Origin of the sequence: Pelagimonas phthalicica (genome assembly GCF_004364805.1) — a bacterium.
Lineage (GTDB): Bacteria > Pseudomonadota > Alphaproteobacteria > Rhodobacterales > Rhodobacteraceae > Pelagimonas > Pelagimonas phthalicica.
This window is the reverse complement of sequence record NZ_SOAP01000001.1, coordinates 1-57289: the sequence shown is the minus strand read 5'-3', so window position 1 is coordinate 57289 and position 57289 is coordinate 1. Positions and strand designations below refer to the sequence as shown.

The following is a 57289-nucleotide window of genomic DNA, read 5'->3' as shown; positions in this document are numbered from 1 at the left end:
TATGTGCCACAACCCCCGGTTTGCGGGTGGTTTGGCTGACTGAAAACGATCCGCTCATACGGCAACAGGCGGAAGGGTGGAGATATCGGGGACGTCCCAATCTTTGCCCGGCTGTGCGTCCAGCAACATCTTGGTGTAATCGCTGGAAGGCGCGCCGAACACCTGTTCGACATTGCCGCGCTCAACGATCTCGCCTTTTTGCATCACAATTAGATTGTCACAGACCTGCGCCGCAACGCGCAGATCATGGGTGATGAACAACACGGTGAGACCCAGCGTGTCACGGATTTCGTTGAGCAGCTTGAGCACCTCTTTTTGCACCGAAACATCCAGGGCCGAGACTGCCTCATCGGCGATCAAAACCTTTGGTTCAACCATCAAGGCTCGCGCAATGCAGATCCTTTGCCGCTGACCGCCGGAAAACTGATTGGGATAACGGTTCAACGCATCCGGATCGAGGCGGACGATGCGCATCAACTCCTTGGCCCGCTCCATGGATTTCGCGCGATCTGCGCCGAAATTTACCGGACCTTCGATCAATTGATCGCCAATTGTGCGGCGTGGGTTGAGCGAGCCATAAGGGTCCTGAAACACGATCTGGATCATCTTGCGATAGGGATGCAACTCTTTGCGCGAACAACTGGCCAGATCGGTGCCGTTGATCAAAACCTCACCGCTATTGGGGTCTTCGAGGCGGATCAGGCATTTGACCAGGGTCGACTTGCCAGAGCCACTTTCGCCCACGATCCCAAGGGTTTCCCCCTTGCGCACCGAAAAGTTGATATCCTTGCAGGCATGAACGTCGCGCGCCTGTTTGAACATATTTCCGGGGATGTGATAGATTTTGTTCAACGCATTGACCGAAAGCAGAACATCCTCGGCCGGGGCCCCGCGCGCATCTCGTGATCGGCGTGGCACGGCGTCGATCAGCAGGCGGGTATAAGGGTGCTTGGGCCGGTTCAGGACCTCTTCGGCACTGCCTTCCTCGACGATGCGACCATGTTGCATCACGATAACCCGGTCGGCAATTTCCGCAACAACGTCAAAGTCATGGGTGACAAACATGATCCCGGCATCGTGATGTTCGCGCAGCTCTTTGAACAGGTGCAGGATTTGCGCTTGCGTTGAGAGGTCCAGCGCGGTTGTCGGCTCATCCGCGATCAGCAGCTTAGGGTCGAGTGCCAGTGCCATCGCGATGACGATCCGCTGCCGTTGCCCCCCCGACAATTGATGCGGATAACTGGCATAGACACGGGCCGGGTCGGGCAGGTGGACCTCTTCCAGCAGTTTCATCACCCGTGCCTTGCGCTCGGATTTCGCAAGCTCCGTATGCGTTTCAAACATCTCTTCGATTTGCGTGCCGACAGTGTAACAGGGGTTCAGCGCCGACATCGGCTCCTGAAACACCATTGCCATCTGCGAACCGCGCAGTTTGGCATGTTCCGATGCGGGCAGCGCCAACAGATCCTGGCCCCCGAAACGAATTTCGCCAGTTGATGGGGTAAGCACCTTGGGCAATAGGCCCATCGTCGCAAAAGAGGTAATGGATTTGCCCGAACCACTTTCGCCAACGATGCAGACGATCTCGCGCGGAGCGACCTCAAGCGACAGCTGTTCCACCGCATATTGGCGGTCGCCGCCTTTGGGCAGATCGACAGTGAGGTTGCGGATTGAGAGAATAGGATCGGACATCAGTTGCGCCCCTCTGGTGCGGTGACATCGCGAATGCCGTCACCCATCATGTTGATCGCCAAAACAAGGAAGAAGAGGGCAACACCGGGAATGGTGATCAGCCAGCTTTCAAACAAAAGCATCTCTTTGCCTTCTGAAATCATTAGCCCCCAGGACGGGGTCGGAGGTTGCACGCCCAATCCAAGAAAGCTGAGCGCCGCCTCGAGGATGATGGCATGGGCCATTTCCAGGGTGAAAATGACGATCAGGTGGTTCATGACATTTGGCAGAATGTCCTTGACCAGAATGCGGGGCAGGGAGGCCCCAAGCACTTCGGCGGCAGCAATGTATTCCAAAGAACGCACCTGCATTGTGGCCGACCGCAGGACTACGGCAAAACGATCCCAAAGCAAAAGGCCTAGGACAGAAATCACGACGATTAGCGAACCGCCGAGCAAGGCGACAACAGCCAGCGCCACCAGTACGACCGGCATCGCAAGGCGGACGTTGATCAAAAAGGTCACAACCGCATCGACGCGCCCGCCAAAATACCCGGCCAAAATCCCCAACGTGCAGCCGATGGTGGCGGAAATCACGGCGGCAACAATGCCAATGGTCAACGATACCCGCGCGCCATAGGCCAGCCGGGCCCAGTAATCACGCCCCAATGCGTCGGTGCCCAGCCAGTGATCCGGGTCTCCTCCCAACAAGACCGGCGGCTTCATCCGGGTCAGCAGGTTTTGTTTGTAGGGGTCGTATTCGGTCAGTAGCGGGGCAAAAATGGCAATCAGGATCACCACTGCCATCACCACTGTGCCAAAGATCAACCCCTTGTGGCGCAGGGCGCGGCGGATCATCGCCTGACGCGGGGAAATGGGAATATTTGTCGAGCTGGTATCAGTCATAGCGGCCTCCCGTCACCCGACCCGCAGGCGGGGATCCAGCCAAGCGTTCAGGACGTCGGCGAGGAAAGTGAATGTGATGTAGAACATGGAGAAGATCAGGATCAGCGCCTGCATTGTGGGCAGATCATTACGCGAGATCGACTCCCAGGCCAGGAAACCCGCGCCGTGAAGCGCAAACACCGACTCCACCACGATGGACCCGCCCAGCATGAACCCCATCTGCACAGCCGCCAGGCTGACCACCGGGATGATTGCGTTGCGCAGGGCATGTTTGAACATGATTTTGCGGGTTGGCAGTCCTTTGGCGCGGGCGGTGCGAATGTAATCCGCGGAAAGAACCTCGATCATGCCGGCCCGGGTCAGGCGCATGATGGCCGGGGTTGCGTAATAGCCCAGGACCACGGTCGGCAGGATAAAGTGACGCCATGTGCCACTACCCGAGGCCGGAACCAGCCCCAATTGGATCGAAAAGAACACGACCAACAGCAAGCCGAACCAAAAGGACGGGATCGCCTGGCCGACAACAGCGATGAAAAGCGCAAAGCGGTCGATGATCGAATTCGGGCGCGCGGCGGCGGCGACACCCATGGGGATCGACAGGATCAGCGCAAAGGAAATGGCGCAGAGACCAAGTGTCATGGTGGTGGGCAGACGATCGCCAATAATCTGGGACACCGGCAGTTTGAAATACCAGGACTGGCCGAGATCACCGGTCACGGCTTTGCTCAGCCAATCCAAGTATTGCACGATCAAAGGGCGATCAAAGCCATATTGCGCATTGATGATTGCGATGTCTTCGCTGGCGGCGTTTTCACCGGCAATTGCGGTTGCAGGGTCGCCTGCCAGGAAAAGCAAAGCAAAGCTGATTGCTGAAACGGTAAATGCGACCAAAACCGCAAGCCCGAGACGCTTTAGAATAAAGCGAAACATGTCGTTCTCCGTGAGGTAGAGGTCCCTGCGGGCCAGGTCGGCCCACAGGGGAGTGGGTTACTTCCAGGAGAAGTCAAAGAACCGGACGATCTCGTCATTGGTCGGCGCATAGCTAACCTCCTGAGACATCACGTAGTTCACGTTGTAGCTCCAAAGCGGCAGCCAGTAGGCTTCGTCAGCGATCTTTTTCAACGCTTTCGAATAAAGGCCGATGCGCTTGTCCTTATCGGTGGTGGAATCCGCCTCGTTCACCCAAGCTGTCACCTCGGCATCCTTGGCATCATCCAGCATACCGCCGGTAAAGTGTTCACCGACAATCGCGGAAGCATCAGCAAGCGAATAGGAACCCCAGGTTTGGAAGGTAAAGGGCACTTCGCCCTTAGAGCGGGCATCGCGCAGGGCAGAGTATTTCAGGTACACCAGATTTGTCTTGATTCCGACCTCATCCAGGAAACCCATCATCGCCTCGGCATATGGGCGGTTGCGATAGGCGTGGAAGTCGATTTCGAAACCATCAGGATACCCGGCTTCGGCCAGCAAGGCCTTGGCTTTTTCCGGGTTGTATTCGTACTGGGCGACGTCCTGTTCACAAGCGAACTGGATCTTTGCGCAGGCGGAATGCACCACTTCGGACGACCCTTTGACAAGTGCGTCAACGATGGCCTGACGGTCGATGGCATGTGCCACTGCCTTGCGCACCAAAGGATTGGTCATCGGGCCATCTGCATCAGCGCGACCGGACGCATCCATCGAGATAAAGCCAATACGGATCGCCTCGGCGTTTTCGACCTGATACTTGCCCATCGCATCCAGTTTCTCGGCCTGATCAGCGGGCACGTTCCAGAGGAAATCCAACTGACCGTTGAAGAACTCAGCGATCTGCGTGTTGAAATCCGGGATGGTGCGAATGTCGATCTTGCCGATACTGGCGGCATTGCGCGGATCGCCATGATAGCCGTCAAAGGCTTCCAATTCATAATGCAGACCGGGATCAACGCTTGAGACCTTGTAAGGGCCTGTGCCGATCGGGTTCAGCGCCATGCCTGCAGGACCAACTTCGGCGTAATACTCGTTGGGATACATCACCACAGGCCCGGCAAGAAATTCCTCGGCCGGGGGGAACGGGGCGTCCAGGATGATGCGGACGGTGTAATCATCCACCTTCTCGGCGCGGTCCATCCAGCTGACATTGCGTTGAACCACGATGCCATTATCGGGGTTGGCAACGTAATTAACCGTATAAACAACGTCATCGGCGTTGAACGGTTCACCATTATGGAAGGTCACGCCTTCGCGCAGTTTGAGTTCCAATGTGACGTCGTCGATCCATTTCCACTCGGTCGCAAGGTTGCCCTTGTACTCGCCTGTCACCGGGTCGCGATACAGCAAACCGTCCCAGATCGCGCGGGCCAGCAAGATGCCTTCGCGGGCGCTGTTGAAGTAGATGTCGACGGTTTCAAGCTCTTTGGTGAATGCCAAACGCAGCGTGTCATCCGCCTTGTCTGCCTGGGCGGACATGGCGCCAGCGGACAGCGCAATTGCGGATGCTGCCAATAGATTAGGGAGTTTCATAAGTCTTCCTCTCTGTTGAATTTCAAGTGTTTACGTGTTCCGCGCTCTTGATGGCGCGGTTTGGGTAACGTGCTGGGGGGACGCTTGGTCTTGGCACGGTGTCGGCAGCACAGGCAGGTCGCTGCCAGTTCGCACCGCAGGTTTTCGAGAGTTGTGCCGAATGAAGATGTCGTCAGTGACGAACATGTGGCGAGCCACCCAGGATAATGATTCTTGTATGCAGTATGGCTGGAATGTTTTAAGCGTCAACTATATTGTATACAATAAATGCGCTATTGATTTTTGGAAGGGCCGATTTTAGGTTTCTTTTCATGGATCAAAGGCTTTCAGAGAGGATCGCAGAAAACATCGAAGAGATGATCTTTGATGGCGATTTCGAAGACGGAGAACGGTTGAGCGAGGTTCAACTGGCCGAAAAACTCAACGTGTCGCGAACGCCGCTTCGAGAGGCCTTTCAGCGGCTTTCTCAAACGGGTCTTGTTGAGCTCGTTCCGCGTCGCGGTGCCTTTGTCCGCGAACCGGGCCCTATTGAGTTAAGTGAGATGTTCGAAGTCATGTCGGTGCTAGAAGCGACATGCTGTGAATTGGCGGCGCAACGCATATCCGATGAGGCCTTGGGCGAATTGGAGGAAGCCAATCAGCGTTGCCAAGAGGCCATTGATGCCGGGCAGGCGGATGCCTATTATTTAGCCAATGAGCGGTTCCATCAGATCATCTATCGGCAATCCGGCAATGGGTTTCTGGAAAAAGAGGCCCTGCGCCTGCAAAAACGGTTGCGCCCCTTTCGACGCATTCAGCTTCGGCTAAGAGGGCGTTTGCAGCAATCCATGGCCGAACATCGGGTCATTCTGGATGCGCTGGGCGCGGCGGAGTCCCAAACGGCGGCCCAGGCGGTCAAAGATCACGTTGCCATCCAAGGGGATACCTTTCACGCCTTGCTTTTGGCGTTGCGTGAAAAGAAATCGAAACGGGCATAGCCGCTTTGGTGGGCGTCTACCCGCCAATTTTCGCAGCCGCAGCAAGGTCAGAAACAGAAACATTTCTGAGCTCCTGTTCAAAAAGACGTTTGGCAGCATTCATGGCCGCGCGTGTTGCGCCTGTGGCAGCATGTTCCAAAAGGCAAGGTGATGACGGTTCGGGGGCACCAATTGCAAAGACGGTTGGTGAGCCAAGGGCGACGTAGACATCCATCAAACTGATCTCGGATGTGGGGCGCAACAATTGCCAGCCGCCCCCATGGCCTTTGATGGATGTCACCAATCCTTGATTGCGCAGCCCGCCCATCATGCGTCGCACCAGCGAAGCATCCATGCCAAACATCTCACCCATGCGTTCGGATGTAACCGGATCCTTGATCTCATCCAGATGAAGCAAGATGTGTAAAACCCTGGGAAGGCGCGTGTCTGTTCTCATATCGGCTTGTTAACCCAATCACGCTTTCGTGACAAACGCATTCACGAGAGATTGACAGGCGTTTTCATGTGACTTTAATAGTAACGAATCTGCGCAGTTGGAGAATTACTATGCCGCATCAAGGTACCAACCTTGTGTCCACTGGGGCACGCCGATGGGGCGCGGTCTGGGCGCTTTTGCTCGCTGCCTTTGTTGCCATGCTGGACGTGACCATGGTCAACCTGGCCCTCCCGAATATTGCGCAGGATTTCGCAATTTCGGGTTCGCAAGCACAGTGGGTCCTGTTGGCTTATCTCATACCGCTGGCTGCGTTTTTGCTGCCTATGGGGCGGTTTGGGGATGCTCTCGGTCGCCGTCGCTTGTTTTGTGTTGGCGTCGCGGCGTTTGCGATGGGCGCCTGTTTGGCGGCGTGTTCACCGACGTCGGCGATCCTAGTTGCAGCTCGAACCCTGCAGGGAATTGGCGCTGCATGCCTGATGCCGCAAATCCTCGCGCTTATCAACGTGACCCTTCCTCCTGATCAGCGTCGACGCGCGTTTGGGTATTTTGGAATGATCAGTGCCATGGGGGCAATTGCCGGCCCGGTTTTTGGTGGTGTTTTTCTTGAGCTAGACCTCTTTGGGCTGGGGTGGCGGTTTGTCTTTTTGCCATCCATACCAGCCTGCGCCGTCGCCTTTCTGGTCGCTTTGCTTTGTCTAGATAAAGATGAGTTTGTGCGCAAACATACCATGGACGTATGGCAGGGCGCACTGAGCATTTGTGCAATAGCAGGGGTGGTTTTTGCTGTTGCACAAGGTCGCGTCTTAGGCTGGCCGATTTGGCTCTTGGCGATGATCCTGATCAGCCTCGGTTTGATTTCTTACATGCTTGTATGCCAAGCGCGCGGACGTTCGCCGAGGCTGATGCCGCTCATACCTCGTGAGTTGCTTCGGTCTAAGGTATTCTGTTTCAGCGCTGCAATGGTTTTGTTGACGTTTAGCGGGATAGCGGGTGTTCCGTTCCTTTTGGCGATAACCCTGCAGCAAGGTCCGCAGTTTTCACCAGGCTCAGTCGCGTCGACATTGGTAGTCCATCCACTCTTTGCCACTCTAGGCGCTTACTTGGCTGGGCGTTTCACTCCGAAAACCCCCTGGAAACTTCCATTACTGGGTTCGCTGGCAGTATGCACCGGGGTTGCTCTATTGGTGATCCTATTCCAAGCGTTTCAGGATGAAATCAGAACCTTGCACTTGGTTTTTCCGCTTTCACTGGTGGGGGTGGGAATAGGGGTGTCCAATGTGGCCTTGATGTCTACTGCAATGTCTGAGGTCGCAGGAGCAGACGCGGGTGCGGCTTCGGGGGTGTTACAGACATCACAGCAAATCGGCATCTCTCTTAGCATTGCGATTGTTGGAGGTCTTTATTTTGGTCATGCGCAAAGCCCAACTATGTTATCAGCGGCAATTGCTCTTTTGTTCCCAAGTCTCGTATTTGCCGGTGCCAGTCTCCTTTTTGGAGCTGCCCAGCGTTGGTATAGCTTGAAAACTAACGGTGGCGTCGCGGGCAAGATGGCGGCGGAAGAAAACCGGTAAGGTTCAACGACGGGCCGATAGGTTTCCTTTTTGTCTCAGTCTTCGTTCACTATGGCCTTGCCGCGGATTGTCACGTTAGCTTGTCATACCAGTATACCTTCGCTATCTGTTAAGGGAGCTGTTTAGGGGGCATCTGACGCTATGGCCAAGAATCCAACAACGCCATCGGGCTTTGACGTGGCCCCAATCACGCGGCAAAAACTGTCGGATCAGGTGTTTGATCGGCTTTGGGAAATGATAGTGTCCGGCGATCTCAAGCCGGGGGACATTATCCCCTCTGAACGCAAGCTGATGGAAAAGTTCGGTGTCGGGCGTCCGGCAGTGCGCGAGGCATTGCAGATGCTTGCCAATAAGGGCGTGATCACCATTTCCCATGGGGAACGCACCCGAGTGAATGAGTTCAGTGCCAATATCGCCTTGGATCAAGTTGATGACATTGCCAAACTGCTTTTGTCGGCTGAGCCGTCAAACCTTGAGCATCTCAAGCAGGTTAGAAAGATACTTGAGGCGGGTTTGGTAAGGGTTGCGGCGGCCAATTGCACCGAGGACGACATACGCACCCTCCGTGATTTGGTCGATGTACAAAGACGGCAAACCAAGAACCAAAAGGGTTTTATCGAGACCGACATTTCCTTTCACACGGCCATCGCCAATGCCACGCGCAATCCGCTTTTGCAGGCGGTGACCCATGCCATGCTGACCTGGCTTTTTGAATATTACAAACCTCTGCTGCATTGGTCGGGTCGAGAGAACACGACCCTGATGGAGCATGAAAAACTGGTTGATTTCCTCGAGGCAGGTGACGCGGATTCTGCCGCGGCCTTGATGCGCGAGCATCTGGACCGGTCCGATCCGCTTTATACGAATACGCTCACTTAGCGGTGGTCAGAGAGCTCGATTCGAGCTGATTTCGATCATCCTTCAATCACGCAAAGGGCGGCGCACGGAAATGTGCGACCGCCTTTTCGGTTTCTTACTCCTTGGGAAATGGCTGTTTTTCAGGGTCAGAGCGCTTTTGGGGCCCGTTCTATCGGTGGCGAGGTTCAAAGGTGCTTGACATATTGGGATGGTGATATACTCATCATACCAGTTCTGAATGACGGGGGACGTCCCGCCAACAGGAGCACCAGGGAGGACCAATATGCTCAAGACCGTGACCAAAACACTTGCCGCCGGCGTGGCGGTGACCGCACTGCTCGCCGGGGCCGCAAGCGCGCAAACCACTCTGAGGATTCAAACGCATCAGGGGCAATCTTCGTCCTATGGTGGTGCGATCCAGGAGTTTGTGGATGCCGTGAACCTGATGTCCGGGGGCGATCTGCAAATCGAAATGTTCTATTCTTCGTCGGTCGTGCCATCTGCGGAAACCTTCGATGCTGCAGTGAACAGCATTCTTGATTGCGATATGACCAATGGCAGCTATCAGGCGGGCAAGAACAAGGCATTCCAATTCGTATCCGACACGATGGGCGGCTATGACAGCCCGCTGCAATATCAGGCCTGGGTCGAAATGGGCGGCGGTCGCGAGGCCGTGAACGAGCTATATGCCGATTACAACATGACCTTTGTCGGGGCGCATGTCGGCGGGCAGGAATCGCTGACATCGACCCGTCCCTTGGCTGGGGTCGCTGACTTGGAAAACTGGAAGTTCCGCGCGCCTCCGGGCATGGCCTCTGACATCTTTGCATCTTTGGGGGCCAAGCCGATTGTGATGGACTTCTCCGAAGTGATCACCGCGCTTGAATCCGGGATCATCGACGGGGCTGATGCCTCCACCTTGGGCAACAACCTGCGCATTGGCACCTATGACATTGGCAAGCACACCAATTTCCCAGGCTTTCATTCGATGGCAGCGGATCACTTGGCGTGTCGCACCGATGTCTGGGACGGGCTGAGCGAACGGCATCGCAAGATCATCGAAGTCGCCTATCAGAACGTTGGCATGGATCTGATCCTGCAAACCCTGGTCGATAATGGCGAAGCACTGGCCAAGCTGCCGAGCATGGACGTGACCACCTATAATTGGTCCGCCGAAGATCGCGCCACCTTCCGCGCGGCGGCTCAGAAGCAGTGGGATGTCTATGGCGGTGAGACCGAAGAGGGCAAAGCCATGGTCGCCAGCCACGTTTCCTTCATGAAGCGTATCGGCCTGATCCAGGAATAAGGTTCAGGAATAATCTCCTGTTTCTAAAGACATGCGCGTTTCCGGCCTGGTCGGGAACGCGTCACCAAACGCCGAAATGGCCAGCGATTTGTCGGGGAGGGGCAAATGGTAGAGCATAAAAGAACCGGCCCCTTGGACCTGATCACATGGGGCATCAGCCGGATCGCAATGTGGCTTCCTGCCTTTATCGTCGCGATCATCTTTTTCGAAGTGGTGATGCGTTACGTTTTTGGCCGGGCGACCATGTGGGTCAATGAAACTTCGCTTTGGGTTGCTGGAATTTCCTATTTGTTTGCTGGCCTCTACTCGATGCAACAGCGCAGCCACATTCGGATTTACATCCTCTACGATCTCTGCCCCCGTTGGTTGCGTCGTATCTTTGACGTCATTTCCACCCTCTGCATCGTGGTTTTCGCCGTGGCTCTGATTTGGGGCGGGTATGACGAGGCGGTACGCAAGTTCATGACCTGGGAGCGTTTTGGCACAAAATTTGACCCGCCGATCCCAGCAACGCTCAAGCCGCTTATCCTGATCACCATGGCGCTTCTGGCCCTGCAGGCGATTTCCAACCTGATTTTTGATTGGAACACCGACCAAGGTGAAAAACCGCTGGTCGAGGATCTCGACGAACTCCTGGCACAAGTTGGTGCTGATCACCTTGAGGCGCGCCCGGCTGGCGAAGCTTCAGACCATCCCGACACCAAGCAGTAAAGCCGCAGAGGAGACGCCAAGATGGATATCGGAACCATTTCGCTTGTTTTGTTGTTGGGCATGCTCTTGCTCTTGGCCATTGGCATGCCGTTGGGGTTTGCCTCGGGTTTTCTGGCAGTGGTTGTCATGGTGATGAAGTTTGGCCCTGACCTGCTGTTCAGCAATTTCGGGACCGGGCCTTTGAACCTGTTAGGGCAGCGGATCTACGGGATCACCACCAGTTATGTCCTTGTTTCCGTGCCGCTTTTCATATTCATGGCGAACCTTTTGGAGCGCTCGGGCATTGCGCGCGACATGTATGACACGCTTGAGGCCTGGATGAACCGCACACGCGGCGGGATCGCCGTGGTCACAGCATTGATGGCTGTGGTGATGGCGGCCATGTCCGGTATTATCGGCGGTGAAGTCGTCCTGCTTGGGTTGATCGCGCTGCCGCAAATGCTGCGCTTGGGCTATGACCAAAACCTCGCGATTGGCACGATCTGTGCCTCGGGGTCTTTGGGCACGATGATCCCGCCCTCTATCGTTTTGATCTTTTATGGCCTGATCACGGACACAAGCATTCACGCGCTGTTCCAAGCGGCCTTTGTCCCCGGATTCATTCTGGCGGCGTGTTACATCGCCTATATCCTGATCCGCACCAATCTGAACCCGTCTCTGGCCCCTCTGCCCGAACCAAAGGACACGGATCTGACCGGTCGGCAGAAAAGCATCTATGGCGTTGCGCTCATTGTGATGATCGTTGGCGTGGCTGCAGCCATCATGGTGGCGCGAGGTCTTTACCTGAACGCTTTTGACCTGATCGAAACCGATACAGGCGGGATTACATCCGGGTTCATTATCAAGGCTGCAGTGCTTGCCACGCTATGTGGCGCGGTCCTGTGGTTCGCCATCGGGCGTGAGAACACCGTGGCCGCCTGGGCCAATGGCAAAGGCATGGTGGCCCCGCTGCTTATCGTCTTTGTCGTGTTGGGATCGATCTATGGTGGCATCACCGGGATCACCGAGGCAGCCGGGATCGGGGCCATGGCAGTGCTGCTTTTGATCATTCTGCGTGGCGAATTCTCTTGGGCCTTGCTGCGCGAAGCTTCCATGCGGACTTTCAAATCCACCGGAACCATCATGTGGGTCACCATTGGTGCGACAGCATTGGCCGGTGCCTATACGCTCGCAGGTGGGCCAAGCTTTGTGGCGAATTTGATTGTCGGGCTGGACTTGCCGACCTTGGGCGTCCTGCTGATCATGATGTTGGTGTTCCTCTTTATGGGGGCGTTCATGGACTGGACAGGTATCGTGCTGCTGGTCATGCCCGTCTTCCTTCCTATCGTGCTGAAACTGCCCTGGGATGAGCTGGGCATCACTGGCGGGTTGGACAGCCGTTTGGCCGTACAGGTTTGGTTTGGCGTGCTGTTTTGCGTGAATATGCAGGTCAGCTTTTTGTCACCGCCCTTTGGTGGTGCGGCGTTTTACCTGAAATCGGTGGCCCCGCCGCACATCACGCTGCCGGATATCTTCAAGAGCTTCCTGCCGTTTATCGGCATCCAGATCATGGTTCTGATGCTGATCCTGCTGGTGCCGCAAATCACCACCCTGTTCCTCCACTAACCTCTGTCGGAGCATCCATAGAATGACTGCGCCCTTGATCGATCCTGACCGCATCGAAGCGGATTACCTGATCGAAACCGCCTTTGATCCCATGCAAGCCGCCGAAATCATGGCGGGTGAGCAATCATCGGGCACGTTTATCTCTGTTCCGGGGGAAACGCCGGAATTGAAAGAACGGTCAGCCGCGCGGGTCGAGCGTTTGACGGTCTATGACAGCGTGGCCCAGCCGACTTTGCCCGGGGCAGGGCGACCCAACGCGGGGGACGGGCTCTGGCAGCGGGCCAAGGTGACACTGTCCTGGCCGATCGAAAACCTAGGAGCATCCATGCCAAACCTGATTGCCACCATTGCGGGGAACTTGTTTGAACTCAAACCTTTCTCGGGTCTGCGACTGGTTGATCTACGATTGCCGCGGGCCTTTGCGCAGAAATATGCCGGGCCGCAATTCGGGATGGAGGGCACGCGGCGATTGGCTGGCGTGCATGGCCGTCCGCTGATCGGGACCATCATCAAGCCCAGTGTCGGCCTGACGGTTGAGGATACGGCGGCCATGGTGGACCAGCTCTGCGCTGGCGGCATTGATTTCATCAAGGATGACGAATTGCAGGCGGATGGCCCGGCTTGCCCGTTTGATGCCCGGGTCAAGGCGGTGATGGCGGTGGTCAATCGCCATGCGGACCGCACCGGCAAAAAGCCTATGGTGGCGTTTAACCTGACCGGCGACATGGATGACATGCGCCGTCATCATGACCTTGTCCTGGCGGAAGGGGGCACATGCATCATGGCCAGCCTGACAGCCGTGGGCATGGCCGGTATGATCGAGTTGCGCCGACATAGTCAATTGCCGATCCACGCCCATCGTTGCGGCTGGGGCGCGCTGACACGCGAGCCGATGTTGGGGTGGTCCTATCCGGCATGGTCCAAGCTTTGGCGGCTGGCCGGGGCGGACCATATGCACGTCAACGGACTTGAGAACAAGTTTTCGGAAGCGGATGACAGCGTCATCGCTTCGGCCCGCTCGCTCAGTGAGCCGCTCTTTGAGGAAGCCCCCATGCGCGCCGTTCCGGTGTTTTCCTCGGGCCAGACCGTCCGTCAGGCGGCAGGCACATTGCAGGCCGTAGGCTCCCCCGATCTGATTGTGACCGCTGGGGGCGGCGTTGTTGCCCATCCTGATGGTATTGCGGCTGGCGTGACCGCCATGTGCGAGGCTTGGGATGCGGCGGCGGCGGGGGTTGATCTGCCAACCTATGCCCAAGATCACCCGGCGCTGGCCGCGGCTTTGTCTGTGTATTGAGGATCAACCAGTGGCCCCTCTGATCACATATTACGGCGATGATTTTACCGGTGCTTCTGCGGTGATGGAGGTACTGAGCTTTGCTGGCATCCCCACCATGCTGTTCATGGATGTGCCGAATGCCGAGGTTTTGGCCGATTACCCCGATGTTCAGGCGATTGGTGTCGCCGGGATTGCCCGTTCCAAGGATCCAGACTGGATGCAGCAAAACTTGCCGCCGGTCTTTGCCGCGCTCGACGCGTTGGGCGCGCCGATCTTGCATTACAAGACCTGTTCGACCTTTGATTCCGCGCCCCATATCGGATCGATTGGCAAAGCAACTGAACTGGGGCGGCAGGTGCGCGAACAGGGGTGGATTCCTCTGGTCGTTGGCGCTCCGGCCATGGGGCGATACCAGGCGTTTGGCAATCTCTTTGCCAAAGCTGGCGAGCGCTGCTTTCGACTGGATCGCCATCCAGTTATGTCGCGCCATCCGGTCACTCCGATGGATGAGGCGGACCTTGGGTGCCACCTGTCGCATCAGACTGATCTGTCGGTGGGTGTCGTGTCTTTGGCAGAGATGAAATCGGGCAGTTCGGATGTCGCCATTGCGCGCAATCTGGCCCAAGGGGCAGACATAATTGCGCTTGATGTTGTCGATGATGAAACCCTGGCAGTAGCCGGACGATTGATCTGGCAAGAGGGGCAAGAGCCTGGTTTTGCGGTTGGGTCTCAGGGCGTTGAATACGCGCTGGTTGCCCATTGGATCAATCAGGGCCGTCTGCCTGCAAGGCCGGACCTGCCCAGATTGGCACCGGTGGACCAACTCTTTGCCGTGTCGGCTTCTGTTGCGCCCACGACCGCTGACCAAATCGCCTATGCGGAAAGTCACGGGTTCACCTATGTGCCTTTTGACGCCTCAACAGCTGTCGACGCAAACTTCCTTGCTCAAGAGCAAGATCGCGCGCTGTCAGCAAGCCTCAAGGCTCTGTCGGAAGGGCAGGATGTCATCGTTGCTTCGGCACGGGGGCCGGATGATCCGGCGGTGGCGCGGATGGTTGCAGCGGCAGAGCAAGCCGGAACGTCGCTCAGCGACGCACGCGACCGGCTTGGCGCAGCCTTGGGGCAATTGGTGGCACAAATCCGGGTGACAACCGGCCTGCCAAGGATCGCCATCGGCGGCGGGGATACCTCGGGCCATGCTCTGACATCGCTTGGGGCCGACGCCCTGTCAGCGGTCGCGCCATTGGACCCCGGCGGGCCGCTTTGCCGCGTTCATACACGCGCCAATCCACAAATCGACGGGCTGGAAGTGGCGCTGAAGGGCGGTCAGATCGGTGATCCCGACTTTTTTGTGCGCACCAAGACCGGCTGCCACAGCTGAACACTGGAATAAGGCCCGAAAGCCGGGCCAGATTGATAAGGAGAAACAAAATGACAACTGTCGCGCTATTTGGAGCCGGGGGAAAAATGGGTGTCCGGCTGGCCACCAATCTTGCCAAATCCGATTACGAAACCCTGCATGTCGAAGTCAGCCCCCAAGGTCAGACCCGCCTGAAAGAGGAAACCGGGCTGGACTGTATCGATCAAGCCGAGGCGCTGGATCGGGCTGACGTCGTTATTCTGGCGGTTCCGGATCGGCTGATTGGCAAGGTGCTGTCAGGTTTTGTCGAAGATCTGAAACCAGGCACGGCCGTGATCATGCTGGACGCCGCCGCGCCCCATGCCGGGACATTGCCCGAGCGTTCGGATGTGACCTATTTCGTCGCCCATCCCTGCCATCCGCCTTTGTTCAATGATGAAACGGACCCGGATGCCAAAAAGGATTATTTTGGCGGGATCGCGGCCAAGCAACATATCGTCTGCGCCTTGGCGCAAGGGCCCGAGGAGCATTACCAAATCTGCGAAGATATCGCGCGCGCCTTTTACGCGCCGGTCATGCGAGCGCATCGGTGTTCGGTTGAACAATTGGCGATCCTTGAGCCTGCTTTGTCTGAATCCGTTGGTGCCACCTTTGCCAAGGCGCTTGCAGACGCAACCCAGGCGGCGGCAGACCGGGGTATCCCGTATCAAGCAGCCGAAGATTTCATGTTGGGCCACCTGACCATCCTGCTGGCCGTGGCCTTTGGTCATCAACCGGGGGGCAAATTGTCGGATGGGTGCTTGCTGGCCATTAAGGAAGCGGAGCCGGTTATTTTCAAGGATGGTTGGCTGGACAGGATCTTTGATCCCGCCAGTGTCAAAGCCTCGGTTGAATCCATTTGCCGGTGAAGCGGCAGGGTTTGGTGCTTGAGTGGTGCGGGTGGAAACCTTCCTTGCATGTTTTGCGGCTGGATGGGCGTTAAGTGTCCATCTCTAAAGTTGTGAACGACTCGATCTGCGCTCCCGCCGCGCCTAGAAACTCCATTGCTATACTCAAAGCCGTCAGGGGACTGGCGGCTTTGTTGCCTCTTGTTCCGCTTACCAAAACTGCATTGTCCGTGCAGTTTAGGCGCGGGCTGACATCGCCCGCGCCGCACCATGACAGCCAATCCTCTACGAGGGACAGGATACGTTTTTACAAAGCCAGATCTTTGACCTACTCTTTTCGAACCAATGCCTATCCCCAGGCGGTTCAGGAGGCAAAGTGGCTGAAGAAGCTACAAAATTCGGAGAGGAAGCATGGGTTGATGTCCTTGAGGCCGTCGACAAAACCTATGCCGAATTGGTCGACTACCAGGAGCAGCTCGAGGCGCGAAACTCTGAGTTGACGCTGCTGCGCTCCTTTTTGTCTTCGGTGATGTCGTCGATCCACGATTTTCTTGTGGTGACAGAGCGGGATTGCCGCATCACCGATGCAAATGCCTCCTTCTGTGCGGCTATCGGGCTTGAGAGTGACGCGGTGATTGGCCGAAATGTTACCGACTTCATGTGCGAGACGGACCGCCAGCCCCTTTTGCACATGTTGCAAGCGGTGCTGACCGCGAAAACCGGGGCAACGGTCGAGGCGGATCTGGCCACCGAAAACGGGCCGGACCCGGTTGAATTCAAAATTGCACCACGGTTGGATCGGCGTAAACGAGTCATTGGCGTCGTTCTGACCGGGCGCCCCCTTGGCGAACTCAGGCGTGCCTTTTCTGATCTTGAGGAAAGCCACGAAGAGCTAAAGCAGGCGCAGGGGCAGCTTGTCCGCAATGAAAAATTGGCCTCGCTTGGTCGTTTGCTAGCCGGTGTGGCGCATGAGCTGAACAATCCGATCAGCTTTGTCTATGCCAATACCCATGCGCTAGAGAAATACCTGGACCGGTTCGAAACCTATTTTGAAAAGGTGCAGGCCGGGGCCTCGCGTGCTGAGTTGATCGAGCTGCGAAAGACGTTGAAACTGGACCGCGACCTAAGAAACCTGCGCACCGCTATTGAAGGGGCGCGCGACGGGTCCGAGCGCGTGCGCAGCATCGTCGAAGACCTGCGGCGCCTGTCCTCCGACGGGTCCGGCGAATTCGCCATGTTCGATCTGGTCGAGACGGCGCAAATGTCGGCAGATTGGGTCAAGCGTGGCATCAAGTCGGACTTTGAAATCAAAGTCGAAGGCGTTGACAGATGCATGGCCTATGGCCGTCGTGGGCATATCCAACAGGTGATCATGAACCTGGTGCAAAACGCGGTCGACGCGGTGACGGATGTTCAGGACGCAACCGTCATTCTCAACCTCAGTCTCGAAGAGGGGCGTGCCATTTTGACGGTCAGCGACAATGGCCCCGGCATCCCTGATGAGGTCAGGACCAAGATTTTCGACCCGTTTTTCACAACGAAAGAGGTCGGAGACGGAACCGGACTTGGCCTGTCGATTTCTCACAAGATTGCCGAAGAGCATGGCGGGGCATTGACCCTGGAAACTTCGGCGGAACGCGGCGCGTGCTTTCGCCTGGAACTGCCGGTCAAGGGGACCTCATGAACATACTTTGGCTTCAATCCGCCGGATGCGGCGGCTGCACCATGTCCACGCTCTGCGCTGAAAGCCCAAACGTCCTGGACCTGTTGGACGGGGCGGGGATCTCGTTCCTGTGGCATCCATCGCTAAGTATCGAAACCGGGGCTGAGGTGCGCAAGCTTCTGCAACAAGTGGAAAGCGGCGAGCAACCCTTGGATGTGCTATGTGTCGAAGGCTCGATCGTGCGGGGGCCAAATGGCACGGGCAAGTTTCACATCCTGGCCGGAACGGGGCGGTCGATGTTGGACTGGGTGCAAAGCCTGGCCCAAAGGGCGAATTATGTTGTGGCAGTGGGCACTTGCGCCACCTATGGCGGTGTCACATCGAGCGGCGAGAACCCCACAGATGCCGTCGGTGTGCAATATGAAGGATCACATCGCGGCGGGGCCTTGCCTGCGGATTTCACCAGCGCCGGGGGGATGCCGGTGATCAATATTGCAGGCTGCCCTACGCATCCGGATTGGGTGACGGAAACCCTGTTACTGCTGGCAGCGGGCGAATTGACAGAGCAGTCGCTTGACGGGTTTGGGCGACCGAAATTCTATGCTGATCACCTTGTCCATCATGCATGCCCCAAAAACGAATTTTATGAGTACAAGGCCAGTGCCACCAAGCTTTCGGAAATTGGCTGTATGATGGAGCATCTGGGCTGTGTCGGGACGCAAGCGGTCGGTGATTGCAATATCCGCAGTTGGAACGGCGAGGGGAGTTGTACCCGGGCGGGATATCCCTGCATCAATTGCACCGCGCCCGAGTTTGAAGAACCCGGGCATAAATTCACCGAAACGCCGAAATTTGCTGGTATCCCCGTTGGTCTGCCCTCTGACATGCCCAAAGCGTGGTTCATGGCTTTGGCCAGCCTATCCAAAGCCGCCACGCCGCATCGCATCGGCGTCAATGCCACCTCTGACCGTATTACGGTGCCGCCAAGTCTGAAGGGCCCCAAGGAATGACGCAGAAATCGCTTCTTGTTGGTCCGTTCAATCGTGTCGAAGGGGATCTTGAGATCAAGCTGGATGTGTCGGATGGGCGCGTGACCGCCGCCTATGCCAACTCACCTTTGTTCCGGGGGTTTGAACGCATTTTGCTGGGCAAAGCACCGACCGAGGCGTTGACGATCACACCGCGCATTTGCGGCATCTGTTCGATCAGCCAATCCGCCGCAGCGGCGCGGGCCTTGGCGCATGCAGCGGGCGCGCAGCCGTCTTCGCAGGGCGAAAAGGTTGCCACATTGCTGCATGCAGTTGAAAATCTTGCCGACCATATCACCCATTTCAACCTGTTCTTTATGCCGGATTTCACCCGTCCCAATTACGAGGGACAGGCATGGTTCGACCGCGCGGTTGCCCGTTTCACCGCGATGAAAGGATCAGGCTTGCGTCAGGCGGTCGAGGCGCGGGCCGAGCTGTTTCATATTGTTGGTCTTCTGGGTGGGAAATGGCCCCACACGCTGGCCATCCAGCCCGGCGGCGCAACCCGCGCCCCATCGCAACGGGACAAGATCCGCATCGGCGCAGACCTCAACGCCTTTCGCCGCTACCTGGAAACGGATTTGTTTGGCGCAAAGCTTGAGTGTTTTGTCGAGGTGAAAAGCCGCGATGGTTTGGACGCCTGGACCACCGGCGATGTGGGTCTGTTTCTGGAAATCTCACGCGATTTAGGGCTGGATCAACTTGGGGTCGGGCAGGGGCGTTATTTGTCATTCGGGGCGTATCCCTCTGCTGATGGTGTGATCTTTCGGCAGGGGATTTGGCAGGATGGCAAGCTGGGCATGTTTGATCCGGCCGCCATTACCGAAGACCTCAGCCATGCCTGGATGCTGGGCGAAACTCAGCATCCCAGATCAGGGCAGACCGCGCCGGATACTCTGATGCGCGACGAGGCGTATAGCTGGTGCAAAGCCCCGAGATTGTCGGGTGATGTCTTTGAAACCGGGGCCTTGGCCCGCCAGATCATCGATGGGCATCCTCTTGCTGTTGATCTCGCCAAGGAAGGCAGCGTTCGCGCGCGCATCATCGGTCGCCTTCTCGAAATCGCGCGCACGCAGATTGCTTTGGAGGCTCTGCTGCAAGAGATCGATCCCAAACAGAGCTTTATGGAGGTGGTGAACATCCCACAAAACGGCGAAGGGTTTGGCCTGGTCGAAGCGGCACGCGGTGCGCTGGGTCATTGGGTGCGGTTCGAAAAAGGCGAAATCACCTCGTATCAGATCATCGCGCCGACCACCTGGAATTTCAGCCCGCGCGACGCCCAAGGCACACCGGGCCCGGTCGAGGCTGCACTGGTCGGGGCCCCCGTGGCTGAAGGCGAGGAAACGCCAATCAGCGTCCAGCACATCGTACGCAGCTATGACCCTTGCATGGTCTGCACCGTTCATTGACGAAAGCGATGGAAACCGGCGTCAAAATACGGGTGCGAGGGCAAGTGCAAGGGGTCGGGTTCCGCCCCTTTATCTGGCAATTGGCGAAACGGTTTGGCCTGCGCGGGCAAGTCTTGAACGATCCCGAAGGGGTTTTGATCTTTGCCTGCGGGGACGACACGGCGCGCTTTGCCGATGCGATCCGGTCCGAGGCTCCGCCTTTGGCGCGTGTGGATGCGGTCGAAACCGAACCGGTTCAGTTTGACCCGGGGGCAGGTTTTGAGATTGCGGCCTCGCAAGGGGCTGGGGCAGAGACGCGCATTACCCCGGACGCCGCCACCTGTTCAGCCTGCCTGACTGAGATACGGGACCCAAATGATCGGCGCTTTGGCTATGCCTTTGCCAATTGCACCCATTGCGGGCCACGTTTCACCATCCTTCGGGCCTTGCCCTATGATCGTGCGCAGACAACCATGGCTCCGTTTGAGCTTTGTGCAGAGTGTCAGAGCGAATATGACGCCCCCGCAGATCGCCGTTTTCACGCGCAGCCCGTTGCCTGCCCAACTTGCGGCCCGCGACTATGGATTGAACCCGGTCAGGGTGGTGATCCGTTTGAGGAGGCTGCGCATGTTTTGCGGCAGGGCGGAGTTCTGGCTGTGAAAGGCTTGGGTGGCTTTCACCTTGCGGTCGATGCAACCAACAGCGAGGCGATATCGCTTTTGCGTCAACGCAAACATCGCCCGGCCAAGCCCTTTGCCCTGATGGGGACCTTGGAGATGGTGGGGGCGCATTCGCACTTGTCTGATCAGGAAATTGCCTTGCTGCAACAGGCCGCCGCGCCCATTGTCTTGCTGAAACGCAAGAGCAACGATTTGCCGGATGAGCTGGCACCGGGCCAGTCGACCCTGGGCTGGATGTTGCCCTATACCCCGCTGCATCATTTGTTGCTCGCCAAGATCCAGCGCCCCTTGGTCATGACCAGCGGAAACCTTTCAGGCGAGCCGCAAGTCATCGGGAACGACGAAGCGCGGGACAAGCTGGGTGCTTTTGCCGATGCCTTTTTGATGCATGATCGCGAGATCGCGCGGAGGCTGGATGACAGCGTCGAGCGGATCACGCCCCGTGGGCGTATGGTCTTGCGCCGCGCCCGAGGCCGTGTGCCGGGCACCTTGCCCTTGCCACAAGGGTTCGAAGACTGCCCGCCGATCACCGCCTATGGTGGCCAGATGAAGGCTGCGATTTGTCTGATCAAGAATGGGCAGGCGCTGTTGGGCCATCATTTGGGTGAGTTGGACGAGGCCTTGACCTGGGATGCCTTTTGCCAGGCGGATCGGGACTATGCCGAGTTGTTTGACCAATCCCCCGAGATTGTTGCCTGCGATCTGCATCCAGAATTTCGCGCCAGCCAATATGCCCAAACCAAGGGCGTGCCTGTGGTGCCAGTGCAGCATCACCATGCTCATTTGGCCGCCTGTCTGGCCGAAAACGGCTGGCCCTTGGACGGGGGCAAGGTGGCAGGGATCATTCTGGATGGCATTGGGCTTGGGACGGATGGCGCGGTTTGGGGTGGCGAGGTCCTGCTAGGCGATTATCATGGGTTCGAGCGCCGCGCCTGGCTCAAACCGGCCCCGTTGATCGGTGGCGACATGGCGTCGCGCGAACCATGGCGCAACGCGCTTGTCCGGCTGGACGGGGCGGGGCTGTCCAAATGGGCGGACATTCTGTTCGCCGACCAGCCTCTGGAAATCGCGCGACAAGCGGCAGCCTCGGGATTGAACTCACCCGCTTGCTCCAGTGTGGGACGGCTGTTCGACGCGGTTGCGGCGGTTTTGGAAAACAGCTCTGAGGCGCAGAGCTTTGAAGGGCAGGCGGCGATGTGGTTGGAAGCGCGTGCGCAGCCCTCGGAGGCGGCGGAAGCGTTGGGCATCGATTGGGCAAAGCGGACGGGACACAGCCCGGGGCCTGAAATCGAAACCGATGAGCTGTTTCGCCGTCTGATCCGGGACATGACACAGGGTGGACAGACACGGCCCACGCTGGCCTTTGCTTTTCACCAATGGCTGGCGATCCAATTCGCGCTTCGAGCGCTGCGCTTGGTTCGCGATGGCGAAGCCCGAGCGGTGGTCCTGTCCGGGGGCTGTTTTCAGAACGCGTTGTTGTTGGATTTGACCGTGCAGGCGCTCGGGGATGTCCCGGTTCTGATCCATACCAAGACCCCCGCCAATGACGGCGGGCTGGCGCTGGGTCAGGCTGTCATTGCCGCGGCTAAGGCGGTAAGTCGCTGACCGCCCACCATGGAAGTCGGTTAGCCACTGGCCGCTCCAGCAAAGGATGAGAGGCAACTTTTTCAGGTTAACCATCTGACATTGAATTACTAATTCGTTTCTCGAAAATATCGCCAGATTTCTTTTTTTCCCGCGCCGGTCTTGTTTTTCTCAGGATGAAGGGGTGCGCACTGCTCGTATCCCGGTGGAAACAGGACCTTCGGGAGGACCAGCATTGAGCCAGATTGAAACCTTTTACGACGTGATGCGCAGGCAGGGGATCACCCGCCGCAGCTTCATGAAGTATTGTTCGCTGACAGCCGCCGCATTGGGGCTGAGCCCAGCCATGGTGCCCAAGATCGCCGAAGCGATGGAAACCAAACCGCGCACGCCGGTGATTTGGGTTCACGGGCTGGAATGCACCTGCTGTTCCGAAAGCTTTATCCGCTCGGCGCACCCGTTGGCCAAGGATGTGGTCCTGTCGATGATCAGCCTGGATTACGACGACACTCTTATGGCCGCGGCAGGCCATGCGGCAGAAGCGGCATTTGAGGACACCATCCAGAAATACAAAGGCAACTATATCCTCGCCGTCGAAGGCAACCCGCCTTTGAACGAGGATGGCATGTTCTGCATCACCGGCGGCAAGCCCTTTGTCGAAAAGCTGCGCCATGCGGCCAAGGATGCCAAGGCGGTGATCTCTTGGGGGGCCTGCGCCTCGTATGGATGTGTGCAAGCGGCCAAACCAAATCCAACCCAGGCGACGCCGGTGCATAAGGTCATCACTGACAAGCCGATCATCAAGGTTCCGGGATGCCCGCCCATTGCCGAGGTCATGACCGGCGTCATCACCTATATGCTGACCTTTGACCGTCTTCCTGAATTGGACCGTCAGGGGCGTCCGGCCATGTTCTATGGGCAGCGTATCCACGACAAATGCTACCGCCGCCCGCATTTTGATGCCGGTCAATTCGTCGAGCAATGGGACGACGAGAATGCGCGCAAGGGTTATTGTCTGTACAAGATGGGCTGCAAGGGCCCAACCACCTATAATGCCTGTTCCACCATCCGCTGGAACGAAGGCACGTCCTTTCCGATCCAATCCGGGCATGGCTGTATTGGCTGTTCCGAAGATGGGTTCTGGGATCAGGGTAGCTTTTATGATCGCGTGACCGATTTGACCCAGTTCGGGGTCGAAGCCAATGCCGACAAGGTTGGCATGGCAGCGGCGGGTGTGGTCGGGGCCGGGGTTGCCGCCCATGCCGCGATTACCGCTCTAAAAGCCGCGCAAAAGAAAACTCAGTCCAGCAAAGAGGAGGCCTGATAGATGGTCACGACTCCCAACGGTTTCGACCTCGACACTACCGGCCGCCGTATCGTGGTGGACCCGGTCACCCGTATCGAAGGTCATATGCGCTGCGAAGTGAATGTCGATGATGACGGTGTCATTCGCAACGCCGTGTCCACCGGCACCATGTGGCGCGGCCTTGAGGTGATCCTCAAGGGCCGCGATCCACGCGACGCCTGGGCCTTTACCGAACGCATCTGCGGAGTGTGCACAGGCACGCATGCTTTGACATCTGTGCGCGCCGTCGAGGATGCGCTGGGCATCACCATCCCTGACAACGCCAACTCGATCCGCAACATGATGCAATTGAACCTCGAAATTCACGACCACGTCGTGCATTTCTATCACCTGCACGCGCTGGATTGGGTGAACCCGGTCAACGCCCTGCGCGCGGACCCAAAGGCGACGTCTGAATTGCAGCAAGCGGTGTCGCCGTCACATCCGCTGTCGTCGCCGGGCTATTTCCGCGATGTGCAGAACAGGCTGAAGAAGTTTGTCGAGTCCGGACAGTTGGGCCTGTTCAAAAACGGCTATTGGGACAATCCAGCCTATCTGCTGCCCCCCGAAGCTGACCTGATGGCGACCACGCACTATCTGGAGGCGTTGGATCTGCAAAAAGAGATTGTGAAAGTCCACACGATCTTTGGCGGTAAGAACCCGCATCCCAACTGGTTGGTGGGTGGCGTGCCTTGCCCGATCAACGTGCATTCCACCGGTGCGGTGGGTGCGATCAATATGGAACGGCTGAACCTTGTCAGCTCGATCATCGACAAATGTATCGAGTTCAACAAGAACGTCTATATCCCGGATGTGAAGGCCATTGGCGGGTTCTATAAGAACTGGCTCTATGGTGGCGGGCTCTCCTCTCAGGCCTGTCTCGCCTATGGCGATATCCCCGAGAACCCCAATGATTTCTCACCCGAACAGCTGCATCTGCCGCGCGGGGCGATCATCAATGGCAATCTCAACGAAGTGCTGGATGTGGATCCGCGCGACCCTGATCAGGTGCAGGAATTCGTTGATCACTCGTGGTACGATTACGGCACGCCGGGCAAGGGTCTGCACCCATGGGATGGTGTCACCGAACCTCGATACGAGCTTGGGCCAAACGCAAAAGGCACCAAGACCAATATCAAAGAGCTGGATGAGGCGGCCAAATATTCGTGGATCAAGGCTCCGCGCTGGAAGGGCCACGCGATGGAGGTCGGGCCATTGGCGCGCTACGTCGTTGGCTATGCCAAGGGGCATGAAGACATCAAGGATCAGGTTGACGGGTTCCTGCGGGACATGGACCTGCCCTTTGACGCGATCTTCTCCACCCTTGGGCGCACTGCCGCACGCGCGCTGGAAAGCGAGTATTGTGGACGGTTGCAAAAGCACTTCTTTGACAAGCTGATCACCAATATCAAAAACGGTGACGAAAGCACGGCCAATATCGAAAAGTGGGATCCATCGACCTGGCCGAAAGAGGCCAAGGGCGTGGGCATGACCGAAGCGCCACGCGGGGCTTTGGGGCATTGGATCAAGATCAAAGATGGTCGGATCGAGAATTACCAATGCGTTGTTCCCACCACCTGGAACGGGTCGCCGCGCGATACAGCCGGAAACATCGGTGCTTTTGAGGCCAGCCTGATGAACACCCCGATGGAACGCCCGGATGAGCCAGTCGAAATCCTGCGCACATTGCACAGTTTCGATCCCTGCCTTGCCTGTTCCACCCATGTCATGTCGCCCGACGGCGAAGAACTGACCGAAGTCAAAGTGCGCTGAGGAGAGCCCAAATGAAACACGCAATCATTGCCCTACTGCTGAGCGCAAACGCAGCCGCGGCCCATCAGGGACACGAAGCCGCTATTGTCGAAGGGGACAGCCATTGGCTGACCCAGGGTGACCATCTAGTGATCGTGGCGCTTGCTGCGATTGCATCCGCCATGGCGGCGCGCCGTCTTGTTTCTGCCTGGCGTGGTGCCCGGCAGAAAGCATGAGGAGGGGCTGTCATGACAGATACTCCCCATCTCGAAGGTGCCCATGCCGACCCCGAGGATCTGGCCAGCGCTTCGCGCCAGACCTCGGTCTATGTCTATGAGGTGCCGGTCAGGATCTGGCACTGGGTCAACGCCCTTGCAATTGTGGTGCTGTGCCTGAGCGGATATTTCATCGGCTCACCACCGCCCTCCATGCAGATCGCCGAGGCGACGCATCAGTTTGTCTTTGGCTATATCCGCTTTGCGCATTTTGCCGCCGGTTGGATTCTTGCGATTGGGTTCCTTGGCCGCATCTACTGGGCGATATTTGGCAATCACCACGCCCGCCAGTTGTTCTATTTCCCGTTCTGGAATGGTGCCTATTGGAAAGAGGTCATTCACGAGGTGAAATGGTATCTGTTCCTAACGCGCGAGCCCAAGAAATATGTCGGGCACAACCCGTTGGCACAGCTGGCCATGTTCTTTTTCATAACGCTGGGCGTCAGCTTTATGATTGTGACCGGCCTGGCGCTTTATGCCGAAGGGTTGGGGACAGACAGTGGTCTTTATGCCTTGTTCGGCTGGGTCTTCACCTTGTTCGGTCATAACCCGCATATCGTCCATACTCTGCACCATCTGGGTATGTGGTGGATTGTTATCTTCATGATTGTTCACATCTATGTGGCGATCAGAGAGGACATCATGAGCCGGCAATCCATCGTATCCACAATGATTTCGGGGCATCGCACCTTTAAGGATGACAGGCCTCAATAAGCACCGAGAATTCACGCGAATCGAAAAGGGCGGAGCGAATGCTTCGCCCTTTTGGCCTTCCACCTTCCAAGTTGTCGCCATTTTGGAAGTTTACTTTTCACTGTGATGGGCGCTGAAAATAAGATGACTCATATATTATTCATTAAAATCAGCCTCCTAAAAGTATTCCTCGGTATACAGAACATGATGTGTGTTGCCCAATCAGGTTGGTCTAATTTCGGTTCCACGATAGATCGGAAAGTAAGCAGCCAGCTTCTAGGTTTGGGAGGACCGGAACTTGCCAGCAAATGTGCTCATCCTTGGAATCGGGAATGTTCTTTGGGCGGACGAGGGGTTCGGCGTGCGTTGCGTCGAACAACTGGCCTCCAGATATGCGTTTGACGACAATGTCCGGCTTTTGGACGGCGGCACCCAGGGCCTCTATCTTTTGCCTTTTCTTGAGGAAGCGGACAGCCTGATTGTCTTTGATGCGGTTGACTATGGCCTTGAGCCGGGCACGTTGAAAATCGTCGAAAATGACGAGGTGCCCCAGTTCATGGGGGCCAAAAAGATGAGCCTTCACCAGACCGGATTTCAGGACGTGATCGCCACTGCGCAGTTGATGGGATACTGCCCCGAACAGCTTCTGCTGATCGGGTGTCAGCCTGAAGAGCTCGAAGATTATGGAGGCGGTTTGCGTGACCAGATTGCCGCCCGGATTGACCCAGCCATCGAGATCGCGCTTGAGCGTCTGCGCGGCTGGGGGATTGAGGCACGCAAGGGCAGCGGAGATCAAAGCCTGCTGGCGGATGCGTCCATCATGCGCGATGCCTATGAAGAAGGGCGGCCCGACGCCGCCTCGGCTTGTCGCACCGGCGATGATCGTTTCTTTCCGACAGCGAAATAGACCATGTGTGTCGGCATCCCCATGCAGATCCTTTCCGTCGATGGCATCGCTGCCCAGGCAAGCGATGGGCGCGAAGAGGCAACCATTGATTTGTCCCTCACAGGACCGGTGCCGGTCGGCGATTGGGTGCTGACCTTTCTGGGGGCTGCGCGCGAGGTGATTTCGGAAGATGAGGCGCGCAAAATCCTGGCCGCGCTAGAGGGGCTGCGCTCCCTGATGCAGGGCGGCGACCTGGGTGACGCGTTTGCCGATCTTGAACAAACCAGCCCAACCCTGCCGCCGCATCTGCAAGCGGCGATGAAAAATGGCAAATCGGTCGCGTGACCAAAGGAGACATGCATGACCCATCCCTTGATCGACAGGCTCAGCACGGAATTTGGCTGGCCGGTTCTGAATGACGCTGACGCGGTAACTGCGTTTACCGATCGGCCCGGCGCGCATGTCTTGTTTGTTCCGGGTGATGCGGCGCGCAACCTGGAAACGGCGGATGTCGCCGTGATCCTGCCCGAACTCAAGATGGCCTTTCAGGGTAAGTTTGATTGCGCCGTCGTGGGCGATGATATCGAAACCGATCTGCGTCAGAACACACGCGTTCTGAAAACCCCCAGCCTGATCTTTTACCGCGACGGCGACATGATCGGGAACATCCCCAAAGTGCGGGACTGGGATGAATACATGCTGCGGATCGCACAGATCCTCGCGCAACCGGTTGCAGCGGAATAAGGGGAAACAGGATGGTCAGCAATTTTCACATGCCGCCAGTGGGTTACGGTCCGGGATCACAACCCACAGAAGAGAATGGCGAGCAGCTGGAATATATGAAAATGCCTCAGGACATGCGGGCCTATTCCACGCATATCCCCGAGGTCGAGGCAGGCGAAGAGCTTGCTCCGGCTTTGACTTTGTTGCGCGACATTGCGGCGGCAGCGGCGCGCGTTGGGCATGGGGCAGCGAATATCCAGTTTGACCTCTCGGACCTGGATGAGGCGAACCGGGCCCTGATCTCGGAGACCATGGGCGAGGGCGAAGTTTCGGTCAAAATTCACGATGTGCCCGCCATTGCCGCTCAGGAAAGCGTGTTCGCCGGAATCTGGTGTTTGCGCGGTGCGGGGTTGGACAAGATCGAAGTCGGTTCGGTCCCGCAGGGCGCGCTTGATCGTGCCTTTGAGCCACGTCGCAATGCGCAAGGGGTGAATGCTCCCAAAGCGCCGGGCGTGGTGAACGCGCCGCCGCTTTATGTTGAGCTGACCGACAAATCTGCTGCCTTTGACCCGGCGGCCGAGGCACATGTCGTCAACCTGACCCTGCTGCCACATACCGAACAGGATCTGGCTTGGCTTGATACGGCAATGGGCCTTGGATCGGTTGATGTCTTGTCGCGCGGCTATGGCAATTGTCGGGTCACGTCGACAGCTTTGCCCCATGTCTGGCGGGTTCAGTTTTACAATTCGATGGACACGTTGATCCTCGACACGTTCGAAGTCACCAAAATGCCCGAGGTGGTCATCGCGGCTGCAGAGGATTTGATCGATAGCAGCGAACGGGTTGTCGAAGTTGTGGAGGCCATCACATGAGCGGGTTTGAGGGGTCTTTCCTGGGCGCAAATGACAAGATCAGCACGCAGGCGATCATGGAATGCAAAATTTGCTGGACACCCTATGACCCGGCAGAGGGTGACGACACCCGGCAGATCTTGCCCGGCACCCCTTTCATTGCCTTGCCTGACGATTGGAAATGCCCCAATTGCGATGCACCTAAGGAACAGTTTCTGGTCTCTGAAGATCCCGGATCGGACGTCGTGCGCGAAGCCGAGGTGATTGCCGCCAAGACCGATGCGCTTGTGACCGACTTCACCGAAGTCTGGCATGCCAAGATGCGCGATGTGCCCATGGTCAACAAGCTGCTGCATGTGCAGGCGGTGGGCTGGAAAATGCACGAGGGCCGCCCGTTGGGCGTTTTGATTTCGCCTTGGTTCATGAACCTGATCCAATTGCCCGCCGATGGCGAAGATTGGTCGGATCTGGTCGCCGGTGCCAAAGAGGTCATCAGCTTTCCGTCAGGTGACTACGAATTCATTCACAATACGCGTGAAATGACAGGCGGTTACAAGGCGTGTTCTTTGTTCTCACCGATGGGCGAATTCAACTCGCAAAAACAGGCCATGGATGTGGCCGAGGCGGTGATGCTGGCCTTGTTCCAAGAGGAAAACCGGGCCGAAACGGATCGCTCGGCCGATATTCGCGCCACGCGCGAGGCTGAAATCGCCGCGCAAGAGGAGACGAAACAGGGCCAGGATAACTCTGAGGCTGAGGCTGAGGCCGAAAGCATACCGGTGATCGATGAACCCAACCGCCGCCAGATCTTGACGGCGGGCCTGTCTGAGAAGGCTGGCTAAATGTTGTGCACCCCGGCCCATCCGTCTTGGACGATCCAAACCAATCCATTTCCCCCGGTGGAGAAACTGGTGATTGGTCGTTCGGTCCAAGAGGCGGTGGAGCTGTTGCCGCGCATTTTCAACCTGTGTCGTGCGGCGCAAGAGGTGGCGGTGCGCTTGGCCTTTGGGCTGGAGCTGGCGCAGGGCTGGGCGCAGGCATTAGCCGGTGATATTGCGCGTGATCATGCGGTGAAACTGGCGGTGACACTGCCAGTGAGGCTGGGTAAATCCCCGATGCCTTTGCCCAAGGAAACCGAGGATCTGCCCGCTTGCCTGTTTGGCGCTGACGGGTTTCCCGAGACGCCTGCGATGTTTGAGACCTATCTGCAAAGCGGGCTGGGGATTGCCCCGGTTTTGCAGGAGGTTGATCAGATGTTTGCTACGGGTGCGTGTTGCAGTGACTTGCCTATGATCCGCACAGAAAACGCCGAAACCCCGGGGGCCATCGAAAACACGGTTGCGGCGCGTCATGACGCCCATCCCGTGATGCGTCACGTGGAAAAATCGCGCGGTCGCGGGCCGCTTTGGCGTTTGGTAGCCAAGGCGCTGGATCTGTGCAGCGCCCTGTCTCAGGGCTTGCCCGAACCGGTGCGCTCCGATGGGGCTGTTCTGGTTCCTGCGGCCCGCGGGCTCTACGCCATCCGCGCAACGCAGCGTCAGGGGCGGGTCACTTCCTTTCGCCGTGTCACCCCTACAGATCACATCCTGGCAAAGGGCGGTGTTCTTGAACAATCTCTGGCCGCATTGCCTGCGGACAAACACGCGCTGGCTCCGCTCTTGATCGAGATTATCGACCCTTGCATACCTGTGACACTGAGCGGAGGGTCAAACCATGCATGAGATGTCGCTATGCGAAGGCATTCGCCAGGTGATCGAGGATCAGGCGCGCAGCCATAATTTCAAGACCGTCAAACGGGTGCGCGTTGAAATTGGCCAATTCTCCGGGGTTGAGAAACCGGCGCTTGAATTCGCCTTTGACGTGGTCATGCGCGGCTCGGTCGCCGAAGGCGCGGCCTTTGAGATGATCGACCTGCCGGGCAAGGCCATGTGTTATGACTGTATGAAGGAAGTCACTTTGGATGACAGGCTGGCCCCATGCCCGGACTGTGGGGGGGGCAAGTTGATGCCCGTATCGGGTGAAGAAATGAGAATCAAAGATTTGGAGGTGGTGTGATGTGTACTGTTTGTGGATGTGGAACAGCCAGTGTCGAGGGGCATAGCCATTCGCACGATCACGCGCATGACCCTAGCCATGATCATGACGGGCATCATCACCATAATCACGATCACTCCCATCACGGGCAGGATTTGCATTTTGGTCAGGGGCCTGCGGGCGTCGAGGTCGCTGGCATGACGCAGGAACGTTTGATCGAAATCGAAACCGATATTCTGGCCAAGAATGACCGCTATGCCGATGCCAACCGCGCCGTTTTGAACGGGCTCGGGGCGTTTGCCGTCAATCTGGTCTCTTCCCCAGGATCGGGGAAAACCACGTTGTTGTGCAAAACCATCGAGGCGCTTGGGGATCATCCGCTTGCGGTGATCGAAGGGGATCAGCAAACGGCCAATGACGCCGAACGCATCCGCGCCACCGGGGCCACGGCCATTCAGGTCAATACCGGCAAAGGCTGCCATCTGGACGGTCATATGGTTGGCCACGCCATGGAGCATCTGGAGCTTGCCCCCGGCTCTTTTCTGATGATCGAGAATGTTGGAAATTTGGTTTGCCCGGCTGGGTTCGATCTGGGCGAAGATTGCAAGGTCGCCATTTTGTCGGTGACTGAGGGTGAAGATAAGCCGCTGAAATACCCCGATATGTTCACCGCCTCGCGCCTTGCCATCCTGAACAAGGTCGATCTTGCGCCGCATTGTGATGTTGATCTGGATCTTTACGAAAAGAACCTGCGCCGCGTGAATCCGGGGATCGAAGTGATCCGCGTCTCTGCGCGCACCGGCGAAGGCATGGAGAATTGGCTGAACTGGTTGCGCAGCAGTCTTGAGCGCAAGCAGGGCCGGGTAGCGGCGGAGTAAACTCATGTCAGTAGATGCTCTTCCAACAATCCTTTTGGTCGATGACGAAGAACATTCGCTGGCCGCCATGCGATTGGCGCTTGAGGATGATTTTGAATGTCTGACGGCGACAAATGCCGACGATGCGACCCAGTTGATGGAAGAGCATTTTGTTCAGGTGATCTTTTGCGATCAGCGTATGCCGGGCAAATCCGGTGTTGAGTTTCTGACCGAAGCACGGGATCGCTGGCCCGACACGGTGCGGATCATCATCACCGGTTATACCGAAACCAATGACATTATCGCCGCGATCAATGATGCGGGCATCTATCAATTCTTGACCAAACCCTGGCACCCCGATCACCTGCTTATGAGCGCCAAAAACGCCGCTGATCTGTTTCGCCTGACACGCGAGCATGATCAGCTGGCTCTTGAGATGCGCTTTCTGTCGCGCAACATGGAAAGCAAGGTCGAGGAGCAGCGCAAAGCCCTGCGTGAGGGGCTCGGATTTGAGAAAGTCCTGCGCGCACCGAACTCTCCCATGAACAGTGTGGTGGCCCAGGCCCGGCAATTTGCCAGTTTCGACGTTTCGGTGATGATCATTGGCGAGGCTGGCACGCAGAAATCGGCGCTGGCGCGGGCGATGCATTACAGCTCGTTACGCTCAGATCGCCCGTTCTTTGAGGTCAATTGCAGCGGTGTCGATGATGACTTGCTCGAAATTGAACTGTTTGGTGCCAAACGGGGCGCTGTGCCGGGGCGGCCCACGCAAAAGATGGGGGTTCTGCGCAAGGCGGACAAAGGCACGGTGTTCCTACGCGGAGTGACCGACCTGTCGCAACATATGCAGCGGGCGATTGCGCGTTTCGCGACCGAAGGCGTGTTTCGCCCGGTTGGCGGGGGCGAGTTGGAAAACAGTGATGTGCGTTTGCTGGCCTCGGCCCCCGACGATATTGCGCATCAGGTGGTCGAGGGGCGCTTTCGCTCTGACCTCTTTTATGCGCTCAGCAAAACCACCGTGGCCACGCCACCCTTGCGCGTGCGCAAAGATGATCTGGCCATTCTGGCGCAGAACTTCCTTTTCGACGCGGCTGCGGAACATGGCAAACCGGTACATGGCTTGTCGGATGACGCGGTCCGGTTTCTGGAACGCTACGATTGGCCGGGCAATCTGCGCGAGCTTGAAAACGAGATGGTGCGCATCTTGATCTTTTCGCAGGACAGCATTCTGGGCCCGGAATTGATCAGCCGCCACATCCTGCAAGCCAGCCCGTCCGATAGCGGGCGCGACAGCGGGACCGATCAGGTGCTGATGTCCGAGGGCACGCTGAAAGAACGGGTGGAACAGATCGAAATGCGCATCCTGCGCGAGACCCTGACCAGATTGAAATGGAACAAAAGCCGCGCAGCGGCCGAACTGGGCCTAAGCCGGGTCGGTTTGCGCGCCAAGATTGAGCGATATGGCATTGTCGAACCGGGCAAGGTTGGACAACGCCAAACCGAGGAGGATTAAAGCATGTGCCTAGGAATTCCGGGCCAGATCGTCGCTGTGACCGATGAGGCGCGCATGATGGTGATGGCCGAAGTGTCGGGCGTGCGGCGCGAGGTCAACGCCGCCTGCATCGCTCAAGGGCCACTTGAGAGCCTGATCGGCAAATGGGCCCTGATCCATGTCGGATTTGCCATGAGCGAAATCGACGAAGACGAGGCGGCCAAGACGCTCGAGGCGCTGCGCGGCTTGGGCGAGGCGCAGGAAACGCTCGAGGCAATGGCGGCCGGAGATGCGGCATTGGAGGGCAGCACATGAAATATGCAGAGGAATTCCGCGACCCCGTCGCAGCCCGCGCCGTTCTGGATGAAATCACCAAAGTGGTCGGCGAGATCGGAGCAACCGCCGATAATCCTGTGCATATCATGGAGATTTGCGGCGGCCACACCCATGCGATTTTCCGCTACGGGTTGGACAAGCTCACTCCGGAGGGGATCGAATTCATCCATGGCCCCGGTTGCCCGGTTTGTGTTCTGCCGATGAGCCGGGTGGACGAATGCATCGAACTGGCCGAACGGCCCGAGGTGATCTTTACCACCTTTGGCGATGCGATGCGCGTTCCGGGCACCCAAAAATCGCTAATGCAGGCCAAGGCCGACGGGGCCGATATCCGCATGGTCTATTCGCCCCTGGATGCGCTTGAAATTGCCCGCCGCAATCCGGACCGCGAAGTGGTGTTCTTTGGCCTCGGGTTTGAGACAACGACGCCCTCGACCGCCTTGTCGATCCAGCAGGCGGCGCGTGAGGAGCTGGGCAACTTTTCGGTCTTTTGCAATCACATCACCGTGCCGCCCCCGATCAAAGCCTTGCTGGATGACCCGCATATGGTTCTTGATGGATTCGTGGGACCGGGCCATGTCTCGATGGTTATTGGCGTACACCCCTATGATTTCATTGCAGAAGATTACGGCAAACCTTTGGTCGTCGCCGGGTTTGAGCCGCTGGATCTGTTGCAATCGGTCCTGATGGTGCTGGAACAGATCCGCGACGGCCGTTGCGAGATCGAAAACCAATATTCGCGCGTTGTGCCGGAACATGGCAATGCGGTGTCTCTGGCCGCGATCGATGACGTCTACGAGGCCCGGCCCAGCTTTGAATGGCGCGGTTTGGGCGAGATTGATGCCAGCGGGTTGCGCATCCGCGACACATACGCGGCCTTTGATGCCGAGGAAAAATTCAACATCGGCTACGGGGCCGAACGCCGCATCGTCGAAGAACCCGAAGGCTGCTCCTGCGGAGCGGTCATGACGGGCCGGATGAAACCCGTTGCCTGCCCGCAATTCGGCAAAGGCTGCACGCCGGAAATGCCGCTTGGCGCATTGATGGTGAGTTCCGAAGGGGCCTGCGCGGCCTATTACCAATATGGCGGTGCGCGCGCTGTAGAAGCGGCAGAGTAGGGGACGTTATGAACATGATCGCTAGAACCATGCGCGACGAAAAGGTAACGCTTGCCCATGGTGGCGGTGGCAAAGCGATGCGCGACTTGATCGACACCGTCTTTACCTCGGTTTTCGCTCCGGAAAGCCGCGAGGATCAGGCCCGCCTGAGCGAGGCCGCGCTACAAGAGCCGGGCGCCCGTCTGGCCTTTACCACCGACAGTTTTGTGGTTGATCCGGTCGAATTTCCAGGCGGAGATATCGGCAAGATTGCTGTATGTGGGACGGTCAATGACCTGGCCGTTGGGGGCGCGCGGCCCTTGTGGCTCTCTGCTGCGTTTATCATCGAAGAGGGCACCGAAGTCGCCCTGCTGCGCCGGATTGTCGCCTCGATGAAGGCCGAGGCTGACAAGGCGGGCGTCAAGATCGTGACTGGCGATACCAAGGTTGTTGGCCGGGGTATGGCGGATAAGGTCTTTGTCACCACAGCCGGAGTGGGAGTGATCCCGCCGGGGCGCAATCTGCTGGCCGAGAATATTCGTGCCGGGGATGTGGTGTTGGTGAATGGCAAATTGGGCGATCACGGGGCTGCCATCCTTGCGGCCCGGGGGGATATGGCGCTGTCATCCGAGGTCACATCGGATTGCGCAGGTTTGGGACATCTGGTTGAGGCTGTTCTGGCGGCGGCCCCCGGTGTTCGCGCGGCGCGGGACGCGACCCGTGGCGGTGTCGCCTCGGTGCTGAACGAATTGGCCGAAGCCGCCGGGTTATCCATCGAAATTGACGAAACGAATTTGCCTTTGCGCAAGGAAGTCAAAGGCATGTGCGAGATCTTGGGCCTTGATCCGCTCTACCTTGCCAATGAGGGCACGCTGGCACTGGTTGTCCCGGAGGATCAGGCCGAGGCCGCCCTTGCAGCGATGCGCGCCTTGCCCGAGGGGCGTGACGCCTGTGTGATCGGTAAGGTTCTTGACGGAACACCTGGGCGCGTCACCATGCGCACACTGTTCGGTGGCGCACGTATCGTTGACATGTTGGTTGGCGAGCAATTGCCAAGGATTTGCTAGGGGTTTTGGTGAAAACCCGCGACTGTTTCCAAACCCCTTTGGACCGCGCGGCACTGGCATCTAGCGGTTTCGAATGCCCGTCACGCGCGGGGCGTGGACATGGGTTCGAATGGCGATGGCGGCGACCACCCCGGCCAAGGCTCCGAACAAATGGGCCTCCCAGGACACACCGGGTTGCCCCGGCAGGACACCCCATATGATCGACCCGTAAAGCAAGCCGACAATCAGAGCGGCCCCGAGTGTGACCATTGAGCGATCGACGAGGCCGCGCGCTATGAGAAAGCCGAACCAGCCAAACACCAGCCCCGAGGCACCGATATGGATGGCGGTACTGCCGAAAACCCAAACCAGAAGTCCGCCGAGCAGGATAATACAGGCATTCACCGCCACCAGGGCTCGGGTGGCCGTAGTGACCAAGAGCCCGCCCAGCATCAGCAGCGGTGCCGTGTTAGAAATCAAATGCGCAAAACTGCCATGCAATAGCGGCATCCCCAAGATGCCATCCAAGCCTGAGACATGTCGCGGGATCAGCCCAAAGAGCGTGTTGAACCAATAGCCCGTCGCCCAGTTCAGCGCTTGGATCACCCAAAGCGCTGCCACAAAGCCAAACAGGGCTATCATTCTGGTGACAACGGTGCGGTTGATTTCGGTTTTCATCATGAAGCCAAGATGATGCGCTCGGCGGAACTGCGCAAGGGGCGGCCCTAAAACTTTGCTTGTGCAACCTGGGCCGCCACTCGTTCTGTATGCTTTGCTGCCCCTAGGCTGCAATTTCTTCGGAAAAGTGATCCGCGAAGGATTTGAAGAATTTCGCCGCCAGTTTCTTGGCCGTGCTTTGGATCAAGCGGCTGCCAAGCTGGGCGATCTTGCCGCCAATGTCGGCCTTGGCGTCATAGCGCAGAATCGTTGTGTCGCCATCAGCGGTCAGGGTGACATCGGCCCCGCCTTTGGCATGACCTGCTGCGCCGCCATTCCCTTGACCTGTCAGGGAAAAGGCGTTGGGTGCGCCGCTGGTATCCAGTTCGACAGTGCCGCCAAATCTGGCTTTGACCGGCCCGACCTTAAGCACGACTTTGGCTTCCAAATCGGTATCGCTATGCTTGATGAGTTCCTCGCAGCCGGGAATACATTTTTGCAGCACCTCTGGGTCGTTCAACGCGGCATAGACCTGCTCAAGCGGCGCTGCGATGGTGATTTCATCTGAAAGTTCCATGTTTTTTCCTTTTAACAACAGGGAAATTTGATTTTTGCGATCAATTCGGCCTGTTCGGGTTTCATCGCCATTTTGCGACCAAGACGAGAGAAGAGAGATTTCAGGGCTGCCATGTGGGTTCCTTTCAAACGTCCGTGACTTGTTCGGTTCCGGGTTGGGTGTTTTGGCGGCGGTGCTGCACCAGTTGCGCGAGGATCGAGAGAGCGATTTCCTCGGGTGTGATTGCACCAAGGTTCAAACCAGCCGGGGAGTTCACCGCCTGGATGGCTGCGTCGGGAAAGCCGACCTCTGACAATTTGTCCGCCAGCATCGCGTATTTCCGTGCGCTGCCGACAAAGGCAACATAGTCGGGCGTTCCAGACAGGGCGGATTTTAACGCATCCAGATCACCTTGGCCTTGGGTGGCAATGACGATGACTTGCTGCTGTGCGGGGGCGGTTTTGGCGGTCACACTGTCTGTGACGCTCCAATGAAGGGAGGGGGCCAGAGATGCCAGCGCTCTGGCCACGGGCGAAGCCCCCAGAATCACCAATTCCGCCTGCGGCAAATAGGGTTCGATGAACACATCGATCGTGCCGCGAGAGGGGCAGCCATTGCGGGCAAAATGGGTGCCATCGACCTCATCCCCCGGCGCGACCCCCAGCGCCTCTAGCTGCTCTTCTGGCGCGATGGAAACCATTTGCGGTTTGCCATCTTTCAGCGCCTGCACGGCAAATCGTTTCACAGCGCCACGGGTGCAACCGCCGCCGAGCCAGCCATGCAGGATGGTGCCATCAGCTGCCAAGATGGCTTTGGCCCCGGCCTTGGCCGCGGTCGCGCCGCTGGAGCGCACAATTGTGGCGCAGGCAAAAGGTTGTTGGCGCGCGCCAAGCTCCTCAACAACTTTGCCGAATTCGAAATCCAGGATGGTTTGCGGTTTCATAGGGCGGCAAGCTCCTTTTCGAGACTGGCCAGATCGGCCAGAGTGTTGGCGGGTTGAAACAGGTCAAGCCAGGGCAGGGCAGCGGCCATGCCCGAGGCGATGGGCGCATAGTCTTTCCATCCCTTAAGGGGGTTCAGCCAGATGATCGTGCAGCCGCGTTTCTTCAGCTTTTGCAAGGCTTTGCTCAGTTCTTCGGGCGGGCTGGTGTCATAGCCATCGGACAGGATCATCACCACGCTGCGCCCATCGACAAAGCGTTTGGCATAGGTGTCGGCAAAGCGTTGCAGCGACGGTCCGATCTTGGAACCTCCGCCAAACCCGTCCGCCATCATGGACATACGGCCAATGGCGCGCATCGTGTCTTTGTCGCGCAGGGCCTCGGTGATGCGCACAAGGCGGGTGTGAAACAGGTAGGCATCCGCATCTTTGTCGGCCCGCATGAGCCCGGCAAGAAAGGCCAGAAACACCTGGGCGTAAAGGCTCATGGATCCCGATACGTCACACAGGGCCACAATCTTGCGCTGACGATCCGGGCGGCGTTTGCGCAAAAGATGCAGCGGCTCGCCCCCAGTGGCCAAACTGCGGCGGATGGTTTTGCGAAAATGCAGGCGATCCCCTTTGCACGCGGCTATGCGGCGGCGGGATCTTTGATCACGCAAGGCCGCGCCAAGCCTGAGCGCAACCTTTTCCGCAGCGGCAATGTCTTCGGGGCGGACAAGGTCGCGCAGATCCTGACGCGACAGCTGGCGTTGCATTGTGGCGATCAGCTTGCCGGTGCCATCGCCATCGGCCTCACCCTGGCCATCATCCGGAGCGGTGGCCGAGCCAGATAAGCCGCTTTGCGCGTCTTGCTCAGCGCGGTCGCGGTTGGAATGCACGCTGTCATTGATCGGGGTTTGCGGTTTGGGAATGACCTTTTGTTTGACCCGCCCGGCATCCAGCCAATAGGCGTCAAACAAGGCGTCAAACCGCTCGATTTCGTCTTTACAGCCGGTGCAGATGGCGCGCAGGGTACGGCGGCAATCTTGATGGGTCACCGCCCGCGTTTGGGCCAACCCGCGCAAGGCGAGCTCGGCCTCACCCACCCCCAAACGTAGACCGTTTTCGCGCAGATGGGCGACAAACCCCACCACCCGCGCCGTGGGCCCGGGATCGCGCGAGGCGAATTTCGTGACCCGGCTCATGCGGCCTTGCCCGCGATGCGTGCGGCGACATCACGAGTGATCTGCGCCTGATCGCTTTGGGTTTTCAGCAGGGTGGTCAGGGTCGATTGCAACACATCGGGCGAGCTTGTGAGATCGGCAATGCCCAAGCCCATCAGCGCCGCAGCAAAATCCAGCATTTCGGCGATGCCGGGCACTTTCTCCAGCTCTTCTTTGCGCAGGGTTTGTACGAAGCCAATGATCTGCTCCGCCAATTGCGCTTCAACCTCGGGGCAGCGGGCCTTGAGGATCGCCAATTCGGTCGCGCGGTCGGGGTAATCGACATAGGTATAAAGACACCGCCGCCGCAGCGCGTCGGACAGATCACGGGTGCCGTTTGAGGTCAGGATGACAATCGGGCGCGACGTGGCTGTGATGGTGCCCAGTTCAGGGATCGAAACCTGAAAATCCGACAGGATTTCCAGCAGATAGGCCTCAAACTCCTCATCCGCGCGGTCGATCTCGTCGATCAACAGAACGGGCGGTGTGTCTTGGGTGATAGCCGCCAAGAGCGGGCGCTCAAGCAGGAAGTCGCGGGAAAAGATCCGGGCCTCGACCGATTTCCCGGTCTCTCCATCTTCGGCCGCGGCTCGAATGGTCAGCAATTGGCGCTGATAGTTCCATTCATAAATCGCCTGCGAAGCGTCCAACCCCTCGTAGCATTGCAAGCGGATCAGCTTGGCATCTTGGGTGGTGGCCAGGGCGCGGGCGACTTCGGTTTTGCCCACACCTGCCGCGCCTTCCAATAGCAAGGGGCGGCCCAGAGACAGTGCCAGTTGCAGCGCGACGGCAAGGTCATCGGATGCAACATATCCGTCACCCCCCAGCGAGGTCTGTAATTCGGTCCATGTCATGATGGTGTTTGCAGGGCGCGCGGATTAACGCGCCCTGCATCCTTTCTTAGTCGTGCAGGCCAAGGGCATTGGCGGTTTTCCAGATCCGCCAATGATCATGCGGCATATTGGTATGCGTGTTGCCAAAGGCGCGGAACGCATCCTGCACGGCGTTGGAGAAACAGGGCACACCACCCACATGCGGGCTTTCGCCAACGCCTTTTGCACCGATTGGGTGATGCGGCGACGGGGTGACGGTGTAATCGGTTTCGTAATTGGGCACCTCCCAGGCGGTGGGCAGGAAGAAGTCCATCAAGGTCCCGGTTTTCACATTGCCCATATCGTCATAGGCAATCTCTTGTCCCAGAGCGACGGCGAGCGCTTCGGTCAATCCGCCATGGACCTGGCCCTCGATGATCATCGGGTTAATCCGGGTGCCGCAATCATCCAGCGCGTAAAAACGGCGAATGTCGGTCACGCCGGTGTCGACGTCAATATCCATGACACAGACATAAGCCCCGAACGGGTAGGTCATATTGGGCGGGTCATAATAGCTGACCGCCTCAAGCCCGGGCTCGATGCCAGGAATGGCCTGATTATAGGCGGCAAAGGCGATTTCCTTCATCGTCTTGAACCGCTCAGGCGCGCCTTTGACCACAAACCGATCCACGTCGAATTCAACGTCATCGTCATGCACCTCAAGCAGATAGGCCGCGATCATTTGCGCCTTTGCACGGATCTTGCGCCCGGCCATGGCCGTAGCAGCGCCTGCGACAGGCGTAGAGCGCGAGCCATAGGTGCCCAGACCATAGGGGGCCGTGTCAGTGTCGCCTTCCTCAATCGTGATGCTATCTGCGGGCAGCCCGATTTCTGAGGCGAGGATCTGCGCAAAGGTAGTCGCGTGTCCTTGTCCTTGTGAAATAGTACCCAGACGGGCAATCGCCGACCCGGTTGGGTGAATGCGGATCTCGCAGCTGTCAAACATGCCAAGCCCGAGAATATCGCAATTCTTGACCGGGCCAGCGCCGACAATCTCGGTAAAGAACGACAGGCCAATGCCCATCAGGGACCGAGTTTTCCCCGCCTTGAAATCCTCAACCCGCTGGGCTTGTTCGGCGCGCAGCCCATCGTAATCGACGGTCTTCAGCGCCTTGTCCCAAGCGGTGTGATAGTCGCCACTGTCATATTCCCAGCCTAGCGCGGCCTTGTACGGGAATTGTTCTTTCTTGATAAAGTTGATCCGGCGCAGCTCAGCCGCGTCCATATCCAACTTGATCGCCAGCACTTCGATCATGCGCTCGATGAAATAGACCGCTTCGGTGACGCGGAAGGAGCAGCGATAGCTGACCCCGCCGGGGGCCTTGTTGGTATAGACACCGTCCACCTCAAGGAAGGCGGTGGGGATGTCATAGGACCCGGTGCAGATATTCATGAACCCGGCCGGGAATTTGGTCGGGTCGGCGCAGGCGTCAAAGCCGCCGTGATCGGCCGTCACATGACAATGCAGCCCGGTGATCTTGCCCTCTTTGGTGGCCGAGATCTTGCCGGTCATCCAATAGTCACGGGCAAAGGCCGTGGTCATCAGATTGTCCATGCGATCTTCGATCCATTTGACCGGCTTGCCCGTCACGATAGAGGCCACGACCGAACAGACATAGCCGGGATAGGCACCAACCTTATTGCCAAACCCGCCACCAATATCGGGCGAGATCACTCGGATATTGTGCTCTTCGATGCCAGAGATCAGGCTGACCACGGTGCGGATCGCGTGTGGTGCCTGAAAGGTGCCCCAAAGCGTCAGCTTGCCATTGACCTTGTCCATCGACGCCACGCAGCCGCAGGTTTCCAGCGGGCAGGGGTGGGTACGGTGGTAATACATGGTCTCTTCTGCGACCACTTCGGCATTTGCGATGACCTCTTCTGTAGGTTCCTTGTCGCCTGCTTCCCAGGTGAAGATGTGGTTGTGATGTTTGCGCGGACCATGTGCGCCATCGACGGGTTTGCCGTCCTGAACCGTGTCTTCGCGCAGCACAACGTCTGATTTCAGTGCTTCGAACGGGTCTACAATCACCGGAAGCTCTTCGTAATCGACCTCGACCGCCTCGATGCCATCAGCGGCGGCATAGCGATCTTCGGCCACGACAAAGGCCACCTCTTGGCCCTGGAACAACACTTTGCCATCGGCCAACACCATCTGCTTGTCGCCTGCCAATGTCGGCATCCAATGCAGGCCCAGCGGCTCCAGATCCTTGGCTGTCAGAACCGCCAGAACACCAGGCACCTCCATAGCAGCGGAAATGTCGATATTCTTGATTCTGGCATGGGCATAGGGAGAGCGGACAAAGTCGCCGAACAACATGCCATCCAACTTGATGTCATCGACATAATTGCCCTTGCCTTGGGTAAAGCGGGCATCTTCGACGCGCTTGCGCGAACATCCCATACCCTTAAGATTGGCGACGCGGTCGTCGCGTGTGATTTCGTCCTTCATTCCGCAGCCTCCTTGGCACTGGCCATTTCGGCGGCTGCCGCCTGAATGGATTTCACGATGTTCTGATACCCGGTGCAGCGGCAGATATTGCCGGCCATGCCAAAGCGGATTTCTTCTTCTGTCGGGTTTGGATTTTCTTCCAGCAGCTTGGACGCGCGGGTGATCATGCCCGGCGTGCAGAACCCACATTGCAACCCGTGATGTTCCTTGAACGCAGCCTGAAGCGGGTTCAGGTCATCCGGCGTGCCAAGCCCTTCGATGGTGGTGACCTCGGCCCCATTGGCCTGCGCCACAAACATTGTGCAGGATTTCACCGATTTGCCGTTCAGCGTCACAGTGCAGGCCCCGCAATGCGAGGTGTCGCAGCCGATATGCGGCCCGGTGATGTTAAGCCGCTCGCGCAGCGTATAGATCAGCAATTCGCGCGGTTCGGCGAGGAATTCCTCTTCCTTGCCGTTCACGGTCATCTTGATGTGCATTTTGTTGGACATTTCAGAACGCTCCCTTATGCGCGCGACCAGGCGCGTTCGATGGCGCGGCGCAGGATCACGCCCGCCACATGTGTTTTAAAGGCGATGGGGCCGCGATTGTCTTCGGATGGGTCAATCCCGCCCAACATCGCCGCGACAGCGGCCTTGATGGCTGCGTCATCCAGCGTGGTGCCGACCAATGCGGCACCCGCTGCTTCGCAATAAACCGGCGTGTCGCTGAGATTGGTCATCGCGATCGATGCGGCTGAGCAGCTTTCGCCATCCTTGACCAATTGAACCGCCGCCGCCGCTGTGGCGTAATCGCCAATCTTGCGCTTTTGCTTTTCATAGGCATAGCCGCCCTTTGGCAGCGGAATGGTGACAGCGGTGAGAATTTCTTCGTCCTCGCGGGCGGTCATGTAAGCCGCCTCATAAAACTCACGGGCGTCGACCTCACGGGAACCATCCGGGCCTACAAGAGTGAAAGACGCATCCAGACATTGCATGAGACCGGGCATGTCATTGCCGGGATCGCCATTGGCAACATTGCCGCCAACAGTGCCCATATAACGCACTTGCGGATCTGCGATTTGCAGCGCCGCTTCGCGCAGGATGGGTGCCGCCTCGGTCAGGGCGGCGTGGTTGATGATGTCGGATTGGGTGACCATTGCGCCCAGGCGAATGCTGTCACCTGAAACCTCAATACCCCCCAGACCTTCGACATCCTGAAGGTCGATCAGATGGGGCACATCGGCCATGCGCAGCTTCATCATCGGGATCAGGCTGTGACCGCCCGCCATGACGCGCGCATCATCGCCGTGCTCCTCTAGAATGGACAGGGCACCGGCTAAATCCGTGGGCCTGTAATACTCGAATGCCGCTGGAATCATCGGCTCTCCTCCCTTCAAGCGAATGTTCTGGCTATGGGGAAGTGAGCATGCAGCACTTAGGGCTGGCTTTTAAAAATGCATGGAAAACAAGTGTTTTGCACGAAATGCGCGCTAGGTTGCACGAAATGCACCGACCTGCGCCGCCAAGGCGTCCTGAATATCGCGCAGCTTTGAGCGACTCACCGGGGCGGGCGGGACAGAGTCGCCATCAAAGATGCAGCGCCCCTTGTCCTTGTTACGCTCAAAGCGCACCACATAGGTCGGGTTCACCAGATAACTGCGATGTGTCTTGAGGAATCCCAGCGGCTCCAACCGCTTTGAGGCTTCGGTTACAGGCCAGACACAGAACAGGCGTTCGGTCTGGGTGTAGACTTGGGTGTAGTGGCCGTCCGCACGGACAAACAGCACTTCGGCCGGAGCGATAAAGACCTTGCCGCCGTCGCGTTCGCAGGGGATCTGTAGCAAAGGTGGGGCTGGTTCGGCTTTGGGGCGGGCAGCGGGCAATGCCACCTCTTCCTGCTGCGTAGAAGGAACGAGGTAGGTCACACTGACCCACAAGCAGGCCCCGAAAATGACAAAGCTGAACAGAATTACCCCGAGCGCCAATGTTTCATTATCCATGCGCGGCCCGAACTCATTTGCCCCGGGCAGAGCCTGAAAGGCGGTGCCAAACATCGCCAGGAAATGCGCCGAGCAAACCGCCATGGCAAAGCACAGCGTTCCAAGGACGATATTTCGGTTGGTCCGCTCGCCATAGGCGACCCAGATGGCCAGGATACATAGCCCAACCGCCAGGATCGAGGATACCAACAGGCCAAACGGGGTGTAGATCGCGCGGCACAGCTCAAGCCCTGCCATGCCGATATAGTGCATCACCAGAATGCCGATGCCGAGCACCGCTCCGGCCAAGGTGATGACCAACGGCGTTCGATTGGTGAAATGCAAAAGGATCAGCGCAGCGCCGACGATCAGGATCGCGGTTAATGCCGAGATCAGTGTGATTGCCGCATCATAGAAGAACAGAATGGGCAGTTGTAGCCCAAGCATGCTGATGAAATGCATCGCCCAAATACCACCACCCAAGGCGATGGATGCCAGGGCAATCGACACCTTCTTGTCAAACATCGTCTTGCTGGACAGGTCTCTGGTCAGGGACAGGCCGGTAAAGCCAGAGACCAGGGCAACAAGGCCAGCCATCGCCGTCAGAAAGGCGCTGTGAGTAAAGGGCAGGGTTTCCATGCGGGCAAGATGCCCGCGCTTTGGAATTATTGCAAACTACATATGGTTGTTTTTTGAGGTATCACTGCTGGTCTTGCGCGAAACTCGCGGGGTGGTGTTACGCCGTTATCTGGGCAGGTTTGAAGTTTTGCAAGACTTGCCGCGCCGCTGCAACCACCGGATCATGTGTTTCCTTTAGAATTGAGACCCGATCAAACCGCGATGGGTCGCGGGTCACAGCCTCGCGCAGGGCTGCGCCAAAAGCCATGCGCAGCTCAGTTCCGATGTTGAATTTGCAGATCCGCGAGCCGCGCGCCAGAAATTTGCGCTGGGCGGCTGGCACGCCAGAGCCGCCATGTATCACCAATGGCAGGTTGGTCACGCTTTCAATGGCGCGAATGCGGGCCTCGTCCAGGCCTTTGCCAGCCCCTTGTTGCAAATGGGTATTTCCAACCGAGATCGCCATGGCATCCACACCGCTTGCCTTGGCGAACTCTGCAGCCTCGCTGGGATCGGTACCGGCGGATTGCTCACCGCCATCATAGCCGACAAATCCGATCTCCCCCTCGCAGGACGCACCCGCGCGATGGGCCATCTCGGCGATTCTTGCGGTTTCCTTGATGTTTTGCGCCAGCGCTTTGCGCGATCCGTCATACATGATCGAGGTAAAGCCACTGTCCAGAGCCTGCTGACACTCCTCCAACTGATATCCATGATCCAGATGCACGACGACCGGAACTGACGCGGCATCGGCCAGGTGCCGCATCATCTTGCCCAGAACGGGCAGGGGGGTATGTTCACGGCAAGAGGGCCCCGCCTGCAGGATGACCGGAACCTGTTCATGCTCGGCCGCCTCGACATAGGCGCGCATTTCCTCCCAGCCGAGACAAACAAGTCCGGCCACCGCGTAGCCCTCGGCCATGGCGGGTTTTAGGACGTCAGAAAGGGTCGCAATGCTCATTTGAATTTCGCAATCATGTCTTTGATGCCAGGAATGGTTTCGATCTGATAGGCATGGGTCGGCTGGAAATATTGCACCAGCGACCGCTGGGTCAGCCCGCCCAGAATGGTAAAGTAATACATCTCATAACCCGGCAGCACGCAGCAGGGGTGATACCCCTTGTCGATTACAACGGTGGAGCCATCGACGATGTGATAGGCGTCACCGGGCTTGTTATCCTCACGTTGCAGCATTTGCAGACCCGAGCCGTGGTTGGGCTTAAAGCGGAAGTTATATGTCTCGTCATGGCGGGTTTCGTCGGGCAGACGGTTGGTGTCGTGCTTATGGCTTGGAAAGCCGGACCAGCCGCCGGTGCCGACGGTATACAACTCGCTGACCAAAAGCCGCCCGACCTTGTCATGTTGTTTCTGGCCCAGGATGTGTTTGATCTTGCGATGGGTTTTGGTGTCGTCCGAGCCGTATTGAACAAGGTCATGCTGGCGCACGTCAAAAGGATCGAGCACCTTGTCATATTTCGCCCCGGCGACAAAGACTTCGGTGTCTTCAGAAACACAGGACATGGTCACTTTGGCACCGACCGGCACATAGACACCTTCGGGATCGCCATCCCAGACATCCTCACCGCGATTGCCAAGCTTGGCAAAGGACACGCCTTCGACATCGACATCAACGGTCCCGGTGGCGGGTACGATGCAGGTTTCATAGCCCGGAACCTGATATTCAAACGCCTCGCCGTGTTTCAGTTTGACGATGTTGAAATAGTTCAGCGGCACCAGATCACTGTCGACATCAACGATGGGCGCATTTGCATTGTCATAGGGGGCGATGTGCATGGGTGATCCTTTCAGGGCAAAGTGGGGCCGGGATGGGTGTTCAGGAAGTCCGATAGTTCGGCAGGTGTGGGCATGGCCGGGGCGCAGCCGACGCGCGAGACGACGATAGAGGCGCAGGCCGACCCGCGCGTGACGGCATCTTTCACCGAATGACCGGCAGCCAGCGAAGCGACAAAGCCGCCCATAAAGGCGTCTCCGGCACCGACAGGTTTCAGGGCCTGGACCTGGAAGATGCCGGTTTGGGTCTCGCCGGCTTTGGTCAGGGTGATCGCACCCTTTTCGCCCATCTTGTAGACGACGATCTGCGCGCTGTCGGCTGCCAATTGCCGCGCCTTGGCCAGCCCCTGATCATAATCTCCGGCCATAAAGCCGAATTCGACATCATTGCCGATAATGATGTCGCACAGGTCTGCGGCGCGCGAATAGGTCTCGGCTGCAATGTCCGCAGAGGGCCAGCTATAGGGGCGGTAATCAATGTCAAAGATCACCGGAAGGCCAGCGGCGCTGGCCATCTCAAAGGCTTTGAATGTCGCGCTGCGCGATGGTTCGGCTGCCAGGCAGGTGCCCGTGGCGATCAGCGCGGAAAAGCGTGTGTAATCGATCTTTTGAACGTCCTCAGCAGACATCTCGAAATCGGCGGCACCGTTGCGGTACAAGACCGCCTGATGGTTCTCCAGACGGGATTCAGCCAGGGCGAGCGATGTGCGCGTTTCACCAGTGCTGGTCGTCACGTAACTGGTCTCAATACCGTAGCTTTCCAATTCTTTCAGGCAAAACTGGCCAACCGGGTCTTGCGACACGCGGGTGACCAAAGCAACCTGAGCGCCGTGCCGGGCCAGGCCCGCTGCGATATTGCCCGAGGATCCACCCAGACAGGCGGTAAAGCGTCGAGCCTCTTCGATACTGGTGCCAGGCGGATCCGGATAAAGATCCATCCCGGCGCGGCCCAGAACAAGAAAACGGTTTTCGCCAAGGCGATTAAGGTCTGCCATGTTTCCTCCCTCTTGCAACGCATAAAATCCGGCAGCGGATTAATTTGCGTCTTGCGCAAGTCCTAGTCTCAAGCTACCTATTTTGCAACCGGTTGCAAGAATTGTTTTCCGACACTGAACCAGGGGAGGGGTCATGACGGAATTGGGAATAGGTATTGTCGGGGGCGGATATATGGGCAAAGCCCATGCTGTCGCCATGTCTTCAGTCGGGGCGGTGTTCAATACCAAGCTGCGTCCAAGGCTGGAAATGGTGGCAGCGGGGTCAGTGGAATCGGCGCAGCGCTATCGCAAAGCTTTTGGATTCGCACGTGCAGCAGAGAGCTGGCAGCAGTTGGTTCAGGACCCAAAGGTTGAGGCCATCGTGATTGCCTCACCGCAAGAAACCCATCGCGCCATTGCCGAGGCTGCATTTGAACTGGGTAAGCCAGTTTTGTGCGAAAAACCCCTGGGCGCCAGCATCAAAGACGCCCGCGCCATGGTGGCAGCCGCCGAAAAGGCAGGGGTCGTCAATATGGTTGGTTTCAACTATATTCGCACACCCGCCAGTCAGTTTGCCCGCCAGCTTTTGTCTGAGGGCACGATTGGCGACGTAACCTATTTCCGGGGCGAAATGACCGAGGATTTCCTGGCGGATCCTGCTTTGCCCTTTAACTGGCGCTGCGAAGGTTTGGCCAATGGCAATATGGGCGACCTGGCTCCGCATCCGATCAACGCCGCCTTGGCCCTGATGGGGCCTGTGGCGCGGGTCATGGCGGATATCGAAACGGTACATTCTGAGCGCTCCGGCCAAGCTGTGACCAATGACGATCACAGCCAGCTGATGCTGCGGTTTGAATCTGGGGTGATGGGGCATCTCTATTCCAGCCGCATCGCGACGGGGCGCAAAATGGGTTATGCCTATGAGATCCACGGGACCAAAGGGCATATCCGCTTTGATCAAGAGGATCAAAATGCGCTGTGGCTCTATCTGGCCGAAGGGCCAGAGGCGCAGCGCGGGTTCCGCAAGATCCTGACCGGGCCAGCGCATCCGGATTTCGAACCGTTTTGCCAAGGGCCTGGACATGGCACCGGCTATCAGGATCAGATTATCATCGAGGCGCGCGACTTTTTGCAGGCCATTGAGACTGGGACCGCGGTCTGGCCCACCTTCCGTGATGGATTGGCCGTGTCAGAAGTGATCGAGGCCGCCTGGGAATCTACAGTGACCAATAGCTGGGTCGACGTCGCGACCCACTAAAGGTGGACGGGCCAAGCTCTCATCAATGCGATGGCCCGCCACGACACAGAATGAATTGGCTTGGAACAAGGATAACAGCCATGACAAAGTTGAAATGGGGCATGATTGGTGGCGGCGAAGGCAGCCAGATCGGACCCGCGCACCGGCTTGGGGCCGGATTGGATGGGGCATTCGAATTCTGCGCCGGAGCGTTGGATCATCGCCCCGATACCGGGCGGGCCTATGGCCAGACGCTGGGTCTGGCGGCAGATCGCTCTTATGGTGATTGGCAGGAAATGCTGGCCGGTGAAAAAGCGCGCGAAGATCGGGTTGATCTGGTGACGGTCGCAACCCCCAACGCCACGCATTTTGAAATCACCAAGGCGTTTCTGGAAGCTGGCTTTCACGTGCTCTGCGAAAAGCCGATGACCATGACCGTGGAAGAAGGCGAAGAGATTGTCCGCATTGCCAAATCCAGCGGCCGCATTTGCGCAGTGAATTACGGCTATTCCGGCTATTCTCTTGTGCGCCATATGCGGGCGATGGTGGCGCGGGGCGACCTGGGCGCGATCCGTCTGGTCAAGGCCGAATTCGCCCATGGCCATCACGCGGATGCGGCGGATGCTGATAACCCACGGGTACGCTGGCGCTATGATCCGGCACAGGCGGGGGTTTCGGCTCAGTTTGCCGATTGCGGTATTCACGCTTTGCACATGGCAAGCTTTGTGATCGGGCAAGAGCTGAAATCGCTGTCCGCCGATACGGTAAGCTGCATCGCGTCACGCGAGCTAGAAGATGACGCTATGGTCAATATGCGCTTTGATGGCGGGGCTGTCGGGCGGCTTTGGACCTCCTCCGTTGCCATTGGGCGCCAGCACGGGCTGACGCTGCAGGTCTTTGGAGAAAAGGGTGGGCTGCGCTGGGCGCAGGAACAGCCCAACCAATTGTATTGGATGCCGCTTGGCGAACGTCTTCAGGTGATTGAGCGCGGCGAAGCGGGCCTGTCTCCCGAGGCAGATCGCACCACGCGGGTCACGATTGGCCATGCCGAGGGCATGCCGCTGGCCTTTGCCAATATCTATTCCGATTTGGCCGAAGCGATACGGGCCGCAAAGGACGGGCGTCCGATGGACCCGGCAGCGGATCTTTATCCGCGTGCCGAGGACGGCCTGCGTTCGATGGCGGCAGTTTTCGCGGTGGCGGAAAGTGGCAAGGCGGATGGTCAATGGACCGATGCCCGGCCTCCAATGTTTCGCTAGGGGGCCGATCCTAAGCGCGGGGTCGCAAGGTCCCGCGTTCAATGACCTGACATTCAAAGATCCGGGCGGCAGGGGCGTTGTCCGGGTCTTGCAACATCGCCATCATCACGTCGATCGAAGCCTCGACAATCTCGGGGATGGGCTGGCGGATGGTGGTCAGGTTGATGTTTTCCCAACCCGCCATTTCCATATCGTTCAATCCAATCAGCCCGACATCCTGCGGCGCGGATAGCCCTCGATCCTGCAAGGCGCTGAGCGCCCCGATAGAGAGCACATCATCGCCGCAGAAATAGGCTTCGCATGGGGTGCCTTCTAACTGGCGCAGCATTTCCTTTCGCCCGGCGTCAAAGGAATAAGCCTCGGCAAAGCTGATATCCAAACGCGTATCCGGGTGGCGCGCGATTTCGGACCGAAAGCCAAGCAAGCGATCCTGGGTCGATGTCGCTTCTTTAGGACCGCCCAGAAAACCCACATGGCGATAGCCGCGCGCCATCAGCTCGCTGGCAGCCATGCGACCGCATTCCTGGTTGTCGACCCCAACCACATGGACCTGTGGATTAAAGGCGGCGCGTCCAAACGCGTGCAAAACCGGGATACCTGCGTCGCGAAACCCAAGCGCAAAGGCGGGGGGCAGGGTCGAGGAGGCAACTACGACCCCATCCACAGAATACTGCCGCAACATGCGGACCGAGGCCGCCGGATCGGTTTCATCGGTCAGGTTTACCAGCAAAGGCCGCAGGCCCTTGTCCTGTAACCCACGGGTGAACTGATCGAACACCTCAAGGAACAAAGGGTTGTGAAAGTTGTTGGAGATCAGGCCAATCAACTTGGTCCGCCCGGTGGTCAGGCTCGAGGCCAGCGCATTGGGGTGATAGCCCAGCTCTTGCGCCGCCGCTTCGACCTTGGAACGCATCTTGGCAGAGACAGACGCGCCTTCGGTGAAGGTGCGCGAAACGGCCGAGCGGCTGACGCCGGCGCGTTTTGCTACGTCTTTTAGCGTGACAACCATCACAATCCCTTGGCCAAGCGAAATTTTGGGTCTTGGACATGTCGTCTCCAAGACCCAATTTGTTGCTAAGGGATAATTGGGCCGCTTTCAACCAAACGCGATGCGACAGAAACGTTACAAGGTGAACGCTTTGCGGAAGGCTTCCAAAGCGGCTTCGGAGTCGGTTTTGGCAAATGCCTCCATCCCAATTGGTCCCCGATACCCCATTTCTGCCAGCGCGCGGGCCACAGCGGTGTAGTTTATTTCACCGCTGCCCGGTTCAAAGCGCCCCGGATTATCCGCAACCTGAACCTCACCAATCCAAGGCAGACATTTCTCGCACCAGCGGATTAAATCGCCTTCGCCGATTTGGGTGTGATAGAGGTCGAGATTGATCCGCAATTGCGGCAGGTCAATTGCTGACACCAGGGCCAAGACATCCGCCGTTGACCCGAAAGGGCAACCGGGATGATCGAGCAGGTTCAGGTTTTCCAGTGTAAAGACAACGCCTTCGGCCTCGGCCAGGTCACAGATCCGCATCAAGCTGTCACGCGCCTTGAGCCACATGTCGCCCGTTTCCAGCTCATGTTGCCAGATCGGGATGCCACCCTCGCCAAGTCCGGTTCCGTGCAGGTTCAGGCGATCCACGCCAAGGCGCTTGCCGACCTGAACCGTTTCTTTGGCCGAAGCGAGCAGGATCTCTGCCCCCTCATCATCCGCCAAGCGCCCCTGCAGATACCCGTTCATGATGGTGTAATTTGCGCCCACGGCTTCTAGCTTGGCAATGTCGTGGTCGGGCCAATTCCACAGTCCGACCCCAAACCCCATCTCGGTCAAACGCGCGGCGCGCCATGCGATGGGTTTGTCCTGCCAAAGCATTTCGGCACAGGCGGCAAGTTGAAATGGTTGAGTCATGTCGGGCCTCGTTCTGTGTCTGCTCCGCAATCAGGCGTCGCGTTCCATGATCCATTCCACCTCGGGCGCGGCCACAAAACGCCATTTGCGCAGGGGGCCTGCCATGACGTTGAGGTAGTACATTTCAAACCCATAGGGCGCGCCGCAAGGGTGGTGGCCTCGTGGCACGCAAACCACGTCGCCATCCGCCACGGCCATGGTTTCATCCAGGCTGCCATCATCGGTATAGACGCGCTGAATACCAAACCCGCTGGCCGGGTTCAGACGGTGATAATAGGTCTCTTCAAGATAGGTGATCCGCGGATAATCATCTTCGTCGTGACGGTGGCTCGGGAAGGAGGACCAATGGCCCGCCGGGGTAAAGACTTCGGTCACCAAAAGGCTGTCGGCATAGTCTTCGTTTTCCATGGCGATATTGTTGATATAGCGGGTATTGGTGCCTTTGCCGCGTTCGGTCAGCGTGATGCCATCCGGTCCGATCCGGCGCGCTTCGTGACCGCCTTTGCCGGGGGCCGAGCAGACGGCAATGGTGCAGTCGGTTTCGGCTTCGGCGGCCCAATCGCTGCCATTTGGCAGGTAAAGGCAATGCGGCGGTGTCTTTTCAAAGACATTCATGCGCTCGCCCAGCACACCCCAGTCCTGACCCGCGCTGGTGATCGCGGCTTTGCCCTCGACCATGACCAGAATGACTTCATTGTCACCGGTGGCCTCAGCGACCTTGTCACCCGCCCGTAGACGGTGGAGATCAAACCCGACATAGCGCCAGCCTGCGCTTTCCGGGGTGATCTGGTGCACCTTGCCATGGGTTCCAAAGGGCTTTTTCAAGAGATCGGGCATGTTCTGGGACTTTCTGAAGGGGTGAAGCCGCCAGCCAGGTTCGGCTGGCGGCGGTTTGTGTCAGGCACGTTGTCGATGGCTCAACGCGCTGAGCGCGCTGTCGAGCGTGGCATCTGTCCAGTCTTCGGCCAAAGCCTGGCGCAGAATATCGGCCTGAGTTTGCGGAGCGTTCCCCCCGATAGGGGGATCGGTGTCTAGATTGGTGGGAAAGGCATAGCCTTCGGCGCAGGCGGCGATTGCAGCCTGGATATCTGCAGCCCCCATCTGTCCCCGCAGGCTTTGCAGCGCCGGGTAGAGTGATCGACACATGGTCGAACGATCCACCGCCTCCATCGCCCGTCCAAAGGCCGAGGAGACCTGCAACAGGTTTGCCATCCGATGCACATCTTCGGTGATATTCGCGCCAGCCGCATGAAAGAGCGCCGGGTTGAAAAACACCGCATCGCCTTTGGACAGGGGCAGTTGCACACAGGCCTCGTCGAAATAGGCCGCGAAACCGGGATCGTGAAAGGCCAGATAGCCGGGGCCATATTTCTGCGAAAACGGCAACAGCTTGGTTGGCCCGCTTTCGATGGACATGTCACAATGGGCCACGGCCCCTTGTAGGGTCAGGGCCGCCGTCACCAGATGGGCGTGAACCGGGAATTTGGCCGCGACATCAGCGGTTTGAAAGCCGAGGTGATAGTCGCGATGCGCTTGTTGTGCCTTGCCACCCGGCCGCACCTGGTTCACTTGCGCGGTCATTTGGTAATGCGGTCCTAGCCAGGCCTCGCAGGCTGTGGCTATCGCTGCATTGCCATAATAAAGCGCAAACCCCTCTGGGTCCTGAAGCGCATGTTTTTGCAGCGCGTTCCACACCCTGTCATTGGCCCCGGAGGCGGCAAAGTGATCACCTTCGCCGCCGCCCTTGGCTTTTTCCTCGGCGATGATGGCGCGAAAAACATCGCTGGCCCGATCAATCACCGACGTGTCGGGGTAAGCGTGTTTCAGCACGATCACGCCAGCGCTTTGGTTCAGAACACTGGCCCATTCGCCCATCAGCGCGCGCCGCTGCTCAGCATCGGCCAGATTGGGGCGCAAGGCATTCATGTCATAAAGAGGGATGTTCTTTTGAACCGAGGCGGCTAATGGCACCGCCTCGGAGGTAAGTTGTTGCGAAGTCAACACCTTGAACTCATCCAGATCGCAGGATTCGCGATCAAAATAGGGAATATATCCGAGCTCTTGTTCAACCATGGTAACCTCCTTGGTCATGGTCTTGGTGTTGCCTGCAAAGCAGGTAGTGAAATCAGGTCTGGATGGTCAGGCCAGACTGGGCACAGACTTTTTGAATGTGCTCATATCCCATCTTGGAATAGTCATAAGGCGGGGCTTTGGCCGGGTCCTGTTCCGCCTCGACCACGATCCAGCCGCTGTATTCCATCGCCTTCAGCGCGTCGGAAACCGCTTGGAAATCGATGCAGCCATCGCCGGGCACGGTAAAGGCACCGGCAATCACGGCATCCAGGAACGAGCGGTTATTGGCGCGCACATCCGCAACGATATCCGGGCGGATATCTTTGAAATGCACATGATGCACCCGGTCGCCCCAGCGGTTCAGCGTCGCCATGACATCGCCCCCACCAAAGAGTAGGTGGCCGGTGTCAAAGCACAGCTTCAACTCTGGGCCCGAGCCTTCCATCAGCCAGTTCACATCATCTTCGCTTTCGATGATCGAGCCCATATGGTGGTGATAGGTCATCGGCATGCCAAGATCCGCCATCCATTTGGCCAGCTCGGTCAGTTTGGCCCCATAGGCCAGCACCTCGTCCCGAGACAGTTTGGGGCGGTCATTCACCGGCACATCGATCATGCCCTGAACCGTGTTGGAGCATTCCGCATAGACGATGCAGGGGGCATCGAGGGCAATGAACTGGTCCACCTGCTGGCGCACGGCGGCCTGTTCGCTGGCCACATCATTGACCAGCGAATTGCCCGAACACCAACCACCGCACAAGGCGATGTCATATTCGGTCAGATAGGCGCGCAGCCCTTCGGTATCGGCAGGCATGCGCTGGCCGCGTTCCACACCGGTATAGCCAATCTCACGCGCTTCGCGCAGAGCTTGCTCCATGGTGTAGTCGGCAGTGATGTCGGGCAGATCATCGTTCTGCCAGGCAATGGGGGAAATCCCGATTTTGACGCTCATGTCTTCTATGTCCACTTAGTCGGCGCGTTGCGCTTTGCTGGTTTCGTCGTAATTGGCGCGGGCCTGCCGCACGCTTTCCTGATTGCTGACCTCGGGGATGCCCACATCCCACCAGGCCCCACCACCGGCCTCGGTCGGGCCATGCCACGGGTCGGTGTCGATCACGATGACCACGGGAATATCCGAGCCTTTGGCCTCGGTCAGTTTGGCCTCAAGATCTGCGATATCCTTGGCTTTCATCGCCTTGGCCCCCATTGCGGCGGCATGGGCGACAAAGTCGATCTCGGGCTGTTCCTCGACGTTGCAATGTTCATAAAGGTTGTTGAACGGCTGCCCGCCAGTGCCGGTTTGCAATCGGTTGATACAGCCAAAGCCGCGATTGTCGGTCAGTACCACGGTAAAGGGCACCTTGCGCATCACGGCGGTGGCCAGTTCCGAATTCGCCATCATATAGCTGCCATCACCGGTAAAGCAGATTACGTCACGCTCGGGCTGGGCCAGTTTCAGACCCATCGCGCCTGCAACCTCATAGCCCATGCAGCTAAAGCCGTATTCCATGTGATAGCCGCCAGCACTGGCCTGCCAAAGCAGTTTCAGCGCGCCGGGCATGGTGCCTGCAGCACACATGGCAACGGTTTTCTCAGATCCGGTGCGCTGCACGGCCCCAATCACCTCGGCATCAATCGGCAAATAGCCTTCGCCACCGTCGCGGTTACGGCAATGCTCATCCACACGCGCCAACCAATCCAGACGGACCTGAGGATCAAACCCGGATTTGCGCGTGTCGCCAAGCGCGGCGGTTAGCTTTTCAAGCGCGATGCGTGCATCTGACACCAACCCGACCGAGCCATGTTTCTGCGCGTCATATCCTTGCACATTGATCGAGATGATCTTGCGATCCGGGTGTTTGAAAACCGACCAGGACCCGGTGGTAAAGTCCTGGAACCTTGTGCCGACTCCAATGACCAGATCAGCCTGCTCAGACAGTTTGTTGGCCGCTGCTGACCCATCCACACCGGATGCGCCAAAGTTCATCTCATGGCTTTGGGGCAGGGCCCCTTTGCCCGATTGGGTTTCGATAAACGGAATGCCGTGTTTGGTTGAAAATGCGCCAAGCGCCTCCTCGGCCTCGGAATAGATCACACCGCCGCCAGCAACGATCACCGGGCGTTCAGCCCCTTTGATCATCTCGGCCACTTCTGCCAATTCGCGCGCATCCGGTTCCGGACGGCGGATATGCCAGGTGCGCGGCTCAAAGAAGCTGACCGGGTAATCATAGGCCTCGGCCTGAGTGTCCTGACAAAAGGACAGAGTGACCGGGCCGCAGGCTGCGGGATCGGTCATCACTCGCATGGCGCGGGGCAGGGCGGTCAGCAACTGTTCAGGCCGCATGATGCGGTCGTAATAGCGGCTGACCGGGCGAAAGCAGTCATTGACGCTCAGCGTACCGTCTTCGAAATCTTCGATCTGTTGCAAAACCGGATCGGGCGCGCGGCCGGCAAAGACATCACCAGGCACAAACAGCACAGGAATGCGGTTCACATGCGCCAGAGCGGCGGCAGTGACCATATTGGTCGCACCCGGCCCAATCGACGAGGTTACGACCTGTGCGCGCTTGCGTTTATGCGCTTTGGCATAGGCAATCGCTGTATGCGCCATGGTCTGCTCGTTCTGGCCGCGCCAGGTCGGAAAGCTGTTACCGGCCTGTTGCAGGGCTTCGCCCAGGCCGCAGACATTGCCATGGCCAAAGATGCCCCAGACGCCGTCCAGGAAACGCTCGCCCTCGGGGGTCATTTGTGCCGAGAGGTATTTGACCATGGCCTGCGCGGCGGTCAATCGGATGGTTGTCATGTTTCTTAACCCTCATTCAAAGGCGTGTTGGCGGGGAGGCTGCGGGCCTGATCCCAGATATTACAGAGTCGTTTGAAGCGGTTGGCCATCTGGTCAACAGCCTCTGCGTCGTTGATGTCGCCTTTGAGCCAGGCGCGGGCGGGGTCGGCGAAGATTGTGCGGCCGACGGCAAAGCCTTTGACCAGGGGTTGTTT

56 protein-coding genes (1 of these 56 cut by a window edge) are annotated in these 57289 nt (G+C 58.0%); 31 read left to right on the top strand and 25 right to left on the bottom strand.

The genetic code is table 11. The features are described from left to right. The 5 genes in view from CLV87_RS00280 to CLV87_RS00260 are tightly spaced (at most 57 nt apart) and all read right to left on the bottom strand, a layout consistent with a single transcriptional unit that may run on beyond the window. Positions 1-58: the beginning of a gamma-glutamyltransferase gene (locus CLV87_RS00280; RefSeq protein ID WP_099244411.1), read on the bottom strand. It extends 1529 nt beyond the left edge of the window; 58 of the gene's 1587 nt are visible here — the first part of the coding sequence; the start codon lies at positions 56-58; its stop codon lies off the left edge, out of view. Then, positions 55-1692, bottom strand: coding sequence for an ABC transporter ATP-binding protein (locus tag CLV87_RS00275; protein WP_099244413.1), 1638 nt, complete (start codon positions 1690-1692; stop codon positions 55-57). The genes CLV87_RS00280 and CLV87_RS00275 overlap by 4 nt, the downstream gene beginning before the upstream one ends. After that, positions 1692-2576: an ABC transporter permease gene (locus CLV87_RS00270; RefSeq protein ID WP_099244415.1), complete on the bottom strand. Its 885-nt coding sequence runs from the start codon at positions 2574-2576 to the stop codon at positions 1692-1694. The genes CLV87_RS00275 and CLV87_RS00270 overlap by 1 nt, the downstream gene beginning before the upstream one ends. A gap of 12 nt (positions 2577-2588) precedes the next feature. Further along, the gene (locus CLV87_RS00265; protein ID WP_099244417.1) at positions 2589-3506 is read right to left on the bottom strand and encodes an ABC transporter permease; all 918 of its coding nucleotides are present in this window, start codon (positions 3504-3506) and stop codon (positions 2589-2591) included. Between the two features lie 57 nt (positions 3507-3563). Then, entirely contained in the window at positions 3564-5078 is a 1515-nt protein-coding gene (locus CLV87_RS00260; RefSeq protein WP_099244419.1) for an ABC transporter substrate-binding protein, read from the bottom strand. A 311-nt stretch (positions 5079-5389) separates the two neighbouring features. Between CLV87_RS00260 and CLV87_RS00255 the strand changes: the two genes are divergently transcribed. Further along, on the top strand, positions 5390-6055 hold the full coding sequence (locus tag CLV87_RS00255; protein ID WP_099244421.1) for a GntR family transcriptional regulator: 666 nt from the start codon (positions 5390-5392) through the stop codon (positions 6053-6055). 16 nt (positions 6056-6071) lie between these two features. Here CLV87_RS00255 and CLV87_RS00250 read toward each other — a convergent pair whose 3' ends face one another. Continuing rightward, positions 6072-6491: an Rrf2 family transcriptional regulator gene (locus CLV87_RS00250; RefSeq protein ID WP_099244423.1), complete on the bottom strand. Its 420-nt coding sequence runs from the start codon at positions 6489-6491 to the stop codon at positions 6072-6074. 110 nt (positions 6492-6601) lie between these two features. Between CLV87_RS00250 and CLV87_RS00245 the strand changes: the two genes are divergently transcribed. The 28 genes from CLV87_RS00245 to hypE all read left to right on the top strand — a co-directional run bounded on the left by CLV87_RS00245 (position 6602) and on the right by hypE (position 35816). Continuing rightward, positions 6602-8062 carry an MFS transporter gene (locus tag CLV87_RS00245; RefSeq protein WP_099244425.1) on the top strand — a complete coding sequence of 487 codons (1461 nt, stop codon included), beginning with the start codon at positions 6602-6604 and terminating at the stop codon, positions 8060-8062. Between the two features lie 141 nt (positions 8063-8203). Next, entirely contained in the window at positions 8204-8941 is a 738-nt protein-coding gene (gene nanR / locus CLV87_RS00240) for a transcriptional regulator NanR (protein ID WP_099244427.1), read from the top strand. A gap of 262 nt (positions 8942-9203) precedes the next feature. Continuing rightward, the gene (locus CLV87_RS00235; RefSeq protein WP_099244429.1) at positions 9204-10226 is read left to right on the top strand and encodes a TRAP transporter substrate-binding protein; all 1023 of its coding nucleotides are present in this window, start codon (positions 9204-9206) and stop codon (positions 10224-10226) included. A 105-nt stretch (positions 10227-10331) separates the two neighbouring features. Continuing rightward, positions 10332-10937, top strand: coding sequence for a TRAP transporter small permease subunit (locus CLV87_RS00230; RefSeq protein ID WP_099244431.1), 606 nt, complete (start codon positions 10332-10334; stop codon positions 10935-10937). Positions 10938-10958: 21 nt separating this feature from the next. Continuing rightward, positions 10959-12542, top strand: a complete 1584-nt coding sequence (locus CLV87_RS00225) for a TRAP transporter large permease (protein WP_099244433.1) — start codon at positions 10959-10961, stop codon at positions 12540-12542. Positions 12543-12564: 22 nt separating this feature from the next. Beyond that, positions 12565-13836, top strand: a complete 1272-nt coding sequence (locus tag CLV87_RS00220) for a ribulose-bisphosphate carboxylase large subunit family protein (protein ID WP_176556021.1) — start codon at positions 12565-12567, stop codon at positions 13834-13836. Positions 13837-13846: 10 nt separating this feature from the next. Continuing rightward, on the top strand, positions 13847-15199 hold the full coding sequence (locus CLV87_RS00215) for a four-carbon acid sugar kinase family protein (RefSeq protein WP_235871786.1): 1353 nt from the start codon (positions 13847-13849) through the stop codon (positions 15197-15199). 50 nt (positions 15200-15249) lie between these two features. After that, entirely contained in the window at positions 15250-16086 is an 837-nt protein-coding gene (locus tag CLV87_RS00210) for a phosphogluconate dehydrogenase C-terminal domain-containing protein (protein ID WP_099244437.1), read from the top strand. Between the two features lie 355 nt (positions 16087-16441). Further along, positions 16442-17749 carry an ATP-binding protein gene (locus CLV87_RS00205; RefSeq protein ID WP_099244439.1) on the top strand — a complete coding sequence of 436 codons (1308 nt, stop codon included), beginning with the start codon at positions 16442-16444 and terminating at the stop codon, positions 17747-17749. Then, positions 17746-18738 carry an NADH-quinone oxidoreductase subunit B family protein gene (locus tag CLV87_RS00200; protein WP_099244441.1) on the top strand — a complete coding sequence of 331 codons (993 nt, stop codon included), beginning with the start codon at positions 17746-17748 and terminating at the stop codon, positions 18736-18738. The genes CLV87_RS00205 and CLV87_RS00200 overlap by 4 nt, the downstream gene beginning before the upstream one ends. Then, positions 18735-20165, top strand: a complete 1431-nt coding sequence (locus CLV87_RS00195; protein ID WP_099244443.1) for a nickel-dependent hydrogenase large subunit — start codon at positions 18735-18737, stop codon at positions 20163-20165. The genes CLV87_RS00200 and CLV87_RS00195 overlap by 4 nt, the downstream gene beginning before the upstream one ends. An 8-nt stretch (positions 20166-20173) precedes the next feature. After that, positions 20174-22429: a carbamoyltransferase HypF gene (hypF, locus tag CLV87_RS00190; protein WP_099244445.1), complete on the top strand. Its 2256-nt coding sequence runs from the start codon at positions 20174-20176 to the stop codon at positions 22427-22429. Between the two features lie 214 nt (positions 22430-22643). Further along, on the top strand, positions 22644-23732 hold the full coding sequence (locus CLV87_RS00185; protein ID WP_099244447.1) for a hydrogenase small subunit: 1089 nt from the start codon (positions 22644-22646) through the stop codon (positions 23730-23732). A 3-nt stretch (positions 23733-23735) separates the two neighbouring features. Further along, entirely contained in the window at positions 23736-25526 is a 1791-nt protein-coding gene (locus CLV87_RS00180; protein WP_099244449.1) for a nickel-dependent hydrogenase large subunit, read from the top strand. Positions 25527-25537: 11 nt separating this feature from the next. After that, positions 25538-25741, top strand: coding sequence for a hypothetical protein (locus CLV87_RS00175; RefSeq protein ID WP_099244451.1), 204 nt, complete (start codon positions 25538-25540; stop codon positions 25739-25741). A 12-nt stretch (positions 25742-25753) separates the two neighbouring features. Further along, entirely contained in the window at positions 25754-26494 is a 741-nt protein-coding gene (gene cybH / locus CLV87_RS00170) for a Ni/Fe-hydrogenase, b-type cytochrome subunit (RefSeq protein WP_099244453.1), read from the top strand. A 277-nt stretch (positions 26495-26771) separates the two neighbouring features. After that, positions 26772-27380 (top strand): HyaD/HybD family hydrogenase maturation endopeptidase, encoded by a 609-nt coding sequence (locus CLV87_RS00165; RefSeq protein WP_099244455.1) that lies wholly within the window; start codon positions 26772-26774, stop codon positions 27378-27380. Positions 27381-27383: 3 nt separating this feature from the next. Continuing rightward, positions 27384-27704 (top strand): HypC/HybG/HupF family hydrogenase formation chaperone, encoded by a 321-nt coding sequence (locus tag CLV87_RS00160; protein ID WP_099244457.1) that lies wholly within the window; start codon positions 27384-27386, stop codon positions 27702-27704. Between the two features lie 15 nt (positions 27705-27719). Then, the gene (locus CLV87_RS00155) at positions 27720-28103 is read left to right on the top strand and encodes a thioredoxin domain-containing protein (RefSeq protein ID WP_099244459.1); all 384 of its coding nucleotides are present in this window, start codon (positions 27720-27722) and stop codon (positions 28101-28103) included. Positions 28104-28114: 11 nt separating this feature from the next. Beyond that, on the top strand, positions 28115-28954 hold the full coding sequence (locus CLV87_RS00150; protein WP_099244461.1) for a hydrogenase expression/formation protein: 840 nt from the start codon (positions 28115-28117) through the stop codon (positions 28952-28954). Further along, on the top strand, positions 28951-29775 hold the full coding sequence (hybE, locus tag CLV87_RS00145) for a [NiFe]-hydrogenase assembly chaperone HybE (RefSeq protein WP_099244463.1): 825 nt from the start codon (positions 28951-28953) through the stop codon (positions 29773-29775). Before CLV87_RS00150 ends, hybE begins: the two co-directional genes overlap by 4 nt. Continuing rightward, positions 29776-30654: a hydrogenase expression/formation protein HupK gene (locus CLV87_RS00140; protein WP_099244465.1), complete on the top strand. Its 879-nt coding sequence runs from the start codon at positions 29776-29778 to the stop codon at positions 30652-30654. Beyond that, complete coding sequence (hypA, locus tag CLV87_RS00135) at positions 30647-30988, top strand: hydrogenase maturation nickel metallochaperone HypA (RefSeq protein WP_099244467.1); 342 nt, start codon at positions 30647-30649, stop codon at positions 30986-30988. Before CLV87_RS00140 ends, hypA begins: the two co-directional genes overlap by 8 nt. Further along, on the top strand, positions 30988-31845 hold the full coding sequence (gene hypB / locus CLV87_RS00130) for a hydrogenase nickel incorporation protein HypB (protein ID WP_099244469.1): 858 nt from the start codon (positions 30988-30990) through the stop codon (positions 31843-31845). Before hypA ends, hypB begins: the two co-directional genes overlap by 1 nt. A gap of 4 nt (positions 31846-31849) precedes the next feature. Then, positions 31850-33337, top strand: coding sequence for a sigma-54-dependent transcriptional regulator (locus CLV87_RS00125; RefSeq protein ID WP_099244471.1), 1488 nt, complete (start codon positions 31850-31852; stop codon positions 33335-33337). Positions 33338-33340: 3 nt separating this feature from the next. Beyond that, entirely contained in the window at positions 33341-33631 is a 291-nt protein-coding gene (gene hypC / locus CLV87_RS00120; RefSeq protein WP_099244472.1) for a HypC/HybG/HupF family hydrogenase formation chaperone, read from the top strand. Further along, a complete protein-coding gene (gene hypD, locus CLV87_RS00115; protein WP_099244474.1) occupies positions 33628-34770 on the top strand; it encodes a hydrogenase formation protein HypD in 1143 nt (380 codons plus the stop codon). Before hypC ends, hypD begins: the two co-directional genes overlap by 4 nt. 8 nt (positions 34771-34778) lie before the next feature. Beyond that, the gene (gene hypE, locus CLV87_RS00110; protein ID WP_099244476.1) at positions 34779-35816 is read left to right on the top strand and encodes a hydrogenase expression/formation protein HypE; all 1038 of its coding nucleotides are present in this window, start codon (positions 34779-34781) and stop codon (positions 35814-35816) included. Between the two features lie 60 nt (positions 35817-35876). On the opposite strand, the gene CLV87_RS00105 is transcribed toward hypE, so the two are convergent. The 12 genes from CLV87_RS00105 to iolC form a co-directional block, all read right to left on the bottom strand. Further along, positions 35877-36473, bottom strand: a complete 597-nt coding sequence (locus CLV87_RS00105; protein ID WP_328591541.1) for a rhomboid family intramembrane serine protease — start codon at positions 36471-36473, stop codon at positions 35877-35879. Between the two features lie 103 nt (positions 36474-36576). Next, complete coding sequence (locus CLV87_RS00100) at positions 36577-37029, bottom strand: CoxG family protein (protein WP_099244480.1); 453 nt, start codon at positions 37027-37029, stop codon at positions 36577-36579. 124 nt (positions 37030-37153) lie between these two features. Further along, entirely contained in the window at positions 37154-37951 is a 798-nt protein-coding gene (locus tag CLV87_RS00095; protein WP_099244482.1) for an XdhC family protein, read from the bottom strand. Then, on the bottom strand, positions 37948-39135 hold the full coding sequence (locus tag CLV87_RS00090; protein ID WP_099244483.1) for a vWA domain-containing protein: 1188 nt from the start codon (positions 39133-39135) through the stop codon (positions 37948-37950). Before CLV87_RS00090 ends, CLV87_RS00095 begins: the two co-directional genes overlap by 4 nt. After that, entirely contained in the window at positions 39132-40007 is an 876-nt protein-coding gene (locus CLV87_RS00085; RefSeq protein WP_099244485.1) for an AAA family ATPase, read from the bottom strand. The genes CLV87_RS00090 and CLV87_RS00085 overlap by 4 nt, the downstream gene beginning before the upstream one ends. A 46-nt stretch (positions 40008-40053) precedes the next feature. After that, the gene (locus CLV87_RS00080) at positions 40054-42477 is read right to left on the bottom strand and encodes an aerobic carbon-monoxide dehydrogenase large subunit (RefSeq protein WP_099244487.1); all 2424 of its coding nucleotides are present in this window, start codon (positions 42475-42477) and stop codon (positions 40054-40056) included. Next, positions 42474-42968: a (2Fe-2S)-binding protein gene (locus CLV87_RS00075; RefSeq protein WP_099244489.1), complete on the bottom strand. Its 495-nt coding sequence runs from the start codon at positions 42966-42968 to the stop codon at positions 42474-42476. Before CLV87_RS00075 ends, CLV87_RS00080 begins: the two co-directional genes overlap by 4 nt. Positions 42969-42982: 14 nt before the next feature. Further along, on the bottom strand, positions 42983-43837 hold the full coding sequence (locus CLV87_RS00070) for an FAD binding domain-containing protein (RefSeq protein WP_099244490.1): 855 nt from the start codon (positions 43835-43837) through the stop codon (positions 42983-42985). Between the two features lie 111 nt (positions 43838-43948). Then, positions 43949-45076, bottom strand: a complete 1128-nt coding sequence (locus CLV87_RS00065) for an MHYT domain-containing protein (protein WP_099244492.1) — start codon at positions 45074-45076, stop codon at positions 43949-43951. A 97-nt stretch (positions 45077-45173) separates the two neighbouring features. Then, on the bottom strand, positions 45174-46016 hold the full coding sequence (locus tag CLV87_RS00060; protein ID WP_099244494.1) for a class II fructose-bisphosphate aldolase: 843 nt from the start codon (positions 46014-46016) through the stop codon (positions 45174-45176). Next, positions 46013-46849, bottom strand: coding sequence for a 5-deoxy-glucuronate isomerase (locus CLV87_RS00055; RefSeq protein WP_099244496.1), 837 nt, complete (start codon positions 46847-46849; stop codon positions 46013-46015). Before CLV87_RS00055 ends, CLV87_RS00060 begins: the two co-directional genes overlap by 4 nt. Before the next feature lie 11 nt (positions 46850-46860). Next, on the bottom strand, positions 46861-47841 hold the full coding sequence (iolC, locus tag CLV87_RS00050) for a 5-dehydro-2-deoxygluconokinase (RefSeq protein WP_099244498.1): 981 nt from the start codon (positions 47839-47841) through the stop codon (positions 46861-46863). Positions 47842-47974: 133 nt separating this feature from the next. Here iolC and CLV87_RS00045 point away from each other — a divergent pair, with 133 nt between their 5' ends. Together CLV87_RS00045 and CLV87_RS00040 are read left to right on the top strand one after the other, a co-directional pair. Continuing rightward, positions 47975-49078, top strand: a complete 1104-nt coding sequence (locus CLV87_RS00045; protein ID WP_099244500.1) for a Gfo/Idh/MocA family protein — start codon at positions 47975-47977, stop codon at positions 49076-49078. Positions 49079-49158: 80 nt separating this feature from the next. After that, positions 49159-50316 carry a Gfo/Idh/MocA family protein gene (locus tag CLV87_RS00040; RefSeq protein WP_099244502.1) on the top strand — a complete coding sequence of 386 codons (1158 nt, stop codon included), beginning with the start codon at positions 49159-49161 and terminating at the stop codon, positions 50314-50316. A gap of 10 nt (positions 50317-50326) precedes the next feature. Here CLV87_RS00040 and CLV87_RS00035 read toward each other — a convergent pair whose 3' ends face one another. The 7 genes from CLV87_RS00035 to CLV87_RS00005 form a co-directional block, all read right to left on the bottom strand. Beyond that, a complete protein-coding gene (locus CLV87_RS00035; RefSeq protein WP_099244504.1) occupies positions 50327-51325 on the bottom strand; it encodes a LacI family DNA-binding transcriptional regulator in 999 nt (332 codons plus the stop codon). Between the two features lie 114 nt (positions 51326-51439). Beyond that, positions 51440-52219, bottom strand: a complete 780-nt coding sequence (locus CLV87_RS00030; protein ID WP_099244506.1) for a TIM barrel protein — start codon at positions 52217-52219, stop codon at positions 51440-51442. A 30-nt stretch (positions 52220-52249) separates the two neighbouring features. Next, positions 52250-53056 carry a 5-deoxy-glucuronate isomerase gene (gene iolB, locus CLV87_RS00025; protein WP_099244508.1) on the bottom strand — a complete coding sequence of 269 codons (807 nt, stop codon included), beginning with the start codon at positions 53054-53056 and terminating at the stop codon, positions 52250-52252. A gap of 60 nt (positions 53057-53116) precedes the next feature. Further along, entirely contained in the window at positions 53117-54292 is a 1176-nt protein-coding gene (locus tag CLV87_RS00020; RefSeq protein WP_099244964.1) for a phytanoyl-CoA dioxygenase family protein, read from the bottom strand. Positions 54293-54344: 52 nt separating this feature from the next. Beyond that, on the bottom strand, positions 54345-55244 hold the full coding sequence (gene iolE, locus CLV87_RS00015; RefSeq protein ID WP_099244966.1) for a myo-inosose-2 dehydratase: 900 nt from the start codon (positions 55242-55244) through the stop codon (positions 54345-54347). Positions 55245-55259: 15 nt separating this feature from the next. Next, a complete protein-coding gene (gene iolD / locus CLV87_RS00010; protein ID WP_099244510.1) occupies positions 55260-57095 on the bottom strand; it encodes a 3D-(3,5/4)-trihydroxycyclohexane-1,2-dione acylhydrolase (decyclizing) in 1836 nt (611 codons plus the stop codon). A 5-nt stretch (positions 57096-57100) separates the two neighbouring features. Continuing rightward, on the bottom strand, positions 57101-57289 hold a 189-nt coding region (locus CLV87_RS00005; protein WP_133840653.1), incomplete at its 5' end, for a 2-deoxy-5-keto-D-gluconate 6-phosphate aldolase domain-containing protein.

Excerpts from the sequence above, each read along its gene's own strand:
- CLV87_RS00275 (WP_099244413.1), bottom strand. The coding sequence starts at position 1,692 with ATGTCCGATCCTATTCTCTCAATCCGCAACCTCACTGTCGATCTGCCC.
- CLV87_RS00270 (WP_099244415.1), bottom strand. The coding sequence starts at position 2,576 with ATGACTGATACCAGCTCGACAAATATTCCCATTTCCCCGCGTCAGGCG.
- CLV87_RS00265 (WP_099244417.1), bottom strand. The coding sequence starts at position 3,506 with ATGTTTCGCTTTATTCTAAAGCGTCTCGGGCTTGCGGTTTTGGTCGCA.
- CLV87_RS00260 (WP_099244419.1), bottom strand. The coding sequence starts at position 5,078 with ATGAAACTCCCTAATCTATTGGCAGCATCCGCAATTGCGCTGTCCGCT.
- CLV87_RS00255 (WP_099244421.1), top strand. The coding sequence starts at position 5,390 with ATGGATCAAAGGCTTTCAGAGAGGATCGCAGAAAACATCGAAGAGATG.
- CLV87_RS00250 (WP_099244423.1), bottom strand. The coding sequence starts at position 6,491 with ATGAGAACAGACACGCGCCTTCCCAGGGTTTTACACATCTTGCTTCAT.
- CLV87_RS00245 (WP_099244425.1), top strand. The coding sequence starts at position 6,602 with ATGCCGCATCAAGGTACCAACCTTGTGTCCACTGGGGCACGCCGATGG.
- nanR (WP_099244427.1), top strand. The coding sequence starts at position 8,204 with ATGGCCAAGAATCCAACAACGCCATCGGGCTTTGACGTGGCCCCAATC.
- CLV87_RS00235 (WP_099244429.1), top strand. The coding sequence starts at position 9,204 with ATGCTCAAGACCGTGACCAAAACACTTGCCGCCGGCGTGGCGGTGACC.
- CLV87_RS00230 (WP_099244431.1), top strand. The coding sequence starts at position 10,332 with ATGGTAGAGCATAAAAGAACCGGCCCCTTGGACCTGATCACATGGGGC.
- CLV87_RS00225 (WP_099244433.1), top strand. The coding sequence starts at position 10,959 with ATGGATATCGGAACCATTTCGCTTGTTTTGTTGTTGGGCATGCTCTTG.
- CLV87_RS00220 (WP_176556021.1), top strand. The coding sequence starts at position 12,565 with ATGACTGCGCCCTTGATCGATCCTGACCGCATCGAAGCGGATTACCTG.
- CLV87_RS00210 (WP_099244437.1), top strand. The coding sequence starts at position 15,250 with ATGACAACTGTCGCGCTATTTGGAGCCGGGGGAAAAATGGGTGTCCGG.
- CLV87_RS00200 (WP_099244441.1), top strand. The coding sequence starts at position 17,746 with ATGAACATACTTTGGCTTCAATCCGCCGGATGCGGCGGCTGCACCATG.
- CLV87_RS00195 (WP_099244443.1), top strand. The coding sequence starts at position 18,735 with ATGACGCAGAAATCGCTTCTTGTTGGTCCGTTCAATCGTGTCGAAGGG.
- hypF (WP_099244445.1), top strand. The coding sequence starts at position 20,174 with ATGGAAACCGGCGTCAAAATACGGGTGCGAGGGCAAGTGCAAGGGGTC.
- CLV87_RS00180 (WP_099244449.1), top strand. The coding sequence starts at position 23,736 with ATGGTCACGACTCCCAACGGTTTCGACCTCGACACTACCGGCCGCCGT.
- CLV87_RS00175 (WP_099244451.1), top strand. The coding sequence starts at position 25,538 with ATGAAACACGCAATCATTGCCCTACTGCTGAGCGCAAACGCAGCCGCG.
- cybH (WP_099244453.1), top strand. The coding sequence starts at position 25,754 with ATGACAGATACTCCCCATCTCGAAGGTGCCCATGCCGACCCCGAGGAT.
- CLV87_RS00160 (WP_099244457.1), top strand. The coding sequence starts at position 27,384 with ATGTGTGTCGGCATCCCCATGCAGATCCTTTCCGTCGATGGCATCGCT.
- CLV87_RS00155 (WP_099244459.1), top strand. The coding sequence starts at position 27,720 with ATGACCCATCCCTTGATCGACAGGCTCAGCACGGAATTTGGCTGGCCG.
- CLV87_RS00150 (WP_099244461.1), top strand. The coding sequence starts at position 28,115 with ATGGTCAGCAATTTTCACATGCCGCCAGTGGGTTACGGTCCGGGATCA.
- hybE (WP_099244463.1), top strand. The coding sequence starts at position 28,951 with ATGAGCGGGTTTGAGGGGTCTTTCCTGGGCGCAAATGACAAGATCAGC.
- CLV87_RS00140 (WP_099244465.1), top strand. The coding sequence starts at position 29,776 with ATGTTGTGCACCCCGGCCCATCCGTCTTGGACGATCCAAACCAATCCA.
- hypA (WP_099244467.1), top strand. The coding sequence starts at position 30,647 with ATGCATGAGATGTCGCTATGCGAAGGCATTCGCCAGGTGATCGAGGAT.
- hypB (WP_099244469.1), top strand. The coding sequence starts at position 30,988 with ATGTGTACTGTTTGTGGATGTGGAACAGCCAGTGTCGAGGGGCATAGC.
- CLV87_RS00125 (WP_099244471.1), top strand. The coding sequence starts at position 31,850 with ATGTCAGTAGATGCTCTTCCAACAATCCTTTTGGTCGATGACGAAGAA.
- hypC (WP_099244472.1), top strand. The coding sequence starts at position 33,341 with ATGTGCCTAGGAATTCCGGGCCAGATCGTCGCTGTGACCGATGAGGCG.
- hypD (WP_099244474.1), top strand. The coding sequence starts at position 33,628 with ATGAAATATGCAGAGGAATTCCGCGACCCCGTCGCAGCCCGCGCCGTT.
- hypE (WP_099244476.1), top strand. The coding sequence starts at position 34,779 with ATGAACATGATCGCTAGAACCATGCGCGACGAAAAGGTAACGCTTGCC.
- CLV87_RS00105 (WP_328591541.1), bottom strand. The coding sequence starts at position 36,473 with ATGAAAACCGAAATCAACCGCACCGTTGTCACCAGAATGATAGCCCTG.
- CLV87_RS00100 (WP_099244480.1), bottom strand. The coding sequence starts at position 37,029 with ATGGAACTTTCAGATGAAATCACCATCGCAGCGCCGCTTGAGCAGGTC.
- CLV87_RS00095 (WP_099244482.1), bottom strand. The coding sequence starts at position 37,951 with ATGAAACCGCAAACCATCCTGGATTTCGAATTCGGCAAAGTTGTTGAG.
- CLV87_RS00090 (WP_099244483.1), bottom strand. The coding sequence starts at position 39,135 with ATGAGCCGGGTCACGAAATTCGCCTCGCGCGATCCCGGGCCCACGGCG.
- CLV87_RS00085 (WP_099244485.1), bottom strand. The coding sequence starts at position 40,007 with ATGACATGGACCGAATTACAGACCTCGCTGGGGGGTGACGGATATGTT.
- CLV87_RS00080 (WP_099244487.1), bottom strand. The coding sequence starts at position 42,477 with ATGAAGGACGAAATCACACGCGACGACCGCGTCGCCAATCTTAAGGGT.
- CLV87_RS00075 (WP_099244489.1), bottom strand. The coding sequence starts at position 42,968 with ATGTCCAACAAAATGCACATCAAGATGACCGTGAACGGCAAGGAAGAG.
- CLV87_RS00070 (WP_099244490.1), bottom strand. The coding sequence starts at position 43,837 with ATGATTCCAGCGGCATTCGAGTATTACAGGCCCACGGATTTAGCCGGT.
- CLV87_RS00065 (WP_099244492.1), bottom strand. The coding sequence starts at position 45,076 with ATGGAAACCCTGCCCTTTACTCACAGCGCCTTTCTGACGGCGATGGCT.
- CLV87_RS00060 (WP_099244494.1), bottom strand. The coding sequence starts at position 46,016 with ATGAGCATTGCGACCCTTTCTGACGTCCTAAAACCCGCCATGGCCGAG.
- CLV87_RS00055 (WP_099244496.1), bottom strand. The coding sequence starts at position 46,849 with ATGCACATCGCCCCCTATGACAATGCAAATGCGCCCATCGTTGATGTC.
- iolC (WP_099244498.1), bottom strand. The coding sequence starts at position 47,841 with ATGGCAGACCTTAATCGCCTTGGCGAAAACCGTTTTCTTGTTCTGGGC.
- CLV87_RS00045 (WP_099244500.1), top strand. The coding sequence starts at position 47,975 with ATGACGGAATTGGGAATAGGTATTGTCGGGGGCGGATATATGGGCAAA.
- CLV87_RS00040 (WP_099244502.1), top strand. The coding sequence starts at position 49,159 with ATGACAAAGTTGAAATGGGGCATGATTGGTGGCGGCGAAGGCAGCCAG.
- CLV87_RS00035 (WP_099244504.1), bottom strand. The coding sequence starts at position 51,325 with ATGGTTGTCACGCTAAAAGACGTAGCAAAACGCGCCGGCGTCAGCCGC.
- CLV87_RS00030 (WP_099244506.1), bottom strand. The coding sequence starts at position 52,219 with ATGACTCAACCATTTCAACTTGCCGCCTGTGCCGAAATGCTTTGGCAG.
- iolB (WP_099244508.1), bottom strand. The coding sequence starts at position 53,056 with ATGCCCGATCTCTTGAAAAAGCCCTTTGGAACCCATGGCAAGGTGCAC.
- CLV87_RS00020 (WP_099244964.1), bottom strand. The coding sequence starts at position 54,292 with ATGGTTGAACAAGAGCTCGGATATATTCCCTATTTTGATCGCGAATCC.
- iolE (WP_099244966.1), bottom strand. The coding sequence starts at position 55,244 with ATGAGCGTCAAAATCGGGATTTCCCCCATTGCCTGGCAGAACGATGAT.
- iolD (WP_099244510.1), bottom strand. The coding sequence starts at position 57,095 with ATGACAACCATCCGATTGACCGCCGCGCAGGCCATGGTCAAATACCTC.